This window comes from Streptomyces sp. CB01580 (assembly GCF_001905795.1).
Classification (GTDB): Bacteria; Actinomycetota; Actinomycetes; order Streptomycetales; family Streptomycetaceae; genus Streptomyces.
The window spans coordinates 56,316-113,986 of the sequence record NZ_LIXJ01000011.1 but is presented as its reverse complement, the minus strand read 5'-3'; the positions used below and the strand labels follow the sequence as shown (position 1 = coordinate 113,986).

Here is a 57,671-nt window from a genome sequence, read left to right as displayed (position 1 = left end):
AGGTCGTGGTCGGCGCGGTTGACGAAGACCGGGTCCACCACGACGACCGACTCCCCGGCCGCCGTCAGCCCGGCGGCCCGGCGGGCGAACACGGCGAGGTCGTCCGCCCGCTGATTCTCGCTCGCCGAAGGGGTGTTGACCATGAGCACCAGGTCGGCGCGGCCGTCGACGACGGTGCCGCCGACGGATTTCACGTGCCGGCGGATGTTCTCCGCGAACGGGATGCCCTCAAGGTCCGCCGTCCACTGCTCGCCGGAGATACCGGCGTACTCCACCCGGAAGGTGGGCGCGGTCCCCGCGGCGATCAGCCGGGCGACCAGCAGCGCGTCCACCTCGTCCGCGCCGGGGAAGACCTCGACCCGTCGGCCGACCCCGAGTTGTTCAACCAGCTTTTCGAGCTCGACGCGTTCGGCCCGGGCCAGGCCCACCGGGGCGGTGTCGTCCTCGGAGAGCACCAGATGGCTGATGGTGCCGTCGGCGACCCACTCGACCATCTGCCGGTTGACCTCATGGTTGCGGGCCCGCGCCGTCAGGTAGTCGTCGACCACCGCGTCCGGGATGGTGGCCCGGACCGCCTCGAGCCGGGGCCGCAGCTCTTCCCGGCCGAGGTTCTCCACCTGGTCGTACAGCTTGGCCCACTCGACCAGCGGAGCCACGTACTGTTCGAGGTCGGGATTGCCGGGGGTCAACGCGAGGCGCTGGATGGTGTCGTGGACCACGATCTGCGCGCCCGGCCGGGCGGCCCGCAGCGTCTGGATCGCCGCGATGTTGGCCCGCGCCGACTCGAGGGTGGGCGTGCCGGTGCGGGAGGCGATCAGGCCGCCGTAGGCGAGCATGCTCACCGAGATCACGTACTCGTCGGCGCCGACCGAGCCCAGCCAGCGGGCGACGGCCGCGCCGTCCCCGGGCTGGAAGAACCGGCCGAGGGCCTTGCGCGGCGGCAGTGTGAGGTCGACGCCGGCGACGGCGGCGGTCATGGTCGGGCAGTAGACGTTGACGGGCCGGTCGTCGAGAGGGACGAGGGCGATCCGGCGGCTCGGACGTGGGGTCGCGGTGGCGGCCTGCGGGGTGAGGCCCAGCAGCGGGGCGGCCAGGACGGCGGCTCCGGCGGTAAGGACTGTGCGTCTTCTCATCAGGGGTGCTCTCCGTTCGCGTCGGCGTGAGCAGGAGCTGTCCGGGCCAACTCCCTGGTCAGGTACAGAGGTGAGGTGATGGCGTTGCCCACCACCACGGCGTGTGCCCCCGCGGCGTAGGCGCGTCGCAGGTCGTCCGGGGTGCGGTAGCGGCCCTCGGCGAGCACCGGCACGGCCAGCCGCGTGGCCAGGCGTTCCAGCAGGCCGAGGTCGGGCCCCTGGGTCTTCGGGGAGTGCGGGGTGTAGCCGGAGAGCGTGGTGGCGACGGCGTCGGCGCCTGCGTCGACTGCGGCGTGTCCCTCCGCCTCGGTGGACACGTCCGCCAGGACGAGGGCGCCGACGGCGTGCACGGCGGCGACGACGGCCGGGAACGGCGCGGGCCGCGGCCGGTCGGTGGCGTCGATGGCGACCAGGTGCGCCCCGGCCTGCGCAACGGCTCGGGCGTGCGTGCTGGTCGGCGTGATCGTCACCGGCCCGGGGCCGTCCTTCCACAGACCGATGACCGGTACGTCCACCGCCGCCCGCACGGCGGCGATGTGGTCGGGGGCGTTGGCGCGGATGCCGGCCGCGCCGCCGAGGACCGCGGCGGCGGCGACCCTTGCCTGCACGGATGCGTCGCGCATCGGGTCGGCGGGTTCGTCCGGCAGCGGCTGGCAGGAGACCACCAGGCCGCCGCGGAGGGTGTCGAGAACGTTCACTGGGGCTCCGTCTCGGTGGTGTGCGGGAAGGTGACCGACCGGGGTCGGCTGCTGGGATCGACCGGCCCGGGATCGGCCGGCAGGCGCGTGGCTCGCCGGGTCATCGCCGCCCTGGCCGCGCCGACGGCGACGGCTGCGGCACCGAGCGCGGCCGGGACCAGCGTCACGTCGGCGTGGACCGGCAGCCGTTCGGCGGCGTAGGCGCTGCGGGTGTGCGGCAGCAGGGCACTACCGGCGCCTCCGGCCAGCACCACCGTCTGCGGGTCGAGCAGCGCCACCAGGCCGGCGAGGGTCCGGCCGAGGGCGTGGCCGGCGGTGGCGAGGACCTCCGCGGCGGCTGCGTCGCCGGCGACGCAGCGGGCGGCGACCTCACGGCCGGTGACGTCCGCCCCGGTGCGCAGCCGGTAGGCGCGGGCGAGCCCGGTGCCGGAGGCCACTCCCTCCAGGTGGCCGGTGCGCCCGCAGCCGCAGGTCAGCTTGTCGGCGTCCGGCGCCGGAAGATGAGCCATCTCTCCGGCGCCGCCGCGCGCCCCGTGGTCGACGGCGCCGCCGCGGACCAGGCCGCCGCCGAGGCCGGTGCCGACCGCGACCAGCAGCACATGCGCGTGACCGCGGGCGGCCCCGGCCCAGCTCTCGCCGAGGGCGGCGGCGTTGACGTCGTTGTCCACCACGACGGGCCGGCCGATGCGCCGAGCCAGCGCCTCCGCCACCGGTGTACCGGCCCAGCCGGGCAGGGAGTCGGTGGCGTACCGGACGACGCCGGTGGCCGGGTCGATGACGCCCGCGGCGCCGACGCCGACCGGACCGGTGCCGCCGAGGCGCCGGGCCAGGTCGGCGGCGGTCCGCAGCACCGCGTCCGGGCCCCGCGCGGCCGGGGTGTCGGCTCGCGCCTGGTCGAGCACGGCGCCGTCGGGTCCGACGAGGGCGGCCAGCGTCTTGGTGCCGCCGATGTCGATGCCGAGTGTGGCGTTCATTTCAGCCCCGTATGGGCGAGGCCCTCGATGAACTGCTTCTGGGCGACGACGAACACAACCAGCACCGGGATCGCGGTCAGCGACGCCGCGGCGAGCTGGACGTTCCACATGGGCCCGCCGTAGGCGTCCATGTACTGGGTGAGTGCCTGCGGCAGGGTGAACTTCTCCGGCGAGGAGAGGTACACCACCGGTTCCAGGTAGAGGTTCCAACTCTGCAGGAAGGTGAAGATCCCTACGGCGCCGAGCGCCGGCCTGGCCAGCGGCAGGGCGATCCGCCAGAACGTGCCGAAGTAGCCGATGCCGTCGATCCGGGCGGCCTCCTCCAGTTCGTTGGGCAGGCTGATGAAGAACTGCCGCATGATGAACGTGGCCAGGACGCTCGGCGCGCCGAAGATCGGCACCAGGATCAGCGGCCAGTGGGTGTTGATCAGGCCGAGGTCGTTGAACATCTGGAAGAGCGGGACGATGGTGACCTCGCTCGGGATGAGCAGGCCCACCAGCACCACCAGGAACAGCACGTTCTGGCCGCGGAACTTGATACGGGCGAAGGCGTACCCGGCGAGCGAGGACACGATCATCGTGCCCACCGTCACCAGCGCGGCGATGTAGATGCTGTTGACGTACTGCTGGACGAACGGGCGCCCGTCGAAGACCTCCCGGTAGGCCGAAACCGTCGGGCTGGTCGGCAGGAGCTGTGGCGGGTAGGCGAAGATGTCGCTGACGGGTTTGAACGACGACGTCACCATCCACCAGGTCGGGAAGACGAAGGGGATCGCGAGCACGCAGAGCAGGCCGTACAGGGCGACTCGGGCGCGCAGCGGGACTTTACGATTCATAGAAGACCCACTTCTTGCGCAACTGCCACTGGAACACGGTGAGCGCCAGCACGATCAGCAGCAGCAGGATGGAAAGGGTCGCGCCGTAGCCGAAGTGATGGAACTGGAAAGCCTGCTGATAGAGGTAGTAGACGAGCACGGTGGTGGACAGCTTCGGGCCGCCCTGGGTGAGCACCGCGATCTGCGCGAACACCTGGAGCGAACCCACAATGGTGATCACCGATGTCAGCAGGATGGTCGGGCTGATCAGCGGCAGGGTGATGGACCGGAACCGGGTCCACGCGCCCGCACCGTCGACCCGCGCCGCCTCGTACAGCTCCCTGGGCACGCCCTGGAGCGCGGCCAGGAACAGCACCATGTTCAGACCGACGTTCTTGAACACCTGCACGACGATGACCGAGAACATGGCGGAGCCCTCGCCGCGCAGCCAGTTGGGTCCGTCGATGCCGATGGTGCGCAGCAGGCCGTTGATGCCGCCGTCGGCCTGGAGCAGGAAGCCCCACACGATGGTCCAGGCGACCAGCGACACCACGACGGGGGAGAAGAACAGCGTGCGGAACAGCGTCATCCCGCGCAGCTTCTGGTTGAGCAGGACGGCGAGCAGGAGGGCCAGGCAGAGGTTGAGCACCACCAAGCCGACCGAGAACAGGGCCGTGGACTTCAGCACCTGGGGCAGGTTGGCGTCGTCCAGCAGCTTGGTGTAGTTGTCGCCGCCGGTGTAGTGGAACTCGCCGGCCAGCACGTTCCACTCGTGCAGACTGAACCGGACGACCAGGGCGATGGGCAGCAGCACGAACACGACGCTGCCAAGGAGCTGGGGGGAGATGAACGCGAGACCGGCGAGCTGGTCGCGTCGGCGCCGGGTCCAGAACGGACGTCGCGTCGGCAGCCCCGCGGGGGCGGACCCGTCTTTGGGCGGGTCCGCCGCCGCTGTTCGCGGGGAGACGGACATGGTCAGTTCTCCAGCAGCTGGGAGATGTTGCCGCACAGGTCGCCGAGAACGCCCTTGACGTCGGCGTCCGGCTTCCACAGCGGGTCCAGTCCGGCGCGGACCCGCTGGGCGAGTTCGGCCTGGCCGGTGTGGCCCGGCTTGACCACGCCCTTCTTGACGCCGTCGACGACCACGCTGTCGAGCTGGTCGTTCTTCAGCAGCGGGTTGGTCTTGGCCAGGTTCTCCGCGGTGAGCTGGGACGCCCGGGGCGGCGGGAAGTAGGCGGCGAGCTTGGCGGAGTTCTGCGGGTTGGTGAAGTAGGCGAGGAAGTCCTTGGCCTCCTTGGTGTGGCCGCCCCGCTTGACCACGCCGATGCCGGCCTGGCCGATCACCGAGTAGTCGCCGCTCGGTCCGGCCGGCAGCGGCACCAGGTCCCATGCGAACTTGGCGCCCTCCAGCAGCGACGCCCGGCTGATCTGGGTGATGGTCATCGCGGAGTCGCCGGTGAAGAAGTCGGCGGTCTCGCCGGGGCCCGGCATCGCCTTGTCCTCGAAGATCCCCTTGTGCAGGGTGGTCATCGCGTCGACCATCGGCTTGCTGTCGAAGGTGCAGGTCTTGCCGTCGGCACTCCAGGGCTCGGCCTTCCAACCGCCCCAGAAGGCGGCCAGATTGCCCCATTCCTTGTATTCGAAGTCACGGATCACCATGCCGGCCTTGCCGGTGGAGCGGTGCACCTCGGAGCCCTCGGCGAGCACGGTCGGCCAGTCCCACTTACCCGCCTTGAGGAGCTGGTCCGGCGTCTTCTGGCCGGCCTTCTTCAGCAGATCGCGGTTGACGAAGACACCGAACGGCGAGGTGGAGAACGGGTACGCGTACAGCTTGTCGTCGCTCTTCCAGAGCTTGGTGGTGCTCGGGAGCAGGTCGTCGTACTGGTAACCGCTGGTCTGCTTCAGGGTGTCGTCGAGCGGCACCAGGGCCCCGGAGCCGACGAAGTCGGCCGCGTCCGTCTCGAAGACCCACGCGAGGTCGGGGGCGTTGCCGCCGGTCATCTGGGTGGTGAGCGCCGTGCTGTAGGTCTCGAACGGCAGCGGGTCGAACTTGATGTCCTTGATCTCGGGGTGGTTCTTCTTGTACGTGGCGGCGATCTCGTTGAAGAGTTCCAGGTGCGGCTTGTTGGACGTCCAGACCGTCATCCGCAGGGTCACCGGACCGCCGTCGTCCCCCGAGCCGCCTCCACTGCACGCGGCCAGTACGAGCGTTGCGGACATCGCAGCGGCGACCGTGGCCAACCCTCTTCGTATCAACATGGTGTTCTCCCTCGGTGGTGCATGAAGGTCTAGTAGCCCGTGATGTCGGGCCAGCGCAGCTCGACGCCGGCCGCGGTGAGCTGGTCCTGGAAGGCCGAGAGCAGCTCGGGGGTCTCCCGGACCGCGCGGGGGCGGGTGCCGTGAGTGAGGCAGAAGGCGGCGAGCGCGCCGGCGGCCTCCCCGATGTTCCACTCGACCGGGTGGACCCGGTAGGCGCCGTTGGTGATGTGGGTGGTGCCGATGTTCTTGCCGGCGGGCAGGAGGTTCTCGACCCTCTGCGGGAGAAGCGCGCCCAGCGGGATCTCGAACGGGCTGCAGCCGACGTCGATGTAGGTGTCGCCGCCCGTCGAGGGGTGCAGGTCGATCCGGTACATGCCGAGGCCGACGGTGTCCGCGTACCGCACGGCGCCCCGCTCCCCGCGGACGGCGAGCGAGAGGTCCTGCTCGACGACGGTGTAGTCGGCCCTGATGCGGCGTGCCTCGCGGATGTACGGGGCCTGGGCCAGGCCGTCGGTGCCGCCGGTGATGTCGCCGCGCAGCCGCAGTCCCGGGAATCCGGTGCCGCCGTCCGGGCGGGGCGCCTCGGTCTGCATCCAGTACAGGAAGGCGAAGCTCAGCTCCCTGGCCCGGCGCAGGTGGTCGGCGGCGTCGGGGACGTCGAGGACCGGGCCCTCGAGGTAGTCGATCATCGGCCAGTTGACCAGGGTGATGTCGCTGGGGTAGGCGCCGTCGGTGAAGGTGTCTCGGGCGGCGATCCGGCGGAACGTCCACAGGTTGGCGTTGCCGGGATTGACTCGCTGGTCGGCGTTGACCGCCAGCGGGTCGTCGCCGGGGTTGGGGCTGAAGTCGTGCTCGACGAGCTCCAGCGTCCTGGGGTGCGGGTACCGCCAGGACAACAACGGTCCACCCCAGACGTCGGGCTGGTAGGACCGCCAGAAGTCGTAGTCCGCGGGCTTGTCGATGGTGTGGTCGCCGTCGACGTGGTCCAGGGCGAAACACACCGATACGGCCTGCATGTTCAGCGGCTGGGCGACCTGCGGGGCGCTCGGCTCGCCGGTATCGGCGGCGGACTCGAAGCCGGTGACGTACTCGGTGCCGGTGAGCGGCAGCAGCTCGCCGGTCTCGGTGGCGTCCAGCACGTAGGGGGCGGTGGCGTGGACCCTCTCACCGGTGTCGCGGTGAGTCAGGGTCACCGCGGTCACCCGGTCGCCGTCGGTGTCGGCGGCGGTCGGCCGGTACGGCTGGAGGACGGTGAGCCGCCCGCTGGCGCGGTAGGGGGCGAGCATCGCCGAGATGACCGCCACCGCGACCCGCGGTTCGTGGCAGAGCTTGCTCACCCAGCCCCCGCCAGGGTTCAGGTCGATGCGGGCCCTGGCCCGTTCGGTGAGCGGGTAGTGCCGGCGGTAGTAGTCGCGAATGCCGTCGCGCAGGGCCCGGTAGCTGGCCGTGACGCCGAACTGCTCCACCCAGGAATGCTCGTCCGGCGGCACTGCCTGGCTGGTGAGCTGCCCGCCGATCCAGTCGAACTCCTCGGTCAGCACCACGGTCCGGCCGGCGCGGGCCGCGGCGAGCGCCGCGGCGACGCCGCCCAGCCCTCCGCCGACCACCAGCACATCGCTGCGTATCTCAGTCAAGAACGGTCCTTTCTCGGTTCGCCGAGGGTCTGCCCCTCGACGAAGTGGCACGGCAGAAGCCGCTGGAGCATGGTGGTTGGCTCGTCCTCCAGCAGGGCGGCGAGGAGTTCCACCGACTGCCAGCCCATCTCCCGACGCGGAATGCGGAAGCCGGTGCACGCGATGTCGGCGTCCGCCGACTCGGCCGGTACGCCGGTCACCACGACCGACAGGTCACCGGGCACGTCGACGCCGCGCTCCTGGGCGGCCCGGATCAGCGCGACTCCGTCGTCGTAGCCCTCGACCACGGCGGTGGTCACCCCGGCGGCGAGCAGCGCGTCCAGGGTCTCCCCCGCGGACCGGCCGGCTGTCCGCTCGTGCCGGCCGCCCCCTCGAGTACCGGCGCGGAACCCGTTCATCCGGTCGTCGGCGGACTCCGCTCCCTCCCCGGCCCCGACGTAGGCGAACTCCCGGTGCCCGAGCCGCCGGGCCCGCTCGACCAGCTTCCGGGTGGCGGCGGCGTAGTCCGCGCCCACGCAGGGCACCGGGCCGCCCGCGTCGTCGCGTCGGCCGACTGCCACGAACGGGTAGTTCTCGCGATTCAGCCGGGCCAGCTCGTCGTGCGGTATGTCCCGGCCGAGCAGGAGGCAGCCGTCGGCGATCCGCAGCCGGTTGTTCTCGTGGAACACCTTGCGCCGCCCGTCGGTGACCGGGGCGCTGGTGAACAGCAGCAGGTCGCACCTGAGCTGCTCGGCGCACTCCTCGATGCCACGCAGGAACGGGTAGTAGAAGTCGGCGCTGGTGCTCGGAAACACCGATTCGTAGGTGAACACGCCGAGGATCTGGTTGTGCTGACGCACCATTCGGCGGGCCACGGGGTCGGCCGCGTACCCGGTCTCCCGGATCACGTCGAGGACGCGCTGCCGGGTCTCGGGGGCGATGCGGGTCGTCGCGTCGGTCCTGTTGTTCAGCACGAGCGAGACCACCGCCTGGCTCACGCCGGCGAGGCGGGCGATGTCACGCTGCGTGATCCTTGACACGGGGAACTCCTCCAGAGGCTACTGAAGCCATCGCTTGATAATACGTATTATCAAGCTGATGATCAGTGACGCTACTCGGGCTGTTTCACGGTGTCAACGGTCCCGAGGGGCTTCGTCGGGGATCCTGAAGCTTCCGGGACAGGGTGATCGGCCGTTCGGAACACTCCGGGCGGCTCGACCCACTCCTGTGTTCCCGAAGTGACAAGTGTCCGTTCATCGTTGTGGTGGTACCTGAGTTCACCGCCCGCATGGTCAGGTCCAGCAATCCCGTGGGACGACGGTGATGTGGGTGCGTGACGGCCGAGCTGCGGGCCGGCGAGACGTGCGCCGGCTCCTCGGCGTCCACCTCACGGCCGGCCCTGCGCAGCTCGTCGACGGCCGGCACCATGTGCGTGGTGTGCCAGCAGATGACGGCGTTCGTGACGACGGTCAGGCACCACGCCTGCTCGTTCTGCTGCTCGGGCCGGCGCCGGGTGACCTTGCCCTCGCGGCGTAGTGGAGGCGGCGGCACAGGGAGTGAATGGACTCGCCCTTGTTCAGCTGCCAGGCGATCTTGCGGCGACAGGCGGGATCGGGATGCACTCGCGGACGCCAAGACGCTGGACAGTGCCGGCCGCCTGGCCGGGCACTCCCTCGCCGCCTCTCATGACTGCGAGCCGCAAGCGAAGTCGTCCGTGCCGGATGAGGAGGCGTCATGGACGGCCCTGGAAGGGAGGACGGCTCGATGTGGTGAGTGGTTCCGGAGGCTGTCCGCGGGCCGGTGAACGGGTCGACGTCAGTGTTCTTCCGGGTCGGAACCGCCGGTGTACGTGCGCGGTACACGCGCGCCGATGCGTGTGACGATCTCGTAGGAGAGGGTTCCGGCGGCACGTGCCCAGTCCTCGGCACCGGGCTCCCCGCGGTCTCCGGGGCCGAAGAGCACGATCTCGTCACCGGCTGCGGCCGTGTCGTCGCCGAGGTCGACGACGAACTGGTCCATGCAGACCGTGCCTGCCACCGTGCGCTGTCGGCCGACGGCCAGGAGCGGACCGACACCGGAGGCGTGCCGGGGTACGCCATCGGCGTACCCCAGCGGGATCAGACCGAGCGTTGTCTCACGGGGGGTGCGGTAGTGGTGACCGTAGGAGACTCCGTGCCCGGCGGGGACGCGCTTGACGGAGACCAGCCGGGCGGTGAGCGTCATCGCCGGCCGCAGCCCCAGGGCCGCCGGCTCGGCCGCCTCCGGCACTGGGCTCAGCCCGAAGAGCGCGATCCCGGGGCGCACGAGGTCGAAGTGGGTCTGCGGAAGGTCGAGGGTGGCTGCCGAGTTGGCCAGGTGGAGGACTTCGGGACGCAGCCCCGCCTTCCGCGCGAGCGCGACCGCGTCACGGAAGTGCTCCACCTGCCGGTCGGATTCGGGGTGGCCAGGGGAATCGGCGTGGGCGAGATGGGACCAGATCCCAACGACCCGGACATGCCCGGACGCCTCCGCACGTGCAGCCGTCTCCAGCAGGGCGGGCCAGTGGGCGGGGGAGGCGCCACCGCGGCCCAGCCCGGTGTCGATCTTCAGGTGCAGCAGGCCCGGCCGGCCTGCAGCCGGTGCCGCCCGGGTCGCGGCCTCGACTGCCCAGGGGTCTCCGGCCGATAGTTCGATCCCGGCGGCAACGGCGGCAGCCCAGTCGTCACCGGGGCCCAGCAGCCAGGCGAGGATCCGGCTGCCGATCCCCGCTGCGCGCAGCGCCAATGCTTCGTGCATGCGTGCGACGCCGATCCACGTCGCGCCACCGGCCAGTGCTGCGCGGGCGCAGGGGACCATGCCGTGCCCGTAGCCGTCGGCCTTCACCACGGCCATCACTTCGGCGGAACCTGCCGCATCGCGCAGCCGAGCCGTGTTGGCTCGGATCGCCGCAAGATCGATCCGAGCCTCCGCGAGCGCGGGTTCTTCGTGAACCCGGTGCGCACGACTGATGACCTCGCGGCTGTTGGCCGCGTGAGAACTGCCGATCTTCACGCCATCGTCCTTCCAATGAATCCACCGATGCCCGGCTGGGTCATGGGGTGGAGCCATGGTGTCGATGGGGGGAACCCGCCGTCATCGTGTGAACGGCACTGTTCTTCGGCGGCCGGGAGTGCGGCTGGCACAACGCGCAGTGGATGTGCCGGACGCGGCAAGGGGCTCCCTGCTTTCTTGACGATTACCCCCTCACTGGGGCGGTCGGGCGCGGTGGTCCGCCTTGGCGTGCGGGGTGCCCTCTGCGCCGTAGCGGAGGGCCGTGAGTTGAAGGAGCAGCGCGGACCGGACCTTTGGACTGTCCAAGCGCAGCTCCACGATTTCCTGCAAGCGGCGCATCCGGTGGCGGAGCGTGTTCGGGTGGACGTGCAACCGGGCGGCGGCGGCCTTCAGGTCGCCCATCTCCTCCAGCCACGCTTCCAACGTCGGCACATGACTGGTGCGGCACTCGCGGTCGTGGTCCATGAGTCGTGGCAGAGGTCCGATGTCCGCGGTCCGGGCGATCGAGGTGGCCAGGGCCGTGCGGCGGAGGACCACCTCGGCCCATACGTCGTCATGGACAGCTTGGGTTTTCGCGACCAGGCCTGCCGTGAGCAGCCCGAGCGTGTCGTCGGCCTGCTCCCGGGAGACGGCAAGTTCCGGAATCGAGGCCGCGAGCCCGCCCACGGCGATGAGCGGTGTTGCCCGGCCGGTGGTCTCGCCGACCTCGTAGAGCCAGTCGGACTGGCGTCCGGAAGTGGTAGTCACCGCCTCGGCAGCCACGATGCCGTAGACCACGCCGCCGATATCGGCGGCGGGTGAGCGCAGACGTGACCCGGGGAACCGGGACAGCCGTTCCCGTACTGTCAGGCGCTGCGTCTCGGCCTCGTGTGCGTCCTCGCAGCGCAGGCCCACGGCGACCACCCGCCACGGTCCTGCCACCAGCCCGAGCAGGCGCGCCGCGTCCGCGGCACCCTCCTTCCCGTGCAGCACGCTCGCCACCATGTCCGTCAGTGCCAGGCGCTCCCTGTCGGCCTCCGCACGCCGACGGAGCAGGTGCAGGGCAGCGGCGTCTGCGGCGACTGCGAATGCTGCGGCTCGCTCGGTGGGGACGGGGCCCGGCACGATCGCCCAGATCGAGCCGAGGACGTCCCCGCCGGCATGTACGGGCATCACGAGCCGGGGCTTGCTGCCCCCGACGGCCGCGGGAACATATATGGGTCGCTTGTCCTGGACGATCCTGCGGAAGACTCCGTGCCGCCGGTAGTGCGCGGCCAGCTCGTCGGGAACGTGTCGGCTCATGATGGTCGCCACCCGTGCCTCGTCGCCGCACTCCTGCCGGGTGGAGTAGGCGAGTACGCGAGAGTTGCGGTCCTCGATGGTGACCGGCCCGTCGATGATGCAGGCGATCGCATCGGCCACCTCGAACAGGTCCCCGGCTTCGGCAACCTCCCGGCCCGCCGCGACCCCTGCGAGCCCCTCGCTGTCGAGCGCCGCGCGCAGCAGTGACACCACCTGGGCCCACCCTGCCCGATGTGCGACCTCCACCAGCGCCACTCCGGTGGCTCTCGCCGCCTCGGTCACCTCTTCGTCGACAGCCACCGGCGCCTTGAGCAGCAGCGCGGCCGCGGACTGCCGGGCACACACCGACAACAGCCGAAGGACCGCCATCCGGTCGATCAGGTTCACACCGAGAACCACATCGCCCGCACCCAGCTCCAACTCGCCGTCCGATTCGGCGATCACCACATCGCCCACCGGGACCGGAGCCCCCTCGGGAGCGCACACCTCTGACAGCACGGACGGTCCTACAGCGTCGAAAAGCCGCTGGAGACTGATCACTGGTCACCACCTGCTCGTTACATCCGGGTCGACATCGTGCACCATCGCCCGATGCCGGGCTCCGAGGATCCGTACCAGCCTCAAGGAGCAGCTGCATGCGTGCGCCGAGCACCGGCCCGGTGCGGGGCAGCGTGGACGTGATTGTCCCTGCATAGAACCGTGGCGACGCCGGCAAGCGGAGCGAGTCACTCGCAGTGAGCGCGTGGCGGCGACTTCCTGCATCCGTCTTGAGAGGCCCTGCCACAGGGTACTGGTGGGCCGCCGGCGAGGAGCCGGGTGACCAGCCCCTTGCCCTTGGGGGTGACCGGGGCCGGTCGGCGATCGGTCCAGTGGCACGAGCATCAGCCTGCAACCGTGTCGTCCGGCTCCGTCTGGACTGGCTCGTCACGATGGAGATGTGCTTGCAGCACCAGGGTCACGGCCAGTCGCTGTTCGGGATCCGACAGGTCCACTCCGTGGAGAAGGTGCTCGATGCGGCGCATTCGTTGTCGCACGGTATTGGGGTGGAGCCGCAGGGTCCGCGCGGCACGGTTGTAGTCGCCCCAGTTCATCAGCCAGGTCAGCAGGGTGGAGGCCAGCGCCTGCCGATCGCGGCCCTTGTCATCGAGCCTGCTGAGGTCGTGGATCAGGTCACACGGCAGGTTGGCGTGGGTCCGGCGGATGACCACTTGGGCCCATACCTCTTCGTAGCTGACGGCTGGGCGCTCCAGAGCCACGCCGGTGCCCAGCACTTCGAGGGCCTCCCGGTTCCTGGCAGGTAGGGCCGTCGCCGAAGAGGTAGGGCGACTTGCTCCGACCTGCCCGATACGCCCGTTCAAGCTCAGGGAGCGAGCCCAGGCCCAGCTACCCGGTCCGTCACCGTCTGTGAGGATCGCGAACACCAGCCCCTCCATGTCGGTGAGGATCGGATCGGCCCAAGCGTGACGCCGGAAAACGGTGCGCCATACGGCGAGGTCGTTCTGTGCGCTCGTGCCGTTCAAGCGGCCCAGCGCCGCCACCCGGACCTCTCGAGCGGGCAGGACCAGGGGCTCGGTCGAGGAGCTGTCAACGGGTATGCGGAACGCCTCACGGATCCGGTCCGCCGTGTAGCGGCTGGAGAGTTCTTCGTGCGCACGCAGTCGAACGAGCAGCAACCCCAAGGAACGTGCCATGTCGAGAAGGCGTTGCCGCTTCTGTGGTGTCAGCTCACCGTCGTGGATTGCCCAGATTGAGCCGATGACCTCGGGGCCGACGCGGATGGGGACAACCAGACGTGTCAGGAAGCTGGGATCCTCGATTTCGACCTTGAACGGCTCATGACTCACTGCAAGGCGGCGGAAGGTGCCTGCTGCGCGCAGCTGCGTCACGATCTTGTCTGGTACCGCGCGCCCCAGGATGCTGTCCATTCGTACTTGGTCGGTGATCTCTCCAAAAGCCGAGTAGGCCACTACTTTGCTCCGGAGGTCCTCCACCATGATCGGGGCGGCCAGCAGCTCGGCGATGTCGTCACTGAGTCGGAAGATCCGTTGGTGCGCGTCGTGGGCGTTGTCGAGTGGCGCGTGGACTTGTTGGAGCATGGCGTCAGCCATCGAGATGAACTGTGCCCAGCCGACATCCTCGGCCAGCTCACCCAAGGCGAGGTGGCCATCGGCGGCCCGATGCCGCACCCGATCATCGACAGGACCACGCAGCAGAACACCGGCCGCCTGCCGTTCAGTGGCGCTGTCCATCACCTCGAGCTGGGTCTCTGCCGTGAGGGCTCCGGTGGCGAGAACGAGCGCGCCGCCCACCGTCGCGCCGGCCGGGTCGCCGTACACGTGGAGCCCGGTCACTTCCACCGGCTGTCCCGCAACCAGCGTCGTGGTAACACCCGGGCCAAAGCTCTCAAAGATGCGACATGCGGTGACCATGCTTCAGGAATGTAATCCGAGAACATTCCAGGATGCCAAGAGTGGCGGAATCCGACATTCAATTGTGATGGGGGCTCCCTCCATGATGGGGGCCATGGCGAAGGCGATGAGTGATCGGCACCCGCGGCGTGTGGCCGTCGTCGGCGCCGGCATGGCGGGACTCTCCGCGGCTTGGTATCCCCTCCTCGCCGGTGTACGTGCCGCCGTCGGCAAGTCCGCGTCTTCTCCGCTTTCTCGCCCGCTTCGTCGGCAGCAGCACGCAGTGGTGCCGGGATGGTGCGATGGCGGCGCTCGCCCCGCTGAACCATCAAGGGCGCACTCCGAGCGACTGGTGCCCTCGAGACGAGGAACCACGAACTCACCGGCCACCCCGTTATCGACCAGCTGATCAGCAACGGCCCGAACGACGACACAGCCGGAGGGCGTGAGGGCCCCTGCCGGTCCCGTCCATGGCGTCGACGGGACCGGCGCCCCCATCATCCGAATGGTGGGCCTGTGACCGGATGGTGCGCCGATACACCACTGGCACACACGCGTCAGGCCGCGCGGCCTCGCTCACGTCCCGCTGGGGCGTGTTTCGAAAGTCCCGTCCGGCCTGTGACGCTACTTTCGAAACACGCCCCAGCCCATCCCACCCGACACGAATGTCTACGGACGTATCACGAAGGAACTCGAGCTTGTCCACGGAGAGCGTGAACACGTTGTCACGTGCACGACGAAAGGCGCGGATATGACCACCTCGAAGGTCCCGGAGGCGGCAACTGCTGACGCCTCCGCAGAGGGCTACGAGCGCGGACTCGGCAGCCGCCAGGTGCAAATGATCGCCATTGGCGGCGCGATCGGTGTCGGACTCTTCCTGGGGGCCGGCAAGAACATCGAGAAGGCCGGCACCAGCCTCATCCTGATGTACGCGCTCGCGGGCGTAATCATCTTTTTCATCATGCGGGCGCTCGGTGAGCTGCTCCTGTACCGCCCGGTCTCGGGCTCGTTCGCGGAGTACGCCCGCGAGTTCCTGGGCCCGTTCTTCGGCTACGCGACCGGATGGACGTACTGGCTGATGTGGGCCGTCACCGGCATGACCGAGCTGACCGCGGCGGCCATTTACATCAACTACTGGTTCCCGGACATCCCTCAGTGGACCAGCGCGCTTGCCTTCCTGGTGGTGCTCTTCGGCGTCAACCTGATCTCGGTGAAGATCTTCGGTGAGCTGGAGTTCTGGTTCTCGATGGTCAAGGTGACGGCCATCATAGGAATGATCGTCATTGGCGCGGGCGTGTTGACGCTGGGATTCTCGCAGGCCGGCGACACCGCCACGGTGAGTAACCTGTGGTCGCACGACGGCATCTTCCCGAACGGCATCGGGTCCAGCCTGATGACGCTACAGGGCGTGATGTTCGCGTACCTTGCTGTCGAGCTGGTCGGCGTCACGGCGGGCGAGTCCGAGAACCCGGAGAAGACCCTCCCGAAGGCGATCAATACCCTCCCATGGCGCATCATCGTCTTCTACGTCGGCTCGCTGATCGTGATCCTGTCGGTCGTGAAGTGGACGGAATTCCACGCCGGCGTGAGCCCGTTCGTGGCGGCCTTCGACAAGATCGGCATTCCCCTGGCGGCCGGCATCGTGAACTTCGTCGTGCTGACGGCAGCCCTGTCGTCCTGCAACTCGGGCATGTACTCCACCGGCCGCATGCTGCGCGACCTGGCGGCGAACTCCGAGGCGCCGAAGATCTTCGGCAAACTGAACGGGCGGAAGGTCCCTGCCGCGGGCATCACAGTGTCGGTGATCGTGATGTCGATCGGCGTGATGCTCAACTACCTGGTGCCGGAGAAGGCGTTCGGGTACGTCATGTCGGTCGCAACCGCGGCGGCCATCTGGACCTGGGCGATGATCCTGCTCAGCCACATCCGCTACCGCGCCAAGGTACTCAAGGGTCTGCTGCCGGCCTCTTCCTTTCCGGCGCCCGGCGGCACGGTGTGCAGCTGGATCGCGCTGACCTTCCTCGCCTTCGTCACGGTGCTGACGGCGATGGACCCCGATGGCCGGATCTCGCTGTACGTCGGCGTGGTCTGGGCGGTGCTGCTGACCATCGGCTGGTTCGTCGGCAAGCGCGGCAACCTGGCGGCTGAGGCCGAGCCGGACTACGCGAGTGCGACGTCGCGCTGACCCACGCGGGGTTCAGGGGCCCGTTCCACCGCTCAGGACTGCGATGGGCCTGACGTTCGCTTGCCCGGTGCACCGTGCGCCGCGTGGAGGTCGCCTTCTCCCAGTGCTTTGTCCCGAGATCTGCTGTTTGATCTGTGGTGTCGGGTCGCGCCAGGAGATGGCGGCTTCGCCGGTGAGACGGCGTGCCATGAGGCCGGTCGTGGCGAGGTGGATCACGGCTTGGACAGCGTGGTGCATCGATGCCGACGGCCCCGGGCGGCACCGAGATCGGTGGGGACGCCGCCCGTGCGGCCAACGGACTTCCCGCCCAGGGCCGTGCTGACCCCGTCGTGAGCACGACGCCGCCCCGGGCCGTGGGCTCGGGGCGGCGGGCGGGATCTCCGACACGCGGCAGGAAGCCGGAACGTGGTGAGCGGGGCGCGTCCGCGTCCGGACCGCGCCCGCGCCACCCACCGACTGCGCACCCTGCTTGTACTGACGATCTCGAAGTCAACCGCTGACGCATGCGGGCCTGCGCCGTCCGAACACCAAAGGTCACTCGGCGAAGGTGAGTGAACGAAGGTCAGCGTCCAGCATCCGGATCAACTCACCGACCCGTCCCCCGCCACTCGGCGCCGCAGGGAAGCGTTTGAGCACGTCAACGACGGTTGGCGTCGCACGATGCACCGTCTGCTCAAGGTGCCTGGCGCCAGCGCTCCGATTGTCCTCGGCGACCAGCTCAGCCGCTCTGGCCGCATAGGCGCCGGCTCCGAGAATGTGCTTGACCTGGGTGGCCTTGGCCAATGGATGCAGGTAGGCGGCGCCTGCCGCGGACATTGCTGCCCACGCTGCCTCGCGCGCAGCCGCAGTGTCCGCGCTCTTGGCCGCCTTGAGCGCCGCCAACGCCGTCTCGCGCAGAGATTTCCCTCGTTCACCGCCCCGAGCAAACTCCCACGCGGCACTGACAGCGTCTCGAGGCCGCGAGTCGCCCGGCTGGTCGGCCTCGAATATCTTGAGCACCACCTCTGCACACGTTGCCGCGAACGCGGCGACCTCACGAAGGTCTTGCTTGCTCAGAACGATCTCGCCCACTTCCCCTGTCATCGTTTCATCTTCCATGACTGCGCTGGAGGGTCGGGGCGGCTCTGGGCAGCCCATGTCGACTGGGTCCCAAGCAGACGGGATCGTAGAAGGCCGCCCAGCCACAGCGAGCAGGAACCGGCCAGGCGACCGCTCCGTCGGACGATCTGCTCGCCGGACTGCCGCCCACGGCCAGCGTGAGCACTCCGAGAACCGATCACACCAGCCCTGTGACCTGCGAATTCAAGTTGGCGGAGGCTCATTGTCGGTGCACGCACGGGATTCCGGGTGCCTCGCACTCCCTCACCGTGGTGGTCGCCGGAGTGGGGTCCACTCCCCAGTGCTTGCCGGAGTGGAGTCCACTCCCCCGATGCGCACCACGGTGGACTGCACCCCCCACACGCCGGAGCCGCGCCTTCGTTACAGCGGTCCCCGGGGACGTCATGGCGGATCCCACGGGGCCCGTGGTGGTGAGGTGGGAAGGCTCGTGCGGGTTCAGGGGATCATCACACAGTGGTTCTCGATGACCCGTCCCCCGCGATCGAGACCGCCGCAGACGGCCAGCCTCGGGTAAGCCCTGATCTCCCGGTTGACGACGAACCGCCACCGCGAGACGTTCGCCTTGGTCCCCCGGTAGTCGCCGACGAACGCACGCAGCGTCCCCGGCAGGCCGTCTCTCGTGGTGACGGTGATGTCCTGGACGTAGTCGCGGCCCTGGAAAGCAGTGGCGACGCAGATATAAGTGCCGCAGGTGGACTTCACTTCGGCACTCGCAGGCGCTGCAATCGCCAGCAGCAAGCCGCTGACGGCGGTGAGTGCAGCCGTGACCGTGGTGATTCGAAACCGTGTCTTACAAGCGCTGGCCATAAGCCTCCCCCTGTCTTCACATGCACTGATTCACCCACTGATTCAGGGGTATCGCCGAGATACGGGTCAAAGGGGCAATGAGTTGATCTTGAAGCCCTGATGGCTGTTCAGCTCTCCGCTTCATCCTCGGCAAGGATGCGGTAGACGGTGGCGACTGAGGGGCGCTTGCCCTGGTTCTTGCCCGAGGTGATGACGAGCTTGCGGGCGATCTCGGGGACGGGCACACCGTTGGCCCGCAGACTGCGGGCGTATGCGGCCATGTCGTCGTCGACGACCTTGGGGCGTCCGCCGTGCCGGCCGCGCTCGCGGGCGGATGCCTGGCCTTCGAGGGACTTCTCCCGGATGTACTCGCGCTCGGACTCCGCCATGCCGGCGAAGAACGCGAACAGGGCGGCGCCGTGTCCGGAGGGGTCGTAGACCCCTTGGAGGGGGCCGGTGAGGAGTTCGAGCTGGATGTCGTGGTGGCGCAGGTCCTCGGCGATGGCCAGGAGCTCGGCGGCGCCGCGGCCCAGGCGTTTCATCTCGTGCACGGTGAAGATGACCCGTTGGTGAGGGACGGCCTTCTTGATGGTGCGGGCGAAGTCCATCGCCTTGGTGAACTCCGGCCGAACCTTGACCCGGGTGCTGATCTTCTCCGAGAAGACCGGGTCGCATCCGGCTTCCGCCAGGGCGTCGAGTTGGCTCTGGAGTTCTTGCTGGGCGGTGCTGCACCGGGCATACCCCACCCTCGTGGGCTTCGTGGTGGCCTCGGGCGCCGCTGCGTCGATCGCCGGGCCCCTCTCCCACGCGCGGCCGGGGCCGCGGTCGGCGGGGGTCTTCACCTCCAGCTCGGCGCGGAGCTGGGGGACGAGCATGAAGCGCGGGGTGTGGTACTTCGGGGCGACTTTGCCGCCGCGGGTGCGGCAGGTGCTTCCGGCGGGCACCTCACAGGTGGGGCAGTCGAACTGTTCGACGGCGGCGGCCGGTTCGGCGAGGTCTGGCATGTCGCAGAACCTATCGCGAGCGGCTTTGTGCGAAAGCTGTTTTGCGAGAGGTTGCGAGAACGAAGATCAGGGATAGACCGGACACGGTCCGGTGGGAGTCTCTGGTCTCTCAGAACTACTCATTTCTGCGAGCACGGAGCGCGACAGCCTTCACTAAGGGTGATCACGCCCGAGCTGTCGCCGATCTGGAGTTCGTTCCCCCAATCCTGGGCCGCCGCGAGGTTGTCGGCACCGCTGAGCGCCTCCGCGCGCGAGTCCGCCTCCCGCTGCCGGGCTGCTCCCGAAGGGGGCTCAGCGGGCCGTCTACGGGCTCGTGTTGCGGACAACTGCGGCCCGGTCCGGGGAATGGGAACCTGGTTCGGCGTGCCAGGCAGCGAACTGGTCGGTCACGCCCGCCATCGTGCGGCAACGGTCGCGATGGCGCATTCGGGGTGCGGCGCTGAGACATGTTTTACCGGTTATCCCATGTTGACTTGTCACGGAACTCTCATCCTGGATCTGTCACTTGGAGCTTTCATTGAGTCATCACAAGCACCGCTGGCACGTCCATGATCATTAGCTGGTGCAGCACCCCTCAGACGGCTGAACCGTTTGATGCTGCGACGTCAGGGTGGCTAGCGTCTGAGGCATGAAGACGACGATGCCCGCCGAGCGGGACATGCAGCAGGAAGCCACCGCAACCGGACGGGACACGCGTACGGCGGTCCTTACCCGCTCGGTTCGGGCCAACGTGCCACTGCGCAAGATTTTCGTGCAGGCGAACGCAGGGGGCGACAGTCGGCACGGGCCCCTGAAGGACTTCGTGACCGGGAGGGACCTGCGGGGCCTCAAGGCTTACCTGCTCATCGTGGCTGCGTGCAGTAACGGGGAAAACGGCTGGTCGACCACGCACGACAGCGCGGTGTGGGCGCGGCTGATGGACATTCACATGACTGCGGATGACCAGTCAGCCCGCACGGGTGCCTGGCGGGCCCTGCTCCGGCTGCGTGAGCGCAAGCTGATCGACTGCTGCCGCAGCGGGACCATGATCACGGTCACCCTTATGCGCGAGGACGGCAGTGGGAGGCCGTACGACCGCCCCGACGGCAAGACCGAGGAGAACCGCTATCTCCAGATCCCGGCCGCGTTCTGGACGACGGGCCGTGACGAGAGTCTGGACTTGCCCAGCCTGGCCCTGTTCCTGGTCGTCGCCCGCGAGAAGAACTGGTCGGCCTTCCCTGCAGAGAAGGCCCCTGAGTGGTACGGCTGGTCCGCCGACACCCATGAGCGCGGGCTGAAGAAGCTGATCGCCCTCGGGCTTGTCGAGCGACGCGAGCACTACATCAAGGCCCCCCTTGCCCCGCTCGGCTTCACCAAGACCCACCAGTACAAGCGCACCGCCATCATGCAGCCGCGCAGGCCCCGGAAGAAGACGGCATCTGCTGGGCGATGAGCCGACCGTGCCTCGCGCTCTGCCGTCCATCTAGCACCCCAGCACGCAAGGGGTTATGCCCCATCTTCCGCCTGCGGACAGTCCACAGGCCCGCCCAAAGGAGGAAATCTCCCATGTCCGCCACCACCAACCAGCCCCCGCCTTCGGCCCCGCAGCCCTCGGGCACGGACCCCGTGCTGCTCCTGGTGCTGGGAATCGTCGTCGTCCTGGTCCTGGGCGCCACGCTCTACCTCTGTATGGTCCACCCCTCGCTGGCCGGTCCGATCGGAGCCGTGGGCGGGATGGCCTCGGCGCTGGCCACCACACTCGGCGTGGCGATCGCCCTCCGCCGACGCTGAGCTCAGGCCGCCCGGCCAAAGCCTTCGGCAGTCACGTTCTCGTCGCGGAGCTGGGTGAAGTCGACGTCCAGCTTCGGGTCGTACGCCTCGGGCTGGATGCCGACTTCGTGTGTGCTGTACTCGCCGAACCGGTTGATGTGCTCGGTCAGGTACGGCGAGATGTGGGCCAGGTCCTCCGGCTCGATCGTCCAGCCCTCTTCCAGCAGTTGCCGCACGATCTCGGCGATGTCCAGGGCGTTGTGGAAGATGACCGCGTTCGTGAGCAGCGCGTTGAACTTCATCGCCTTCTCCTGCTCGACGGGGTCGTTGTCCGCGATGACGCCGCGGTTGCCGAAGCCGATCCACTGTGAGAAGCCGTTGAATGCTTCGGTCTTGTTCGTCGCCGCTGTGACCCGCCGGCGAAGCGCCGGATCGGAGAGGTAGCGCAGCAGCTGGACGGTGCGGATCACGCGGCCGACTTCGCGGAAGGCGGCGTAGGTGGCGTTCTTCTTGGATCCCGAGCGCAGCCGCTTGAGGAGCGTGGACGAAGAGATCGTGCCCTCGCGTACGGAGACCGCGACCTTCATCAGGTGGCGGAACTGGGACTCGATCAGGTCCCAGTCGATGACGTTCTTCCCCAGTTCGCCGAACAGTGCGTCGATGTGCACGTACTCGGTGGTCTTGCTGGGCCGGTAGAAGGTCAGGCCCTTCCAATTCCTGATCCTGGGCATGAGATCGAAGCCCAACAGGTGCGCGAGCGCGAACACCGGCTGGGACTGGCCCTGGGTGTCCGCATGCACGGTGGTCGGCTTGACCTCGGAGGAGTTCTTCAGCAGGCCCTCGATGATGTAGACGGCCTCCCACACCCCGCACGGGATGAAGTGCGTGAACAGCGCGACGTAGGTGTCGGAGATGTGGTGGTAGGCGATCCCGCCCGGCTTGCCGTACCGCACCGACGTCTCGGCGAGCAGATTGTCGAGGTAGGTGTCCATGTGGGTGCCGTCGGCCGCCACGGTGGTGCCGTCGCCCCACGCCTGGGAGATGTCCAGGCGGGCGTGCGCGTTGACCAGGTCGGCGATCGCCTCGTTCAGCAGCACGATCGAGAAGTGCCGGTTCGCCACATAGGCCAGCTCGTGCCCGCTCACGCCGGGGATGTGGCGGGCGGCCTCGTACGGGCCCATGTTGGTGCCCTTCACGAACGTCGTGATGACGTAGCGGCCGAAGGGATCGTCCAGCTTCGGCTCGTTGCCGGAGGCGGGGCCGAAGCGCTGCCACCAGTCCACCCAGTACGCGGTCCTCGCCACGATCCCCATGAGCGAGCGCTCCGGCATCCTGGCCTTGATCTCCTGCTCCAGGCGCTTCGCCGAGGGCCGCTGTCCCTCCGAGCGGTGCGGCTTCAGCGACGGGATGCCGGTCTCGGGGTCGATGATCAGGCCCTCGTTGTCCGGGTACCCGGCATCCGCCGCCGCGGCGGCCGCGGCGAGCTTGTCCTGAAGCTGCCGGCGGAAACAGACCGCGTCGAATCCGTCGGTCTCGCCCTCCTCGCACAGGCCGACCTCGACCAGATAGGTGCCCAGCTTCTCCTGCACGACCTCCCAGTCCAGCAACTGCTTGGACCAGTCCGCGTACTCCTCCGAGCCGACCACCGCGACATCGCCGGTACGCAGTTCCTCGGCGAGCGCGGTGAAGACCATCGCCTCGAAGTGCTTGCGCACGAACTGCCCCGTACGGGTCTTGTCGACCACGGCCTTGCGCCAGTTCTGCGTGGCGAAGGAGATGTCCACCTCCTTGCCCTCCTCGTCGAAGGCGGTGATGTACTCGCCACGGGTGTGTCGGTGCCGCATCGCGTGCGCGAGCGCGTCCAAGACCCGCCGGTCCTCGGACGTCTCAGTGAACTCCAGCTTCTCGGCCAGGTCGAACATCACCGCGCGGTCCCGGCCGATCTGCCCGTACAGCAGCACCTCCCAGAAGTTGCCATGGTGGGCGGAGACCTTCTCGATCTGCTCGTACTGCTGGTCGAACCCGCCGAGCTCCTCCACCGCCTTCGTCACGGCGCCGAGCCCGCCGGCCTGCACCAGCAGGGCCTTGGCCATCGCCAGGACCGCCGGAGAGACCTTGCCGCCCAGCCGCTGGGCGACCTCGTCCACCGGCGCCTCGTCGTCCAGGCCGTCCAGGGCGTGGCGGGCCTCGGCGGTCATGGCCGCGGCCTTCTGAACCGCCTGGTGGGCGGGGCCACCGTCGTCGATGTTCTTGAGCACCGTGCGGTAGTTCCCGATCAGGGCCTCGACGATCTCCCGCTCGGCGAGCCGGATCGCCTCCAGCTCCTCCTTGGCCCTCTTGGTCTTCGTGGCCACGCGCTTGGTGAACATCGTCGCCAGGTCGTCGCGGACCCGCATCCTCGCCTTGTGCGCCAGGCACGCGATCAGCGCGATCTGCTTGATGGGGGCGTAGTCCCGCAGTTCCGAGGCGTCCGCCGCATCCGCCTCCCCGGCAAAGTCGGTGATCTTCCCCGTGGCCACCGACTCCATCCACACCAACGTGTCGCCGAGCTCATCCAGCCAGTCCAGGCGCTTGGCCAGGTTCTTGAAGTGTGACCAGGTCGGCCCCTTGGCGGGCTTCTTCAACCGGTTGAACAGCGTCGTGCCATCCGAGTCGCGTTCCTCCAACAGCCGCAGCAGTCCGGCCCGCTGAACGGTGCTCATGCGGTCATGGATACCCGCGCGGATCGAGGCGTTCACCTCGGTGCGGATCTTCGAGGCCATCTTGTCGAAGGTGGAGAACCCGGGCAGTTCCAGCCCGGCCTCCACGACCTTCTCCAGCGCAATGTTGATGAGATCCGCGGGCCGGTTCTTCGCCGCAGCCTCCTTGCGGATCGACCGCTCGACAATCCGCCGGGCCTCGCCCTGGTCGTACTTCACGCCGGCCCTCTTGCGGACCAGACCCCGGTGGTGCTTGGCCGTGCGCTCCGCCCGATACAGCGGCAGAGTGCCCTCCGGCAGCTCCACCTGGCGCCGTACGAACTCCACCACCTGCTCCGGCACGTCCTCCAGCGCGGGGAAGCAGCCCATGCGCTGGTAGGACTTCAGCATCAGCAGCAGGGCCAGCAGATGCTCGTCACCATCCGTGGCGTCCGCCGCCCACTGAAGCTCATCGCGAGTCGGCGAGAAGAACAGATGCAGTTCGTGCGCGGTGATCAGCCGCTTGAACCGCGGGTACGCGGTCCGCTCGATCGAGGTCACAATCCCGCTCCGGGCCCAGACGACAACAACATCACGACCAACGACGCTGAGCCGAACGGGTGACGGGATCGAGGCGCTCAGGGCTTCAAGATCAACTCATTGCCCCTTTGACCCGTATCTCGGCGATACCCCATTCACACTGTGGCGGGCCGATCTCGGCGCCCGCAGGAGAGACACCCGTTCGACACGCGACGCACGCTGCTTCGCACCGATCGGCCAAGGCGGGTGCCGGGCAGCGAGGCCCCGCACCGCCGGTCCGAGGACCTCTGACCCCGATACGTTTCGCCGCTCTCGATCCGGGCCTTGTTCCGGGCAGACTCCCGCTCGGCCGCACGTCCTCGACACACACGGACCGACCATCACCGGGGTGCCGCTCTCCCGCTGACATCGGACGCGACCAGGGACGGCTGGCGGCACGGGATGGTGACCCGGGCCTCCGCCAGGACGATGCCCGTCGCCGCGTCGCGATGTACGGGGACGTACGGGCCCCAGTCGGCGTCACCGGGCTCGATCGGGCAGCAGCGTGAACGAGGGACAGGTAGCAACCGGGGTATGCCAGGGGCGTGTGCATCTCCGTCGCACCTTCGCCCATGGCGATCCGGGCGGAATGGAAGACGGGAAATGCCACTCAGCCACGGCACATGGGACACGGCCGCCGAGCCCGTGTGACGGCCGACGGCCGCCGCTACCGTCCCGGTGTGCTGTCGCGCACGACCGGCTCCGCAGGGAGCAGCAGCCCGCTCGCCGGGGCGGCGGCGGGATCCTCGACGGCGGTGATCAGCCGGTCGACGAGGGCGTGGGCGATGGCGGCCAGGGGCAGGCGCGCGCTGGTGAGGGCGGGCTGGAGCAGCGTGCAGAGCGGGATGTCGTTGAAACCGGTGACGGCGACGTCGTCGCCGACGGTGAGGTTTGCGGCGCGGATGGCCTGGTAGGCGGTCAGGGCGAGCCAGTCGCTTGCGCATACCAGGGCGGTCGGGCGGTCGGGGCCGGTGAGCAGGCGCTGGACGGCGTGGGACAGCGCGGCCGGGTTGTCGTCGGGGACGCCGACCTCGAAGGCGCCGTCGGGGGCGGCGGCCGCGGCTTGCAGGAAGCCGGCTCTGCGGTCGGCGAGCCAGGGCAGGGACGCGGCGGAGTTGAGGTAGCAGATCCGGCGGTGGCCCTGGTCGAGCAGGAGTCCGACCAGGGCGGCGGTGGCGGCGGTGGAGTCGATGTCCACCCAGTTCTGCGGGCGGCCGGGGGCGGTGCGGCCGAAGGCAACGAACGGGAAACCGGCCTCGGTGAGCGCGTCGACGCGGGGGTCGTCGTGGACGACGTCGGAGAGGACGAACCCGTCGACCTGGCGGGCCGCGATCAGTCCGTTGAAGGACCTGGCGACCGCTCCGGCGCCCTGCTGGGGGTCGGAACGGAACACCAGGATGCGGTGGCCGACCGCGTCGGCGGCGGTCACCAGGGCCTGGAGGAAGCCGCCCATCAGAGGGTTGGGGTCGGCGGGGTTGTCGGCGGGGGCGGGATAGCCGATGACCTTGCGGGTGCCGGTGCGAAGGCTGCGGGCGGACTGGTCGGGCTGGTAACCGAGTTCGTCGATGGCGGCGGTGACCCGGGCAAGGGTGGTGGCGCGCAGCCGGTGAGGTGCGTTGAGGGCGTTCGAGACGGTCTGGCGGGAGACTCCGGCCGCGTGTGCGACGTCCTCGATGGTCACCTGTCGAGCGGTCATCGTTCCTCTGTGGTCGGCGGGCTGGGGGCGACGGGTGGCTCCCCCAGCCCGCGGTTGTCAGTGCTCGCGGATCAGGGTGAGCAGGCCACCGGTCGGCACGGTCACCGGGTTCGCCCCGGCGACGAGGTCGAGCACGGTCTCGGACAGGATCTCACCACGGCAGTCCTGGACGCGTGCGAGGGCCTGTTCCGGTCGGGTGGCGGTCAGGAGCACCGCAGGGTCGCCGTCCGCGTTGGCGACGAGCAGGGTCTGCGGGCCGTCCGCGGCGTGCCGGTCGGGGAGGGCGACGGGCAGCGGCGCGTAGCGTGCGACCACCGTGGTGTGGTGGTCGTGGGCGCGGACCAGGGGGTAGCCGAGGTCCGGTCGCGTGGGTTCCAGGACACCGAGTTGGAGGACGTCGGCGTACTGGCGGAAGACGCCGAGCCAGAAGCGCAGGGTGGCGAGCTGGTCGGGGCTCTGGGCGGCGAGGTCGACGGAGATCTGCGGCACCGAGAACAGGGCGTTGACGAGGTGGACGGCGATGGCCTCGGGCGTCTCGGCGGAGTTCCACATGATCATGTCGGCGTGGACGGCGAGCGGGCCCGCGGTGAGTCGGCAGTCGACGGTGCGCTGGCGGTTCTCGGCGGGGCTGAGCGGGCAGTCGGTGGCGCGGATCATGGTGGCGTACGGCCACAGCCCGGGGCTGACGTACGGCTGGCGGTGCTCGACGATTATGTCCGGCCGGGTGCGGCGCAGGCGGGCGTCGAGATCGGCGAGCAGTTGGAGTACGCCCTCGTGGACGTCGGTGTGGTCGGCGCCGGCCGGGGCGGGCGGGGGGTCGGTGACGGCGAAGCGGTCGATGAAGTCGAGCTTCAGACCGTCCATGTCCCACTGCTCGACGGCACGGGAGACCTTCTCGACCAGGTAGGCGCGGACCTCGGGGTGGCGGGGGTCGAGCACGGCCGCTTCCAGGTGGGGCTCCTCCCGCAGGATCAGGTCCTTGAAGCGGTCCCAGGCGTCGTTGTGCCGGCCGATGAACGGCAGTGCGTACCACAGGAGGTAGGCGAGGCCGAGCCGGTGGACCTCGGCGACGTGGGCCGCGGGGTCGGGGAAGGCCGCCGGGTTGGGCTCCCAGTCGCCGCAGTGGCCGTAGCCGCGGGCGCGGTCGGTGGTCTGCCAGCCGTCGTCGACGATGATGCTCTCGCAGCCGACGGTCGCGGCGAGGGCGGCCTGGCGTTCGACGGCGGCGGTGTCGACGTTCTGGTGGAGGCTGTACCAGGTGGAGTAGGCGGGCATCCGGGCGGCGGGGGCGGTGCCGGGGTGGTGCAGGCCCTCGGCCCACCAGGCGGTGACGGCCTGCAGGGTGGCGGCGAAGTGGCGGCCGCTGAGGTCGATCCGCAGCCGCAGTGGCGGCCCGTCCGGAGTGAGGTCCTGTTCGACGGCAAAGGCGAACTCGCCGCTCTCCTCCACTACGCCGGCGCCGACGCGTACGGGTGCGGAGGTCTCGCCGGCGGCTGCGGTGCACAGAGCGCGGTCGTCGGCGCCGATCAGACTGGCGACGGGGGCGCCCAGGGCGAGCGAGACGGTCCGGGGGGCGATCCAGGACGGCAGCAGCCAGCGGGAGGCGTTGGTGTCCGGGGTCCAGTAGGCGGTGGCCGCGATGCAGGGGACCCGCCATTCGGCGCGGACGGTGGCCGCGGCCGACGTCGTGACCTCGATCAGGACCACGTTGTCGCCGACCGGGGTGACGGTGGTGTCCAGCCGGTCGCAGCCGAGCCCGGTGAGGTGGACGGTGAGCGGGGCGTCGGTGGAGTGGAGCAGGCCGGTGGCGAGCTGCCGGTGGACGACGGTGTCGGGGGTGGCCACGGCCGGCGTGTTCGGGCGCCAGGCCGGGACGGGCTGCTGCGGGGTGGCGTCCTGGGAGGCGGTACCCGGCTCGATGAGCGACTGCGGGCTCTCGGTGAGCTCGTCGGCGGGGCGCGGTTCGGGGGTCACGGTGGTCACTCCTTGGTGGCCCCGGCCAGCAGGCCGGAGATGAATTGGCGTTGCAGGACGAGGAAGAGGGCCATCACGGGGATGGCGGCGATGCCTGCGGCGAGCAGGACCTGTGCGTAGTTGGTGGTCGACAGCCCCTGCAGGGTGGCGGTGGCCACGGGCAGCGTGTACATCTCGGGGCTGCGCAGCGCGATCAGCGGCCAGACGAACTGGTTCCAGCCGCCGAGGAAGACGAACAGCGCGAGTGCCGCGATGATCGGCCGGTTGACCGGGATGACGATCCGCCACAGCACCCGTAGTTCGCCGGCGCCGTCGACGCGGGCAGCGTCGAGGAGTTCGTCGGGCATGGAGCGCAGTGCCTGCCGCATCAGGAAGATGCCGAACGGGGTGACCAGGCCGGGCAGGATGATGGACTGGTAGGAGTCGATCAGGCCCAGTTCCATCATCATCTGGAAGATCGGGATCAGCATGACCGTGTCCGGGATGACCAGGGTGCTGAGCAGCAGGACGAAGAAGAGATTGCGCCCGCGGAACTCGAACTTGGCGAAGGCGTATCCGGCCAGCACCGAGACGGCGACCGCACCGATCGTCTGGACGCCTGCCACCAGGAGGGTGTTGAGCAGGACCCGGACGAGTCCGATGGACTCCTCCAGCCCGCGGAGGTTCTCCATGAGGTGGCCGCCGGGCAGCAGTTTCGGCGGCCAGGAGAACACGTCCTTGTCCTCCTGGGTCGCGGCGATGGCGAGCCAGTAGAACGGGCCGACGCAGAGCGCGAAGGCGCCCGCGAGCAGCAGGGTGAGCAGGGGGCCACGGGGCTTCACCGGCGCTCTCCCATCAGGCGGACCTGCACGATGCCGAGCACGGACACGATCAGCGCGAGCGCGTAGGCGATGGCAGAGGCGTAGCCGAAGTCGAAGTACTTGAAGCCGTTGTTGTAGAGGTACATGGTGACCGTCAAGGTGGCGTTGTCGGGGCCGCCGCCGGTGAGGACGTACGGCTCGTCGAAGAGCTGCAGGGTGCCGATGGTGGAGAGCACCACGGTGAGAAGCAGGATCGGCCGCAGCTGGGGAAGGGTGATGGAGAAGAAGCGGCGGATCGGTCCCGCGCCGTCGACCATCGCGGCCTCGTACAACTCCTTGGGTATGCCCTGCAGGCCCGCGAGGTACATCACCGCGTTGTAGCCGGTGTAGTGCCAGGTGATGACGAGGACGACGCCCACACGGGCCCAGAAGGGGCTGCCGAGCCAGTTCACCCGGTCGACGCCGAACAGGGAGAGGACCCAGTTCAGCAGCCCGGCGTCGCGGTTGAGGATCACGGAGAACATCACGCCCGCGGCGACCAGGCCGGTCAGCGAGGGGACGAAGACGCCGAGTCGCCAGAGCGGGCGCAGCCGGACCTTGGTGGAGTTGAGGGCGAGGGCGACGAGCAGGGCCAGGCCGAGCATCAGCGGCACCTGGACGACCAGGATCAGCGCGGTGTTCTTCAGCGCGGTCCAGAACAGCGGATCTTCCAGCAGGCGCCGGTAGTTGGCGAGTCCGGCGAAGGTCCTGTCGTCCCCGCTGCCGGTGGTGAGGCTGATCCAGAGCGAGGAAGCTATGGGGTACGCCTTGAAGATCGCGAAGCCCAGGACGGCGGGCATGATCAGCAGGTAGGGGACGGAGCCGCGGGTCAGCAGCCGGCGTCGGCGCGGGCGGGCGCGGCCGGTGCGCGCGGGGGTGCCGCGGCCGGCCGGGGTGACGGTGGCGGGAGCGCGTTCGGACGGGGCGAGGGTCATGGTGGTCAGGCCGCCTGCTGCCGGCCGGTCTGCTGGGCGAGCCGTTCGGCTGCGTCCCTGAGGGCGCGGGCCGGGTCGGCGTCCTTGAGCAGCACCCGGCTCTGGGCGTCGCTGGCGAGCTTGAGGGCTCGGGTGTAGTCGCCGGTGAAGTTGGTGGGTTCGGAGCCGGAGGAGAGCGTGTCGACGAAGGTCTTCAGCACCTTCTGGCCGCCGTAGAACGGGTGGGGCGCGCTGAACCTCGGGTCGGCGTACGCCGCGCCGAGAGCGGGGAAGACACCGCCGGAGGTGAACATCCGGTTGATCTCGGCGGGCTTGGTGAGCGCGTACTCGATGAATCGCCAGGCGGCCCGGCGGCGCTTGCTGGAGGCGGCGACGGCCAGGTAGGTGGAGTTGACGATGGCGCTGCGCCCGCCCCCGGGAACGGCGGCGGGAGGCTGCATGACGCGCCATTTCCCCTTCTGGTCGGGGAACTTGGTGGCCAGGTACTCGACGGCCCAGGCGGGGTCCGGGGAGGTGGCGAGCTTCCCCTGGCCGAGCAGGCGTTTCCTGGTGCCCTGGCCCGCGGTGTCGGCGAGCAGGCCGCCGTCGTCGAGCCGCTTGATGATGGTGAGGGCCTGGACGGCTTCCTGGGAGGCGAGCGTGATCTTGCCTTCCTGGTTGAAGTAGAAGGCGCCCTGGAGCTGCATCAGGTTCTGGAAGAAGTCCATGTCCGGGGTGGTGCCGGGCTTGTCGAGTCCGAGCAGTTGGGCGCCGGTGGCGGCGCGGATCTTCGGTCCGGCGGCGATCAGGTCGTCCCAGCTGCTGATGGCGGCGGGGTCGACACCAGCCTTCTCGAAGTAGTCCTGCCGGTAGAACAGCCCGAGCGGGTTGACCTCCCACGGGAGGGCGTGGGCGGCCTTGTCCTTGCCCATGACGGTCGGCCACAGCCCCTGGGCGAAGTCGCTCTTGTACCGGTCGGCCCCGAGTCTGGACAGGTTGGCGAGGCCGTCGGGGAACTTCTCCAGGTAGCCGGGCAGGTAGTCGACACCGATGTGCAGGACATCGGCGAGTCCCTTGCCGCTGGAGGCGAGGCCGACGGTGATCTTGTCCCAGATGGCCGGGTTGCCGACGTCCTGGATGTCGACCTCGATGCCGGGGTTGTCCCGCTCGAAGGAGGGGACGACCCCGCGCAGGGCTTCGGCCGCGGTGGTCCAGCTCCAGACGGTGATCCGGCCGCTGTCGCCGTCGGCGCCGGCGCTGTCGCCCGATCCGCTGCCGCCGCAGGCGGACAGGCCGAGCCCGGCGGCGGAGGCGGTGGCGAGCTGGAGCAGTTGGCGGCGGCTCAGTTGATGGGGCATGTCGGCTCCTGGGGATAGTGGGTTGTGCGGTGAGTGAGGGTGTGCAGCGCCTCGGCAAGCAGGTCCGCCGCGGCGCCCGGGGTGGAGGCGTGGGGAGACAGCCGGATCCACTCGTCGCGGCGGGTGGTGATCAGGCCGGCCGCTTCGAGGGTGTGGTGGACGGTGGCGGGGTCGTGGCCGGGCAGGCGGAAGGTGCCGATGCCGGCGCGCTCGTGGGGGCCGAGTCCGTCCAGCAGGATGTCGGCGCCGGCCCGCCGTGCGCGGTCGAGCAGGTCGGCAAGGTTGGCTCGGATACGGGCGCCGACGGCGGCCGGGCCGCCCTGGTCGAACAGGTCGTCGATGGCTGCGCCGATGGCCGCGGCGGCCGGGAAGTCCGGGTTGGTGGCGAGGTGGGCGGCGGCCCCGGGCAGCGGCGGCGCCGGGTGCCGAGGCGCGAAGGGCTCCGCGACGCCGGCCCATCCGCCGAGCCCGGGAGCCAGGCGCTCGGCGCACCGGTCGCGGATCAGTAGCAGTGCGGCTCCCCAGCCGGCACGTAGCCACTTCTGGCCGCCGCTGACGAGGATGTCGGCGGCGTCCGCTTCGAGTGCGACGGCACCCAGGCCCTGGATGGCGTCGACGATCAGCAGCCGATCGGGCCCGAGGACCTCCTTGAGGGCGGCGAGCGGCGCCAGGTGGCCGGTGAGCGAGTCGACGGCGCTGACGGTGAGGGCGGTGACGTCGGGAGTGAGGTGGCGGCGCAGGAGGTCGGGGGTGATGTGCCGCTGCCCGGCCGGGTCGACGAGGCGGACCGCGGGGCCGCCGCGGTCGGCGAAGCGGAGCCAGGGGTAGAGATTGGCGGGGAACTCGCCTCGGGGCACCAGGACGGTACCGGGGCCGTGGAGTGCGGCGGCCACGGTGAACAGGCCGTTGCTGGTGGACGGGGCGAGGGCGATTTCGTGCGGGCGGGCGTCCAGCAGCCGGGCCGCCGCGGTCCGGGAGGCGTCGCTGAGGGCGAACAGCCGGTCGAGGTCGGCGGGGTCGACGCGGGCGGCGAGCGCGGTCGTGGCGGCGAGCGCGGCGGCGGCCGGGCGGGAGAGCGGGCCGACCCTGGCGTAGTCGAGGTAGCCCGTCCTCGGACCGTCGGCGGGACCCGGACCGGAGGCCGCGGGGGCGGCGGCTTCGGGCGCCCGATGAATTTGATCGTTCAAAAATCTGCCCTAACGGAGCCTGTTTTGTGCACTTCCAGGAATTTGAAGGATCACATTAGGGAGATCGGGTCGACCCGGCAAGAGGTTCAGCGCAACTGCTTTCCGGCGAGCCGGCCGACTTCGCGCGGACGGGCGGCATGCGCAAGTCCGTCCCGGTCCCGCGAATCTCTCCCCCACGGCGCGGGAGGGCCCCTGAAGGACGGCAAGGAGTTCCGCTTCGCCCGGCCGGAGGCCTGGGGCGAGCCGGGCAGCCACCGTGCAGGTCACCCACCGGTACGGCGCCTGGCGTGGAACGCAACCACCCACGACTGGCCACCCGCTCGGCATGGATCGACCGGACCAGTGGACTCCCCCTCGTCGGGGGTACGGTGATCCGCCTCCAGGCCGACCACCTGCCCGGCGGAAACGGCACACTGCTCCGCAGGAACTCGGCCTGAGCACCGCCCGTGCGGGCCAATGGTGCAGTCGCGTATCAGAACTCCCCGAAGAGCTCGGTGGAGTTGCCCCGGCGGCCGCCGGGCACGTGCCCGTCCCACTGACCGGCAGCGACTACCTGGAACTGCTGCCGGTACGGTGGCAGGCCATCACTGAACGCGGGATCCGTCTCCCTCACCGCACCTACGACTGCGACCTGCTGGGCCCCTACCGGGGCCAGGACTCCGATGTGGTGGCCCGCGACGGGAAGTGGCTGCGCCGCGCCGTGACATGCCTGCACGGTTGATCCATCATCTGACCTGCACGAAGTACTCACGAACCCCGGATAAGCACCGATCCGACCGCTCGCCCCAGCCAGTCAGGCGTTGTCGTGGGTGGTGCCCACTGCGGTGGGTGTCCGGCGGAGGGTGTGCTGGACGGCGATCACGGCGGCGTCGTCGGTCAGGTGGCCGCCGACGTGGGCGAGCAGGTCGGTGCGCAGGTGGTGGATCAGCGCGGAGGGGCTGTGGAGGGTCCAGGAGGCGGCGCGCTCGGTCAGCGGGTAGAACACGCCCAGGGGGTCCCGGGCCTCGATCACTCCGTCGGTGTGCAGCAGCAGCAGGTCTTCGGGCTCGAAGGTGAAGGTGTCGACGTGGTAGGCGGCAGCGGTCAGTTCGCCAAGGCCCAGAGGCGGGGCGGGGCGGGTGGCGTGCAGCGCGGAGGCATGCCGACCGCGCAGCAGCAAGGGGGGCGGGTGCCCGCAGTTGACCACGTGGATGAGCGGCAGCGCGTCGGGGATGTCGAGAAGTGCGGCGGTGATGAAGCACTCCCCGGCCCTCTCCGCCTCGGAGGGCTCGGCCAGGTTCCAGCACACGCTGTGGTCCAGATAGGCCGCGAGCTCGGGCAGGTCGGCCTGGCGGTGCGCGGACTCCCGGAAGGCGCCCAGCAGCAGGGCGGCGTCGCTGATCGCGGTCAGGCCCTTGCCCATCACATCGCCGATGATCAGCCGGGTGCCCGTGGCAGTGCGGATAGCCGCGTACAGGTCGCCGCCGATCATGGACTGCGACTGTGCCGCCAGGTACATGGAGGCCACCCGCAGCGGGCCGATCCGCCGCGGCAACGGCCGTAGCACCGCCCGCTGCGTGGCCTCCGAGACCATCCGCACCAGCGCCAGCTCACGAGCGCGCCGCTCGTTCAGATAACAGAAGACCGTCACGATCACCGACACCACCAGCAGGGCGACGAACTGCGAGTCGAAGTCCATCGTGCCGAGCAGGTGGGCGTCCAGGCCGATGACGAGCATGCCCACCATCGCAATGGCGGCGATCGCCCCGGTGACGAAGGTCGAGGCGAAGGACGCGGTGAGTGCGGGCGCCACGATCAGCAACGACGGCCCCAGCGGCAGGCCGAGCGCCACTACGTCCACCATCACGATGACCACGATCAGAGCGAGCGGAAGCACCAGCAGGGCGTCACCGGCCTGCCGTGGTCGACTACGCTGCGTGAACCGCTGCAGCAATCCCATGCCTTCTGCATACACCCGACCAGGCAGCCGCGCAGGTGTATGCACCGCCATCTGCCATCCAGCGAGCGTCAGCGCGAACGCGGAGAGTTCCGCCAGGCGCTTCTCCGCCTGGCGGACGTGGCGCGGCGTGGCGCACCGGCTCGGTGGCTTCGCTACGGGCCTGGTCATCGCTTGGCTGATCGCCCGGTGCTGACCCATGCCGCACCCGTCGGGCCCGTCACTCTTCCAGTGACGGGCCCGACTCAGTGGCTCGCGGCCTGTGAGGCCTTCGGAGGAAGACTCATTCCGTGCGAGGCTCAGCTGCGATGATCTTCGCGTCGCGGTCGCACCACACCGTTGAAGTGCCTCCAGAGGCAGCCCAGTTGCCGTAGTGCCAATACCTGTACTTCCTGGCATCCAGCGTCTCGCACCTGATGGCGAGGAAGAACGATCCGCCAGTGCAGGAGATCCTCGCCCCCTTGTGACCGCCGCTGCCGTCGATGATCTGCGGATAGCTCGGACAGATGAGCGCCGTGGTCCCGGCCGAGGCCGGCGACGCGAGGCCGAGCATCCCAGCGCCGGCCAGCGCGACAGATGTAGCGACGGCTGCGACCCGAGAACGAATGGACATGTTGTCCTCTCCTGGTGGTCCTTCGGCGTACGGAGGGAAGGAGGCTAGCCGTCCCGGCCACGATTCGGTAGAGGCCTGCCGGCACTGCAACGGTCTTTGTGGTGACGGTTGCAGCCCACCAACTGCACCGGCAGCAACATCCCCGTCCCGCACTGCGCCGGCTGACACAACAGAGAACTCAGCACGCGGCGTCGGTTGCGGTGCATCGCAAGGCGGAGGAACGTCCGCATACCGGATGTATGCGGACGTTCCGACAATGCAGCGAGGTGTCGTAGCTGACGCCGCGCGCCCGCCAGGGGTTGCGGGACAGCCCTTGGGGTGACCTTCACTCCGTCACCCCGAGCAGCGTCGAGTAGGCACTTACCAGCTGGCGCCCCGGCGCGTGATCGGGTTCAGCGTGCGCGGCGAACTGCTCAACCGTCCTGCGAGAACGGCACTGCCCGGATTCCAGGGCCATGACTTCGTCGAACGCCTCGTCGAGATCGCCGATGTCGTGGGTCGAAACGAAGTCGGGGTACTTCAGGGTGACCTCGACGGTGGCCGTGGTGCCGGGGGGAGGTCGAGCAGCTTGACGGTGAGGGCCTCGCCGACGCTGCCGACGGCCGGGACCGTCGAACCCGTGACGTCGACGGTCGAGGGGGCAGGGGTCCAGCCGGCGAACTCCATCCCGTCCGGATGTGGTATTTCACATGTGACACTACAACCATGGATGACTTCCTCAGACTCTCCGCGAGCACCGCCAGGTTCACCCACGGCGCCCCTCGCGCCTTCTCCTTCGGGGACGACGGCCGCCTCCTCTGGTTCCTGCGCTCCACCGGTCCCACGGATCCCGTCGACAGCCTCTGGGTTCTCGACACCGCCACTGGCGCCGAGACCCTGCTCGCCGACCCCCGCGCCCTGTGGACCGGGCCGGGCGACCTCCCCGGCCCCCTCCCCCTCGCCGAACGCAGGCTGCGCGAGCGGACCCGGCTCGTCGCCGCCGGCATCGGGGGCTACGCCCTCTCCGGTGACGGCCGACGCGCCGTCTTCGCCCTCTACGGACGGCTCTATGGAGTCCAGGCCAATGTCTCCACCGCCTCCACCGCCTCCACCCTCGGCCCCGAGGAGATACCCACCGCCGGTCCGGCCGTGGACCCCCGCCCCAATGCCGACGGTTCCCGCACCGCGTACGTCAGCGGCGAGGTCCTCCACGTCGTCCCCGGCGGCCGCGTCAGCCCCGCCGACGGAGCCCGCTGGGGGCTCGCCGAGTTCGCCGCCGCCGAAGAGCTGGGCCGCTCCCGCGGTCACTGGTGGTCCCCCGACGGGGTCACCCTGCTCGCCGCCCGCGTCGACGAATCCGCCCTCTCCCGACGCTGGTTCGCCGACCCGGCGCACCCGGAGCTCCCGGGCGAGGACTTCGCGTACCCCGAGGCGGGCGGCCCCAATGCCCGCGTCGAGCTGTGGGTACTGGGCCCGGACGGCGCGCGGACCCGGCTGGAATGGGACGCCGGGACGTACCCGTACGTCTCCGACGCCGGGTGGGAGGCAGCGGACGAGATCCTGCTGACCGTCCAGGACCGGCTCCAGCAGACCGTGCTCCTGCTTTCCGCCGACCCGGCGACCGGCAGGACCCGGGAACTGTCGCGGACCACGCACCCCCACTGGGTGGACCCGCTCATCCCCGGCACCCCGGCGCGCCTCCCCGACGGACGGATGCTGACCGCGGCCGACACCCCCGGCGGAGCCGCCCGCGCCCTCGCGGTGGACGGGGTCCTGCTCACCGGCGACGGCATCCAGGTGCGTGCCATGGCCGGTGTCCACGAGGGGCGGCTGCTGATCGAGGCCGGGCAGCGCGATCCCGCCGAACAGCAGGTGCTGCTCCTCGACCCCACCACCGGCGCCCTCACCCCGCTCGCCGACGGGCCCGGGGTGCACAGCGTCCGGGCCGGCTCCGGGAACCTGCTGCTGACCACCGCCGACGCCGACGGTATCCGGCACACCGTACGCACCGCCGACGGCCGGGAGCTGCGCCCCGCCGACCTGTCGCAACCGCTGCCGTACCGGGTCGAGCCCGTCCTGGAGCGGGTCACCGAGCACGCCGTCCCCACCGCCCTGGTCCTGCCCCGCGACCACGTCCCCGGCACGCGGCTGCCCGTCCTCATGGACAGCTACGGCGGCCCCGGCATGCAGGACGTCTGCGCCGAGCCGCGCCGCTGGCAGCACCGCCAGTGGTGGGCCGACCAGGGCTTCGCGGTGGTGACCGTGGACAACCGCGGGACCGCGTACGTCTCCCCCGCCCACACCCACGCCATGTACCGGGGCTTCTCCGAGGTCACCCTGGAGGACCAGGTGGCCGCGCTGCACGCGCTGGCCGCCCGCCACCCCGACCTCGACCTCGGCCGGGTCGGCATCCGCGGCTGGTCGTACGGCGGCTACCTGTCGGCGATGGCGGTGCTCCGCCGCCCGGACGTCTTCCACGCCGCGGCGGCCGGGGCCGCGCCGACCGACTTCCGGTACTACGACACGGCGTACACCGAGCGGTACCTGGGCCTGCCCCAGGAGAACCCCGAGGTGTACGAACGGGACTCCCTCATCCCCGACGCCGCCGCGCTGTCGCGGCCGCTGCTGCTGGTCACCGGCCTGGCCGACGACAACGTGCACCCCTCGCACACCCTGCGGCTCTCACAGGCCCTGACCGACGCGGGCCGCCCGCACCAGCTGCTCGCCCTGCCCGGTGTCACCCACATGACCCCGGGCGGGACCCGGGAGAAGGTGATGGCGCTGGAGCTGGAGTTCTTCCGCCGCGAACTCGGGCTGCAGCGCCCGGGACCGCGGTAGTGGCGGCAGGGCCCCGGGGACGCCTTCGCCCCCGGGGCCCTGCCTCTTTCTTCCCGTGATCCCCGTCAGTCACCCGGGAAGTGACACGCCACCTCGCGCGAGGCGGCAAGCTGCAGCAACGGTCGCTCGGTGCGGCAGATCTCCCGCGCCTTGGGGCAGCGCGGGTGGAAGGTGCAGCCCGGGGGCGGGGCGGCCGGGCTCGGCGGGTCGCCGAGCAGCACGATCCGCTCCCTGCGTCGTTCCGCCGCCGGGTCGGGCAGGGGTACGGCGGACAACAGCGCTCGTGTGTAGGGGTGCTGGGGGCTCTCGTAGAGGGACTTCTTGTCTCCGATCTCGACGATCCGCCCGAGGTACATGACGGCGACGCGGTCGCTGACCCGCTTGACCACCGAGAGGTCGTGCGCGATGAACACGTAGGCGAGGCCGAGTTCCGCGCGGAGGCGTTCCATCAGGTTCACGATCTGGGCCTGGACGGAGACGTCGAGCGCGGACACCGGCTCGTCGGCCACGATCAGCCGGGGGCCGGTGGCCAGCGACCGGGCGATGCCGATGCGCTGGGCCTGGCCGCCGGAGAACTCGTGCGGGTAGCGGTCGATGTGCTCGGGGATCAGGCCGACCAGCTCCATCAGCTCGGCCGCGCGCCGACGGGCGTCGGCAGCGCTCCGGCCCTGTACCAGCAGAGGGTCGGCAATGATCCGGGCCACGGTCTGGCGGGGGTTGAGGGAGGAGTGCGGGTCCTGGAAGACCATCTGGATGTCGCGGCGCAGCGGCCGCAGGGCCCGCTGCGAGATCCGGCTGATCTCCCGGCCGTCGAAGGCGATCCGGCCCGAGGTGGGCTCCAGGAGCCGTACGAGCATGCGGCCGGTGGTGGACTTCCCGCAGCCGGACTCCCCGACGAGGCCGAGGGTCTGCCCGGCCGCCAGGTCGAAGGAGACCCCGTCTACGGCGCGCACGGGCGCCCCCCGGCGCCCGGTCGCGGTCCGTCTCCCCGGGAAGGTCATGGTGAGATCCCGTACGGACAGCAGGGGTCCGGCGGCCGAGGTGTCCGTCCCGGTGACGGCGGTGGTGGCGGTGGTGGTCATCGGGCAGCCTCCTCGGCGGCCTGGGAGCCGGCGTGGTGGCAGGCCACCGTCCGCGCCGGCCCGTTCGTGTCCCCGTGGGCCAGGAGTTCGGGGCGTACGTCGGCGCAGGGGCCGGCGGCGCGCGGGCAGCGGGGGGCGAACGCGCAGCCGGGCGCCGGGATGAGCAAGGAGGGCGGGGAGCCGGGAATGGAGGGCAGCGGCACGTCGTCGGCGGTGTCGAGGCGGGGCAGCGAGTCGAGCAGCCCCCGGGTGTAGGGGTGGGCGGGGTCGGCGAACAGGGCGTCGGCCGGGGCCTGTTCGGCGGCTCGGCCGCCGTACATGACCAGCACCTCGTGGGCGACGCGGGCGACGACGCCCAGGTCGTGGGTGATCATGACGACGCCGAGACCGCGCTCCTGCTGGAGGCGGGCGATCAGTTCCAGGATCTGGGCCTGCACGGTGACGTCGAGGGCGGTGGTGGGCTCGTCGGCGATGAGCAGTTCGGGTTCGCAGGCCAGGGCCATGGCGATCATCGCGCGCTGTCGCATGCCACCGGAGAACTGGTGCGGGTACTCCCCGGCCCGGCGGGCGGGTTCGGGGATGCCGACCTCGCCGAGCATGTCGACCGCCCGCTGGCGGGCGGCGGCCCGGCGGGCCTTGAAGTGCACCCGGTAGTGCTCGGCGATCTGCTCGCCGACCGTGTAGTAGGGGTGCAGGCTGGACAGCGGGTCCTGGAAGATCATGGCCATGCTGCGGCCGCGGACCTTGGAGAGCTCCCGCTCGGACAGGCCCGTCAGCTCCCGGCCGGACAGCCTTACGGAGCCTGCGACTTCGGCCCCGGCCCGGTGCAGGCCCATGACGGCGAGGGAGGTGACCGACTTGCCGGAGCCGGACTCCCCGACGATGCCGAGGGTGCGGCCGGCCTCGACGGTGAAGCCGAGCGAGTCGACGGCCCGCACGGTGCCGCGCGGAGTGGTGAAGGTGACGCGCAGATCGCGTACCTCCAGGAGCGGAGCGTCCATCAGTACCTCACCCTCGGGTCGACGACGGCGTACAGGAGGTCGACGACGAGGTTGGCGACGACGATGAAGAAGGCGGCGAGCAGGGTGACCCCGAGAACGACGGGCTGGTCGGAGCTGACCAGCGCCCCGTAGAAGAGCCGGCCGATGCCGGGGAGCCCGAAGATGGACTCGGTGATGACGGCTCCGGCCAGCAGCCCGCCGAGGTCGATGCCGAAGATGGTGAGGATCGGGGTCATTCCGGAGCGCAGCCCGTGTTTGACGACGACCGTGCGCTCGGGCATGCCCTTGGCTCGGGCGGTGCGGATGTACGGCTCGGCCATCGCCTCGATCATGGAGCCGCGGCTCTGGCGGGCGTACATGGCCGCGTAGAGCAGGGCGAGGGCGGTCCAGGGCAGCAGCAGGTTGGTCGCCCAGGCGAGCGGGTCGTCGGAGAAGGCCTGGTAGGTGGGGTAGGGCAGGAGTCCGGCAACGCGGATGACCCCGTAGATGAGCAGAACGGAGGTGAAATAGACGGGCAGGGAGGCGGCGGCGACGGCGCCGACCATCAGGGCCTTGTCGGTGACGGTGTCCTTGCGCAGGGCGGCGGTGACGCCGGCGCCGAGGCCGAGGAGGAGCCAGAGGGCGGCGGCGCCGAGGGCGAGGGAGGCGGAGACCGGGAGCCGGTCCATGAGCAGGTCCCACACGGGCAGGGAGTTCTCGTACGAATAGCCCAGGCAGGGGAAATCGCAGGCGACTGCGTACTGGCCGGTGCCCAGGGTGCGGCCGGTGAAGATGCCGGTGAGGAAGTCGGCGAACTGCCGCCACAGGGGCTGGTCGAGGCCCAGGTAGGCGCGTACGTCGGCGAGGCGCTCGGCACTGCAGGTCTTGCCGCAGGCGGCGGCGGCCGGGTCGGCGGGCAGGACGTAGAAGATGAGGAAGGTGACGGCGGCGATGGCGAGGAGCACGCCGACGAGGGCGAGCAGGCGGCGGGCGAGGTAGAGGATCACGTGCGGCCGCCCCTCGGGTCGAGGATGTCGCGCAGGGCGTCGCCGAGCAGGGTGAAGGCGAGCACGGCGAGGAAGAGGAAGACGCTCGGGATGACGAAGTACATGGGGTCGGTCTCGTAGAAGGCGACGGACTCGGCGATCATCTGGCCCCAGGAGGGGGTGGGCGGGCGCACGCCCACGCCGAGGTAGCTGAGGGCGGCCTCGGTGCTGATCATCCCGGGGATGAGCAGGGTGGTGTAGGCGATGACGGGGCCCGAGACGCCGGGGAGGATGTCGCGGGTCAGGATCCGCCAGGAGCCGGCGCCGCCGACGCGGGCGGCGTCCACGTACTCGCGGTGTCTGAGGGAGAGGGTCTGGCCACGGACGACGCGGGCGACGCCGGGCCAGCCGAAGACGCCGATCACGACGGTCATGAGGAGGATGCGGTTGACGTCCTTGGCGACGGACAGCATCGCGATCATGAAGATGAGGGACGGGAAGGACATGGTCAGGTCCATCAGCCGGGACAGGACGGCGTCGGTACGGCCGCCGAAGTAGCCGGCGGCGATCCCGGCGGCGGTTCCGGCGACGACCACGATGGCGGTGGCGGCGAAGGCGATGAGGAGGGAGATCTGGGCGCCGTGGACCACGCGGGCGAACAGGTCGCGGCCGGTGACGGGTTCGACGCCGAGCCAGTGCTCGGGGCTGATCCCGCCGAAGGAACCGAGGGGCTGGCCGCCGAGGTAGGGGTCGACGGCGGACTTGTCGAACTCCTCGGGGGACCAGCCGCCGAGCGAGCCCAGCCAGGGGGCGGTGGCGGCCATCAGGACGAAGAGGAGGACGACGCAGAGGCTGACGCGGACGGCGGGGCGGCGGCGGAGCTCCCGCCGGGCGAGCTGCCAGGGGCTGCTGCCCGGCAGGGCCTCCTTCACCTCGCGGGCTGCGGGGGTGGATGCGGTGGCGGTCATGGCGGGCCCGTCAGCCCTTGCTCTTGGACGGGTCCTTGAGGCCGACCGTGGCGTAGTCGATCGTGCCGGTCCAGACGGGGTGTCCGTAGGCGCCCGCGATGTTGGCGCCGACGAGCAGCGGCTTGCGCTTCAGCAGGACCGGGATGGACGGGGACTTCTTCATGATCTCGGCGTCGAGGTCGATCCATGCCTGGTTGGCCTGCCGGGCGTCGGCCATGGCGTTGATCTCGTCGATCCGCTTCATGGTCGCCTCGTCGCGGAACTGGGCGTTGTTGCCCTGGTTGCCCTTCTCCTTGATGGTGCGTCCGTCGAAGACGAAGGGGATCCAGGTGGAGCCGGAGGGGTAGTCGGGGCACCAGCCGGTGAGCGTCATGTCGGGGGTCGTGGAGAGGTCACCGATGACGTCGTAGTAGGCGCCCGGGTCGATGGTGTCGACGACGACCTCGACGCCGGCGCGGGCCAGGCCCTGCTGGATGGCTTCGGCCTTGCCCTTGTCGCCGGTGGAGACGGCGAGGGAGACCTTGAGGGTCTTCTTGCCGGCGGCCTTGAGCAGTTCCTTGGCCTTGGCCGGGTCGCCGGAGGGGGCGATCTTCAGGGTGTCGGCCTGCTCGCCGCCGGAGAGGGCCGGGGGCAGGTAGGCGGTGGCCACCTCGTTGAGGGCCGGTCCGCCGCCCGCGGTGACCACGGCCTCCTTGTCGACGGCGTACTGCATGGCCTCGCGGACCTTGGGGTCGTCGAAGGGTGCGCGGGAGTTGTTGAGGTGGAGCATCTCGGTGCAGCCCTGGGACTCGGCGAGCATGCGTGCCTTGACGTCGGGCTTGGGCAGCACCTTGGGGGTGCTCTCGGGCCGCATGTCGGAGTACTGGACGGCGGAGGCGTCGGCGCCCTCGCTGGCGATGATGCGGTCGTCGATCTGGCCGCCCTTGAGGCCCATGACGACGACGAACTTGTCGGGGTAGGCCTTGCGGACGGTATCGGTCTTCGGGTCCCAGTGCTCGTTGCGGACGAGCACGAGCTTCTTGTCGCGGTCGTACTTCTCGATCTTGTACGGGCCGGAGGAGAAGGGGCGGGCGTCGTACTGGGTGCCCTTCTCCTGGGAGGCGGGCACGGGCGCGAAGGTCGGCAGGGTGGCGGTGGCGGAGAACTCGGCGACGGGCCGCTTGAGTTCGAAGACGATCGTGCGGTCGTCGGGGGTCTTGACCGAGTCGAGGTGCTGCCCCTGGAGGGGGCCCTTGTAGCCTTCGGCGCCGGCCAGGTACTGGGCGGCGTAGTCGGGGCCGCCGGTGAGGTCGGGGGCGAAGGAACGCTCGACGTTGTACTTGATGTCCTGGGCCTTGATCGGTGAGCCGTCCTCGTACTTCACGCCTTCCTTGAGGGTGAAGGTCCAGGTCCGGCCCCCGTCGGAGGGGGTGCCGAGGTCGGTGGCGAGGTCGGGGACGAGTTCGCTGCCGCCCTTGCCGGGCTCGGCCTTGAAGGTGACGAGCGTGCGGTAGAGGAGGCGGGTGCCGAAGTCCATGGTCGGCATGACCCAGTTGCGTGCGGGGTCGAGGTGGGAGAAGTCCTGGTTGGACAGGACGGTGAGGGTCCCTCCCTTCACCGGGGTCCCGCCAAGGATCTTGCCGTCGTTGACGGCGGCGGGGTTGGCGCCTGCGCCGTTGCCCGCAGAACCCTTCTTGGGATCGGAGCAGCCCGAGGCGCCGAGTGCGAGTGTCGCCACCAGGGCGGTGGCGAGGGCGAGTTGGGTGCGCTTGGTCATGGGTCACTCCAGTGAAGGGCCGCACTCTAGGATGTGACCGGTAACATAGTAATGTGAAATTGCACTGCACAAGAGGTTCGCACCGCCGTTATCCAGCCGTGTCCAAATCGGCTCGGTTCAGGGGTGGTCGGGTGGGCCCGGACGGCGGAACGACGCCCACCGTCCCGGACGGTGGGCGTCAGCGCCGGTACCGTGAGGCAGGCGGTCCTCACCGGGCCCGTATCCGGCGCCCGGTGTCGCCTCCTTGACGAAGAGCTCGGCCCTGGTGGACGGGTCCATCAGGAACACACCCGCGGCGGCGGCCGGGTCGGCGCGGAGACTGCCAGCAGGCCTCCGGCGGCCACGGTGACGGCGCGAGCGCGGCGCATCGGGCTTCGAAGGTTCTGTTCCCGAATCAGCGGAAGGTGGCCGAAAGGGCGCAGACACCGAGATGTCCGCACCCTTTCGACGCAGTCTGCTGATCCGTCACATCCTCGAGCCGAGGCCTCCGGTCGGCCGGCCGACCGGCTCGTCGCGGCCCTGGGCCCACAGCGAGCGGACATGGCCGAGGTGGCGCAGCATGCACGCCTCGGCCGCCTCGGCATCACCGGTGAGCATGACGTCGAGCAGCTCGACGTGCTCCTCCGCCGAGGAGACCAACTTGCCGGCCTCGTCCAGGCCGGTCAGACCGTAGAGGCGGGAGCGCTTGCGCAGGTCGCCGACGGTCTCGACGAGGCGGTCGTTGCCCGCGAGGCCGAGCAGGGTGAGGTGGAAGCGCCGGTCCGCCTCCAGGTAGCCGATCAGGTTGTGTTCGCGGGCGCTGGTGACGATCTCCTCGGCGATGGGGCGCAGGGCCTCCAGCTGATCCGCCGTGGCGATCTTCGTGATCCGGCCGATGGTGGGGACCTCGATCATCGTGCGCAGTTCGGTGTACTGGTCGAGGTCGCGCTCGCTGACCTCGGTGATGCGGAACCCCTTGTTGCGGACCGGCTCGACCAGGCCCTCCCGGGCGAGGTCGAGCATGGCCTCGCGCACGGGAGTGGCCGAGACGCCCAGTTCGGCGGCGAGACCGGGCGCCGAGTAGACGCTGCCCGGGCGCAGTTCGCCCGCTATCAGGGCCGCACGGAGGGCGTGGCCGACCTGGTCGCGGAGTCGTTCCCGGGCCTTGATGAGACTGCGCTGCTTCAGGTCGCCCATTACTTCCTCCGAGAGCCCTCACCACCCGCCGACGTGCAGGGCCCAGCGTACAATGTCACGTTTCGCTGTTGGCCTCGGCGGCCCCGAACAGTGCGACCGCCACGGCGAGATCTTCCCAGGCCATGCCCACGCTCTTGAAGAACTGTGGACGACCTCGCGCCCCGCCCGCCGGGATCCTCCCGTGCACGAGGTCGGCGAGGGTGCCCGTGATGTGGCCGGGCCCGATCGCACCCTCCGCCTCCGGGACCAGCAGGTCCCCGGCCTCCCGCAGTGCCGCCGCCCGCGACTCCACGTACACCGCCGCTCGTTGCACGAGGGCGGTGTCCGTCTCCCGGGCGGACGGTTCGTGCGAGCCGACGGCGACGACCACCGCGCCCGGCCGCACCAGCCGCCCGTCGAAGAGCGGCTCCCGGGCGGTGGTGCAGCAGACGACCAGATCCGCGTCGGCCACCTCCCCCGCCCCACCCGTCCGGGCGCGCACGCCCAGGCCCTCGGCGTGCGCGGCGAGCCTCCCCGCCCGCCCCGGGTCCCGGGCGACGACGACCACCTGCTCCAACGCGCGCTCCGCGAGCACGGCTTCGAGGTGTCCGTACGCCTGCGGTCCGGAGCCGAAGAGCACCAGCCGCAGCGGCCGCCCGGTCGGCGCCAGGTGGCGCAGCGCGAGCGCCGAGACCGCGGGGGTGCGCAGCGCGGTGAGGACCTCCCCGTCGAGCAGGGCGAGCGGGCGCAGGGTGGGGCCGTCGAGCAGGAGGTAGTTCCCGGTGATCCGGGGCAGACCGCGGGCCGCGTTGCCGGGCACGACCCCCGCGATCTTCACCCCGGCGTACGCCCCGGAGGCGGCCGGCATCAGCAGCAGTTCTCCGGCGGGGACGGGAAACGCGGTGCGCTGTGGGCACGCCTCCGGGTCGAGCCCGCCGCGCAGGGCCTCGGCCAGGGCATCGGCCGCGGCGGCCGGGGTGAGCAGCCCGGCCAGCTCCTGCGGGCCGAACTGCGGGATCCCGGTCACAGGAGGAAGCCGACGCCGAGGGCGTCGTACGGGTCGACGGTGAAGACATGCTCGCCGGTGCGGTAGGCGGTGCCGGTGACCTCGGTGACCCCGCCGGGCAGGATCCGCCCGGTGAAGACGGTGTCGGCGACCGACTCGTGCAGCAGGTCCTCGCCGGGACCGAGCCGCCCGTCCTCGGCCAGCAGCGCGAGCCGCGCGGAGGTGCCGGAGCCGCAGGGCGAGCGGTCGACCTGCCCGTCGGCGAAGACGGTGACGTTGCGCTGACGCGGCCCGGAGGGGGTGTCGGGAAGTTCCTCGTGGAGGATCACCCCGTAGACGCCGGAGAGCAACGGCCCGTCCGGGTGCCAGGTGGCCGGGTGGGTGGCCAGCGCGGACCTGATCTCCCGTCCGGCCCGCACGAGGTCGGGCAGGGCGGCGCGGGAGACGTCCAGGCCGAGGTCGCGGGCGGCGACGGAGGCGTAGCAGGCCCCGGCGTGCGCGATGTCCGCCTCGGCGAGGCCGAACGTGGTGGCGACGGGCACCTTGCGGGCGCTCACCCGGGCCGGGACGTTGCGGAAGGTGACCCCGGTGGTGCGGCCGGAGTCGCGGTGGACGGTGGCGGTGACCCGCCCGGAGGGGACATCGATGCGGACCTGGACGTCCCCGTCGTCCGGGGCGGCGACCCGGCCGCTGTCCACCGCCCAGGCCCCGAGGGCCATGGTGCCGTGTCCGCAGGCGGTGGAGTAGCCGTCCTTGTGCCAGAACAGCACCCCGAAGTGGGCGCCGTCGTCGTCGGGCGGGACCACGAACCCGCCGTACATCCCGGCGTGTCCGCGCGGCTCCTGCACCAGGAGCCGTCGTACGTCGTCCAGTGTGCCGCGGCGCGGGGCGGCCGCGGATCCGCCGGATCCGACGGCGGTGGCGCAGCGCTCGGCGACCGTGTCGCCGGGGACGGGCGGGAGTGCCCCGGCGACGATCCTGAAGGGCTCGCCCGCGGTGTGGTAGTCCACGGTTCGGACAGTGGTGGTCACAGGAGAAACCCTCCCGGGAAGGGGTCGGCGGGGTCGAGGAAGTACTGGGCGGTGCCGGTGATCCAGGCCCGGCCGGTGACGGTGGGGACGACCGCGGAGTGCTCGCCGACAGTGGTCTCCCCGATCAGGCGACCGGTGAATTCGGTACCGATGAAGGACTCGTTGACGAAGTCGGCGCCGAGGTCCAACAGGCCGCGTGCGTGCAATTGGGCCATGCGCGCGCTAGTGCCGGTCCCGCAGGGCGAGCGGTCGAACCATCCGGGGTGGATGGCCATGGCGTGCCGGGAGCGGCGGGTGTCGGAGCCGGGTGCGGCGAGGTAGACGTGCTTGACCCCGGCGATGGAGGGGTTCTCGGGGTGGACGGGCCGGTCGGCGGAGGCGTTGACGGCATCCATGACGGCGAGCCCGGCGGCCAGCAGGTCGTCCTTGCGGGCCCGGTCGAAGGGCAGCCCGAGGGCGTCGAGTTCGACGAAGGCGTAGAAGTTGCCGCCGTAGGCGAGGTCGTAGGTGACCGTGCCGAAGCCGGGGACCTCTGCCTTGAGGTCGAGCCCCGCGCAGTAGGAGGAGACGTTGGTCAGGGTGACGGCGGTGGCCGCCCCGTCCTCGACGCGGACGTCGACGGTCACGAGCCCGGCCGGGGTGTCGAGCCGGACGGTGGTGACGGGCTCGGTGACCGGCACCATGCCGGTCTCGACCAGGACCGTGGCGACCCCGATGGTGCCGTGCCCGCACATGGGGAGCAGGCCGGACACCTCGATGTAGAGGACTCCGAAGTCGGCGTCGGGGCGGGTGGGCGGCTGGAGGACTGCGCCGCTCATCGCGGAGTGGCCGCGCGGCTCGTACATGAGCAGCGTGCGGATGTGGTCCATGTGCTCCATGAAGTGGAGCCTCTTGTCGGCCATGGTGGCGCCGGGAATCACACCGACTCCCCCGGTGATCACCCGGGTCGGCATGCCCTCGGTGTGCGAGTCCACCGCGTGGTAGATGTGGCGGGTGCGCATTGCGTTCCCTTTCCTCCCCTTCGGGTTCCCCCGCGGGGGCTAGTTGAGGCCCTCGGCCAGGACTTTCTCGGTCGCGGCGCGGACGGCGGCGTCGGTCTCCCCGGTGAGCGGGAAGCGCGGCGGCCGGGTGGGGCCGCCGGGCCGGCCGGCCAGGTCCATGGAGAGCTTGATGGCCTGCACGAACTCGGTCTTCGAGTCCCAGCGGAGCAGGGAGTGCAGGGACTTGTAGAGCGGCAGGGCGGTGGCGAGGTCTCCCGTGACGGCGGCCCGGTACAGGGTGGCGCAGGACCTGGGGAGGGCGTTCGGGTAGCCGGCGATCCAACCGACCGCGCCGGCGAGGGCGAATTCGAGCAGGACGTCGTCGCCGCCGATGAGCAGGTCCAGGCCGGGGGCGCGTTCGGCGATCTCGTAGGCGCGGCGCACGTCGCCGCTGAACTCCTTTACGGCGACGATGGAGCCATCGGCGTGGAGCCGGGCGAGCACGGACGGGACGAGGTCGACCTTGGTGTCGATGGGGTTGTTGTACGCGACGACGGGCAGCCCGGCCCGGGCGACCTCGGCGTAGTGGGCGCGAACGGCTTCCTCGTCGGCCCGGAAGGCGTTGGGGGGCAGAAGGAGGACGGAGCCGGCCCCGGCCTCGGCCGCCTGGTCGGCCCAGCGGCGGGCCTCGGCGCTGCCGTAGGCGGCGACGCCGGGCATGACGCGGGCTCCGTCGCCGGCGGCCTCGACAGCGGTGCGGACGACGCGTGCCCGCTCCTCGTCGGTGAGGGTCTGGTATTCGCCGAGGGAGCCGTTGGGGACCACGCCGTCGCAGCCGTGGGCGAGCAGCCAGGCCACGTGTTCGGCGTACGCGTCGTAGTCGACGCTCAGGTCCTCACGCAGCGGGAGCGTGGTGGCGACCATGATTCCGCGCCAGGGGCGGGTGCGGGTGTCGGCGGTGGGTGCGGGGGTCTGTCCGTGGGTCATGAGAGAACTCCTACAGTAGGGTGTGACATTTTACTAGTGGATGCGGCACGGCCACACGGGTCCGGCGGACCCGATCAGCCGTCGGTCGGGGGAAGTTCGGCCAGGTGGCGCAGCGGGACCGGGCAGGACAGCGGCCGCCGGTCGGGCGCGGGCCCGGTTCCGGCGAGGGCGGCGACGGCGGAGCCGCACATCCGGCCCTGGCACCAGCCCATGCCGGCCCGGGTGAGGAGCTTGACCGTACGGGCGTCCCGCGCTCCGAGCTCTTCCGCCGCCCGGCGGACCGGTCCGGCCTCCACCTCCTCGCACCGGCACACGACGGCGTCGTCCGGGAGCCAGCCGGTCCAGGCGGGGCCGGGCCGGTGGGCGGCCGACATCGCGGTGGCGAAGGCACGCAGCCGCGAGCGGCGCCGGGCGAGCGCGGCGGGCACCGGCCGGCCGGCAACCGCGTGCGCGGCGATCTCCCCCTCGGTCAGGGCGAGTTGGACACCACCGATGCCGCCGGTCTCCCCGGCGGCCCAGATGCCGGGGACGGACGTGCGCTGCCCGGCGTCCAGCTCCAGGGCGACGGTGCCGTCGGGGTCGTGGCGGGTGGCGCAGCCGAGGCCGGTGGCGAGTTCCAGCTGCGGCACGAGGCCATGACCCACGGCGAGGGCGTCGCAGGGGATCCGGCGGGAGGTGCCGGGCAGCGGGCGCCAGTCGCGGTCGAGCCGGGTCACGGTGACGGCCTCCACCCGGTCGGTGCCGTGGGCCTCGGTGACGGCGTGTCGGGTGAGGAGGCGGATGCCGTGGCGCAGCAGGGCGCCGCCGAACAGGGCTCCCTCGGCCAGCTTGCCGGGGTTGCGCAGCAGGGCGGGCGCCCGGCCGGCGTAGCTGCTGTAGGCCGACGCCTCGACCACGGCCGGGACGGTGGCCCCGGCGGCGGCGAGCGAGCCCGCCACGGCGAGCAGCAGCGGGCCGCTCCCGGCGACGACGACCCGGCGGCCCGGCAGCACCAGGCCGCCCTTGAGCATGGCCTGGGCGCCGCCGGCGCCGACCACCCCCGGCAGGGTCCAGCCGGGAAAGGGGAGTTGGCGTTCGTGGGCGCCGGTGGCGATCAGGACGGCGCGGGCGGTGACGGTCGCGGCGGCCTCCCCGGGGCCCTGCCCGGCGACGGTGTGCAGCAGCCAGCGGCCGTGGCCGGCGCCACCCGGGACCACGGTCCAGACGTGGTGGCCCGGGAGGTACGTGATCCGGCCGGCCGACACGTGGGCGCGCAGGGCGGCTTCGCGGGCGGCGAAGGCGGCCCAGCCGTGGTGCAGCGCCTCGGGCCGGGCTGCGCCCAGGCCCGGCGCGGGCCGCCGGTAGTACTGTCCGCCGGGCTGCTCCCCGGCGTCGAGGAGGGTGACGCGCAGCCCGTGCCCGGCGGCGGTGACGGCGGCGGCGAGCCCGGCGGGCCCGGCCCCGACGACGGCGAGGTCGGCGGGCGGCTCCGCTTCAGACGGCAAGGTCGTCATGGCCCGTTCCTTCCTGGGTGGTGACGGCGTCGCCCGGACGGGCGGGGACCAGGCAGGCCCGCTGGTTGGGGCGCCCGTTGACGGTGACGAGGCAGTCGTAGCAGCTGCCGATGCCGCAGAACGCGCCGCGCGGGGCGCCGCCCTCGCGAGTGGTGCGCCAGGCGAGGATCCCGGCGGCCCACAGCACGGCTGCGATGCTCTGCCCCTCCTGCGCGGGCAGTTCGCGGCCGTCGAAGGAGATCCGGTGGACCGCGCGCGGGGCGCCGCCGACCAGGGAGCGGGGTGTCGGGGTCATCGGCCGTTCTCCTCCAGGGTCTCGGCGGGGAAGCGGTCCGGCCGGAACGGGCCGGGCGGGAGTGGGGGTTCGGCTCCGGTCAGGGCGGCGGCGATCAGGACCCCGGTGGCGGGGGCCAGGCCGATGCCGGCGCCCTCGTGCCCGCAGGCGTGCAGCAGGCCGGGGCGGCGCGGGTCGGGGCCGATGGCCGGGAGGTGGTCGGGGAGGTAGGGGCGGAAGCCGTGGTAGGTCCGCATCACGCGGACGTCGGCGAGCACCGGGAAGAGGGCTGCGGCCTGGGCGGCCAGTCGGCGCAGCACCTCGGTGGACAGGGAGCGGTCGAATCCGACGCGCTCGCGGCTGGCGCCGATCAGGACCGGGCCGGAGGGGGTGCCCTCGACGACCGCCGAGGACTGGAGGGCGGCGGAGCCGCTGGCCACGTCCGCGATGTAGTCGGCGGCGTAGACCTTGTGCCGTACCACCCGGGGCAACGGCTCGGTCACCAGGACGAAGCCGCGCCGCGGCAGCACGGGCAGGCTCGTCCCGGCGAGTTCGGCGACAGCGCCCGCCCAGGTGCCGGCGGCGTTGACCACGGCGGGGGCGAGCAGACGGCGGCGCGGGGTGCGGACCCCACACACCGCCTCGCCGGAGCGCACGAATCCGGTCACCTCCTCCCCCGGGTACACGGTGGCGCCCGACGCGGCCAGCAGCCGGGCCGCCGCCTGCGCGGGCTGGACCTGGGCGTCCTGCGGGTAGTGGAAGGCGCCCGCCAGGCCGGGTGCCAGGTGCGGTTCCAGCCCTGGCAGGTCGGCCGGCCCCACCTCGGCTGCTTCGACGCCGGCCTTGCCCTGGCCTTCGGCGAAGTGGCGCAGGGCGTCGAGCGAAGCCGTGTCGGGCGCGACGACGAGGCCGCCCTTGGCCTCGTACTCGATCTCCTGCGGGAGGAGGGCGGCGAGTTCGCGCCACAGCCCGACCGAGTGCAGGGCGAGGTCGAGCTCCGGGCCGGGCTCCTTGTCGGAGACGAGCAGGTTGCCCTCGCCGGCGCCGGTGGTGCCGCCGACGACCGGGCCGCGGTCGACCACCGCCACGGTGAGTCCGGCGCGGGCGGCGTAGTAGGCGCAGGCCGCTCCGACGACGCCGGCGCCAATGATCACGGTGTCCACGGAGTGTTTGGTGAGCACGGCAGTAATATGTCACATTCTTTAGAGCTTGCCCAGGGCGAACCCGCCCCCGTTCCGGGGCGGGTCCGTCAGGGCCGGAATCCGGTGCGGATCAGCTGCGGAGCGGGCCCTCGCAGCTGTAACTCGACGTCCCGGCGACCTTGTTGGTCCAGATGTCCACGGGACCGAAGGAACAGTTCATGTCGGCCAGGTTGTTGGAGGCCGCGCCCGCCCGGTCGAGGATGAAGTAGTCGACCGTCTCGGACATGTCCTTGAAGTTCTGGTCGTCGCGCCAGTTCTTCAGGTTCGCGGTGATCCGCCCGGTGCAGGTGAAGCGGCGCTTGCCGGGGTCCCCGTTCTCCACGCAGTCCGGGGTGTTGTACGTGGCCGCGGCGAAGGCCGACTTCACCGGGGCGAGGGCGGCGTCGCGCAGTTGCTCGTTGGGGGTGAAGGAGGTGTTGGGCACGTACAGCTGATCGACCTTGGCGATCTGCATGGTCAGGAAGCGGTCATAGTCGCGCTGGAGGTGGGTGTCCGCGCCCATCCGGTGGCGCCAGGAGTCGTACGCCGCCACGTCGTTGTTGCGCAGGTGCGTGTACATCTCGCGCAGCAGGGCCGGCTTCTCGGTCCACAGGAACTCGAAGAACGTGCCGGCGTAGCTGTAGAAGCGGAAGCCGTCGCCGTCGTAGGTGGCGTTCAGGAGCTGCTCGACGGTCATGCGCGGGCCGCCGCCGGCGGTGTCGCCGATGATGCTCTTGACCAAGGACTTGCGCACCGCGATGCCGTTGTCGCGGGTGGCGCCGTCGAAGAACTCGGCGGTGCCCTCGTCCATGGCGGTCGTACGGTCGCTCTCGTACCAGGGGCCCTCGCCGAAGGAGCCGGGGACGGCGTAGCGGCCGTTGAGGTAGTGCGTGTACTCGTGACGGAAGAGCTCTTCCAGGGTGAGGGAGGAGTCCTGGGGGACGCGGCGCTGATAGGTGTAGAAGGTGGCGCCGTTCTCGATGTAGATGCCGCCGTTGTTGGTGTCGTAGCCGGTCAGGATGGGGTGGTAGTTCTCGTAGTCGGCACGGGAGGCGTACAGCACGATGTCGAGCGTGCTGTTGGGGTCGTCGGCGAGCGGCTGGTCGGTGCCGAGCACCCGGTGGTACTGCGACTTGACCTGCTTGCTCGCGTAGTACAGCTGGTCGACGGTGGCCCGGTCGAGTGCGGTGCGCACCTTGATGCCGCCGTTGTCGTAGGAGTAGGTGTAGGGGAAGAGCTGCTTCTCGATGTCCTCCTTGCACACGCCGTACGGCTTGCACGCCTCGTAGAAGTTCAGCCAGGAGACGAGCTTGGCCCACTGCTCGCTGCCGTTGCCGAAGCCCGCCCTGACCGGCTCCAGGAGGTCGCCGAGGTCTGCGGTGATCCGGCCCCGCAGGCCCTGGATCTGACCGAAGCGGCCGTACTCGCCCAGCGCGTCGCGGGCCACCCAGGCGTTGTCGGTGCCCTTGAGGTGCGTGTAGCCGGCGAATGCCTTGAAGGCGGCCCGGTAGGCGGGGTCGGCGGAGACGGCCGCATGGAAGGCGGTGTCCTGGTTGCCCGGGTGGACGCCGAGATAGTTGGTGGAGAGCGCGGCGAGGACGGCGCCGGCCCAGGCGGGGTCGAGGTTCGTGGCGGGGTGGGCCGGGTCCATCGTGGCCAGGACCTTCTTGATGAGGCCGAGCTGGTGCTGACGCAGGCCGGGGCCCGCGGCGTAGAGGGCCTCGCGCAGGGTGCGGGCGTTGGAGGGGGTGATGTCGAAGGTGCGTGCGGCGTTGCCGAAGTCGTCGATGGCCTTGCGGATCGCGGCGGTGGTCGGGGCGTCGGTGACGTCGATCTCGTCGCGTGAGAAGTCGTGGTAGGCGACCGCGTGCAGGTAGGTGAACATCTCCTCCAGGTGGGAGGAGTTGCGGCCGTCGTGGGCGGCGGCCAGGCCGGATATGCGGCGGGAGACGGCCTGGACGTGCGCGTCGGACATGACGGGGGCGAGGCGGGCGTCCCAGCTCCAGATGAGGTTCCGCAGACAGCCGTCGGCGAGGACCGCCTGGTCGGCGAGGAAGTCGGCGAACTGCTCCGGAGCCAGACCGGTGATCCCGTCGAGGGTGCAGGGAACGGCGCCGGCGAGGCTGCGTGCGGTGCGCGCGGCGGGCGCGGTGGCGGGCGTCGCCGCGCCCGGGACCTGCCCGGTCAGGGCGGTCCCGCCGGGGGCGGGGGCGGGCGCGGGGGTGTGCTCCTGCGCGGTGGCGAGGCGCTCGACCTCGTCGAAGGGATTCGCGGCCGGGGCCCCGGAGGAGAAGGTGGCAGTCGCCGTGGCGGCGACCGGGCCGGCGGCGGTCCCCGATTCCGCGGCCCGCGTGGTGGCCTGCCCGGCGGTGACGAGGAGGGTCACGGCGACGGCGGAGGCGAGGAGAGACGAGCGCACGGCTCTGTGCTTGAACACCGAGAACTCCTGGTTGGAGAGGGTGAGGTGGGGGGTGGTGCGGTAACCGCCCTGCGTCACGCGGCGTTTGACGGGGATTAATGCGCCGCGATGTGAGCTGTAACATAGTAATGTGAAATTGCACTAACAATACCTGTGCGCCCACCAGTGCACGTCTTCTCGAGGGAGCCTCCGTGACCGACACCTCCTCCCGTCTCCACACCGGCAGCCACGACCTGCCGGTGTCACCGGAGTTGTCCCGATTCATGGCGGGGAACTGGACCCCGTCCCCGCTGCCGGACGCGGCGCGGGTCCCCGGCCACGACCTCACCCCGGCCCGCCGGGCCCGTCTCTCGGCCCGCTTCCCGGGCGAGCGGCTGATCGTTCCGGCCGGTGAGCTGAAGGTCCGTTCCAATGACTGCGACCACCGCTTCCGCCCGCACAGCGCGTACGCGTGGCTGACCGGACTGACCGGCGAGGACCAGGTGGGCCACGTCCTGGTCATGGAGCCGTCGGGGCCGCACGGACACGAGGCGGTCCTCTACCTGCGGCCGCGCTCCCCGCGGGCGGACGGGAACAAGGAGTTCTACCGGGACCGCCGCTACGGGGAGTTCTGGGTGGGCCGCCGCCCCGACCTGGCGGAGGCCGAGCGCCTCACCGGCATCCGCTGCGCCCACCTGGACGCACTCGGCTCACCGGTGGGCCGCGACGCCGCCACCGACGTCGAACTGGCCGCCGCCCTGTCCGAGTTGCGCCTGGTCAAGGACGCGTGGGAGGTCGGCCAGCTGCAGCTGGCCGTCGACCACACGACCGCCGGTTTCGAGGACGTCGTACGGGCGCTGCCGCGCGCCCTGGGACACCCGCGCGGGGAGCGGTGGATCGAGGGGGTCTTCGGCCTGCGTGCCCGGGCCGAGGGCAACGGCACCGGCTACGACACCATCGCCGCCTCCGGCGCGCACGCGTGCGTCCTGCACTGGATCCGCAACGACGGCCGCCTGAACGGGGAGGACCTGCTTCTCCTGGACGCGGGCGTGGAGACCGACACCCTGTACACGGCCGACATCACGCGCACCCTGCCGTTGTCGGGCCGCTTCTCCCCGGTACAGCGGCAGGTCTACGAACTGGTCCTCGCCGCCCAGGACGCGGGGATGGCCGCCCTGCGCCCCGGGGCGAGCTTCCGCGACTTCCACCGGGCCGGCATGCGGGTGATCGCGGAGGGCCTCACGGAGTGGGGTGTCCTCAAGAACGCGGAGGGCGAGCTGTATCGGCGGTACACGCTGTGCGGCAGCGGTCACATGCTCGGCCTGGACGTCCACGACTGCGCGAAGGCCCGGTCGGAGACCTACCTGGACGGCGTCCTGGAGGAGGGCCAGGTCCTCACGGTGGAGCCCGGCCTCTACCTCCAGCCGGACGACGAGACCCTCCCGGCCGAGCTGCGCGGGATCGGCGTGCGCATCGAGGACGACCTGGTCGTCACGGCGGACGGCGCCCGCCTGATGTCGGGCGCCCTGCCGCGCACGGCCGACGGCATCGAGGAGTGGATGGGGCACCTGCTGGACTCCGCCGCGGGCTGATCCGGGACCGGGGTCGGGCCTGGGAGCCCGGCCCGCAACCGCCTCCCCGACCAACCGACGGACCGATCACATGGCGAAGGCGGGAATCATCCACGGTCGCCCTGCCATCGGGCAGCCGGACCGGCGGTGGGCAGGCCCGTTGCCGACCGAGGGCCGTGGGATGGGTCACGGCCTCCACGGCGCGAGCTGTTGGTGATCCTCGGCCCGTAAGCCGGCGACGGCGGTGAAGGCGTCGAGTACTGGCTCCAGGTCCTCACCGAGATCAAGAGCAGGGGCACGAAGACGTCTGTATGGTCGTCCGCGACGGCCTCATCCGCACAACCGACGCCCATCGAGCCGGTGAACACACGCATCCACCAGCCCGCCCGCGCCTGCGGGCACTTCACAGGGGTAGAAGGCCGCCCTCAACGCCTTCGGCGGACGGCTCCCCACCACCCGCCGCCGAATCCCCAACGACTCCCAAATCCCCGTTCACCGGGCGGGCCCCCGGCCTGCGCTCGGCCGAGGGTCCGCCGGCTTGCTGGCGGACCCTCACGTTTGTTCGCTCGGGCAACAGAGCCGCGACTTGGTCCCAGAGCAGTTTGGTCCGTCATGAGGGCAGCGCGGGCAACGGCGTGGTCGTCACCGGCCGGGCCCCGGGCCGGCCGACGTGGCTATTCGGTTCTGATGGCGGTGAGTGGGTTCAGTTCCGCGGCACGGTGGGCGGGCCAGAGTGCGGCGAGGACGCCGATGGTTGCGGCGAGGACGAGTGCGAGGGTGATGTGGCCCCAGGGCAGGACCAGTTCGTAGGTGTGCATGTCGGTGGCGAGTACATGGCCTCCGGCCCAGCCGAGGAAGATCCCCAGGCCGATGCCAAGGACACCGCCGAAGAGGGAGATGGCCAGCGATTCCAGGCGCACCATGCGTTTGGTGCCGTGCTGGTCCAGTCCGATGGCGCGCAGCATGCCGATCTCCGAGGCGCGTTCGAAGACCGACATGGCCAGGGTGTTGACGATGCCCAGGACGGAGATGAGGACGGTCATGGCCAGCAGTCCGTAGAGGATATTGAGCAACGCGGTCATATTTCCGGCGATGGTGGCGGAGACGTCCTGCTTGCTCTGGACGAGGATCGCCGGGCTGTCGCCCAGGGCCTTGTTGATCGACTGCTTGCCGGTGTGGCCGGGACCGCCTGTGGTCTTCACCAGGATCTGACGGGAGTTGAGGGTGTCCAGGTGGGGGTCGAGGGTGTGGGTGTCGGTGATGATGCCCCGCAGGAGGTCCGTGCCCTGGTAGATCCCGGAGACGGTCCACGCGGCGTGTTTGCCGTCCTGGTAGGTCACCGGAAGCGTGGTGCCTTTGTGCCAGCCGTACGTTGTCGCGGTGTCGGCGGCGATGACGACGTTGTGACCGCCGAATCCGGTGAAGGAGCCGTCGGTGAAGTCGGGCCGGACCAAGTCTCCGATGGTGGTGGCGTCGACGCCGGTGACGTAGGTGTCGATACCGTCGACGAGGGCCGGCGTTTCGCGCAGGGGGCTGACGGCGCTGACGTCCTCGACCTTCTTGAGTTGCTTTTCCACCTCCGGCGAGAGCGGGTTGTAATTGCCCATCTGAACGACGTAGTCGGCCTTGAGCGTGGCGGTGGCCATCTTGTCGATGCCCTGCTGGGTGCTGACGGCAATCACCGTCAGGCCGGAGATCAGGGTGAGGCCGACGGTGAGGGCCGAGGCAGTGGCCGCGGTGCGACGCGGGTTGCGCAGGGCGTTCTTGCGGGCGAGCGTGCCGGAGGTACCGCAGACTCGCAGCACAGGTGCTGCGGCGGCAAGAAACGGGCGGGACAGCAGAGGGGTCAGCACGAGTGTTCCGGTCAGCAGGATCATGCCGCCCAGGGCCACGGTGTTCTGTCCGTCCTCTCGGTCCATACCAGTGGCGGCGGCCAGCACGGTAGCGATGCCTGCCACGGCCACGAGGGCACCGATGGTGTTGCGTACGACCAGGGAACGGGGAGTGGCGACCGCGTGCACGCTGCTCATCGCGGCCACGGGCGGGATCTTGGCCGCGCGCCGGGCGGGCAGCCATGCTGCCAGCATCGTGACGCAGATGCCGGTGGCGAACGAGGTGATGACAGCGGCTGGGGTGATGGCCAGGGGGCCGTCGGGGAGGGCCTGCCCGCCACCTCCG

46 protein-coding genes and 1 pseudogene (2 of these 47 cut by a window edge) are annotated in these 57,671 nt (G+C 70.6%); 7 read left to right on the top strand and 40 right to left on the bottom strand.

From position 1 onward, the window contains the following. The 12 genes from AMK22_RS17875 to AMK22_RS17820 all read right to left on the bottom strand — a co-directional run. A protein-coding gene (locus tag AMK22_RS17875; RefSeq protein ID WP_073786173.1) for a DUF4127 family protein crosses the window boundary here: on the bottom strand, nucleotides 1-1,133 show its 5' portion. It extends 511 nt beyond the left edge of the window; the window shows 1,133 of its 1,644 coding nt (coding positions 1-1,133); the start codon lies at nucleotides 1,131-1,133; its stop codon lies off the left edge, out of view. Then, nucleotides 1,133-1,831 carry an N-acetylmannosamine-6-phosphate 2-epimerase gene (locus AMK22_RS17870; protein ID WP_073786172.1) on the bottom strand — a complete coding sequence of 233 codons (699 nt, stop codon included), beginning with the start codon at nucleotides 1,829-1,831 and terminating at the stop codon, nucleotides 1,133-1,135. The genes AMK22_RS17875 and AMK22_RS17870 overlap by 1 nt, the downstream gene beginning before the upstream one ends. After that, a complete protein-coding gene (locus AMK22_RS17865; RefSeq protein WP_073786171.1) occupies nucleotides 1,828-2,805 on the bottom strand; it encodes an ROK family protein in 978 nt (325 codons plus the stop codon). The genes AMK22_RS17870 and AMK22_RS17865 overlap by 4 nt, the downstream gene beginning before the upstream one ends. Continuing rightward, nucleotides 2,802-3,641, bottom strand: a complete 840-nt coding sequence (locus tag AMK22_RS17860; protein ID WP_073786170.1) for a carbohydrate ABC transporter permease — start codon at nucleotides 3,639-3,641, stop codon at nucleotides 2,802-2,804. The genes AMK22_RS17865 and AMK22_RS17860 overlap by 4 nt, the downstream gene beginning before the upstream one ends. After that, entirely contained in the window at nucleotides 3,631-4,593 is a 963-nt protein-coding gene (locus AMK22_RS17855) for a carbohydrate ABC transporter permease (protein WP_079186230.1), read from the bottom strand. The genes AMK22_RS17860 and AMK22_RS17855 overlap by 11 nt, the downstream gene beginning before the upstream one ends. Before the next feature lie 2 nt (nucleotides 4,594-4,595). Then, entirely contained in the window at nucleotides 4,596-5,879 is a 1,284-nt protein-coding gene (locus AMK22_RS17850; RefSeq protein WP_073786169.1) for an ABC transporter substrate-binding protein, read from the bottom strand. 29 nt (nucleotides 5,880-5,908) lie between these two features. Continuing rightward, a complete protein-coding gene (locus tag AMK22_RS17845; protein ID WP_073786419.1) occupies nucleotides 5,909-7,504 on the bottom strand; it encodes an FAD-dependent oxidoreductase in 1,596 nt (531 codons plus the stop codon). A gap of 5 nt (nucleotides 7,505-7,509) precedes the next feature. Then, complete coding sequence (locus AMK22_RS17840) at nucleotides 7,510-8,532, bottom strand: LacI family DNA-binding transcriptional regulator (protein WP_242434023.1); 1,023 nt, start codon at nucleotides 8,530-8,532, stop codon at nucleotides 7,510-7,512. Nucleotides 8,533-8,617: 85 nt separating this feature from the next. Then, complete coding sequence (locus tag AMK22_RS42340; protein WP_073786167.1) at nucleotides 8,618-9,043, bottom strand: Tn3 family transposase; 426 nt, start codon at nucleotides 9,041-9,043, stop codon at nucleotides 8,618-8,620. Between the two features lie 264 nt (nucleotides 9,044-9,307). Next, a complete protein-coding gene (alr, locus tag AMK22_RS17830) occupies nucleotides 9,308-10,480 on the bottom strand; it encodes an alanine racemase (protein WP_073786417.1) in 1,173 nt (390 codons plus the stop codon). Nucleotides 10,481-10,714: 234 nt separating this feature from the next. Beyond that, a complete protein-coding gene (locus tag AMK22_RS17825; protein WP_143203578.1) occupies nucleotides 10,715-12,301 on the bottom strand; it encodes a PucR family transcriptional regulator in 1,587 nt (528 codons plus the stop codon). Nucleotides 12,302-12,684: 383 nt separating this feature from the next. Next, nucleotides 12,685-14,232, bottom strand: coding sequence for a PucR family transcriptional regulator (locus tag AMK22_RS17820; RefSeq protein WP_073786165.1), 1,548 nt, complete (start codon nucleotides 14,230-14,232; stop codon nucleotides 12,685-12,687). A gap of 730 nt (nucleotides 14,233-14,962) precedes the next feature. Here AMK22_RS17820 and AMK22_RS17815 point away from each other — a divergent pair. After that, nucleotides 14,963-16,396: an amino acid permease gene (locus tag AMK22_RS17815; RefSeq protein ID WP_073786164.1), complete on the top strand. Its 1,434-nt coding sequence runs from the start codon at nucleotides 14,963-14,965 to the stop codon at nucleotides 16,394-16,396. Nucleotides 16,397-16,507: 111 nt separating this feature from the next. On the opposite strand, the pseudogene AMK22_RS42055 reads toward AMK22_RS17815, so the two are convergent. The 4 genes and pseudogenes from AMK22_RS42055 to AMK22_RS17800 all read right to left on the bottom strand — a co-directional run. Beyond that, nucleotides 16,508-16,618, bottom strand: a pseudogene (locus AMK22_RS42055) (IS5 family transposase); the annotation flags it as partial. Between the two features lie 312 nt (nucleotides 16,619-16,930). Further along, entirely contained in the window at nucleotides 16,931-17,494 is a 564-nt protein-coding gene (locus AMK22_RS17810; RefSeq protein WP_242434022.1) for a putative immunity protein, read from the bottom strand. A gap of 456 nt (nucleotides 17,495-17,950) precedes the next feature. Next, complete coding sequence (locus AMK22_RS17805) at nucleotides 17,951-18,217, bottom strand: hypothetical protein (RefSeq protein WP_242434021.1); 267 nt, start codon at nucleotides 18,215-18,217, stop codon at nucleotides 17,951-17,953. 212 nt (nucleotides 18,218-18,429) lie between these two features. After that, entirely contained in the window at nucleotides 18,430-19,305 is an 876-nt protein-coding gene (locus AMK22_RS17800) for a recombinase family protein (protein ID WP_073786158.1), read from the bottom strand. Between the two features lie 628 nt (nucleotides 19,306-19,933). On the opposite strand from AMK22_RS17800, the gene AMK22_RS17795 reads away from it, so the two are divergent. Together AMK22_RS17795 and AMK22_RS17790 are read left to right on the top strand one after the other, a co-directional pair. After that, nucleotides 19,934-20,737 (top strand): hypothetical protein, encoded by an 804-nt coding sequence (locus tag AMK22_RS17795; protein WP_073786156.1) that lies wholly within the window; start codon nucleotides 19,934-19,936, stop codon nucleotides 20,735-20,737. 113 nt (nucleotides 20,738-20,850) lie between these two features. Next, nucleotides 20,851-21,075: a hypothetical protein gene (locus tag AMK22_RS17790; protein WP_073786154.1), complete on the top strand. Its 225-nt coding sequence runs from the start codon at nucleotides 20,851-20,853 to the stop codon at nucleotides 21,073-21,075. Nucleotides 21,076-21,077: 2 nt separating this feature from the next. Here the strand turns inward: AMK22_RS17790 and AMK22_RS17785 are convergent, their stop codons facing one another. From AMK22_RS17785 to AMK22_RS17750, 7 genes are all read right to left on the bottom strand, one after another. Further along, on the bottom strand, nucleotides 21,078-24,293 hold the full coding sequence (locus AMK22_RS17785; protein WP_073786152.1) for a Tn3 family transposase: 3,216 nt from the start codon (nucleotides 24,291-24,293) through the stop codon (nucleotides 21,078-21,080). 685 nt (nucleotides 24,294-24,978) lie between these two features. After that, nucleotides 24,979-26,007 carry a LacI family DNA-binding transcriptional regulator gene (locus AMK22_RS17775; protein WP_073786148.1) on the bottom strand — a complete coding sequence of 343 codons (1,029 nt, stop codon included), beginning with the start codon at nucleotides 26,005-26,007 and terminating at the stop codon, nucleotides 24,979-24,981. Nucleotides 26,008-26,064: 57 nt separating this feature from the next. Next, nucleotides 26,065-27,981 carry a glycoside hydrolase family 36 protein gene (locus AMK22_RS17770; protein WP_242434020.1) on the bottom strand — a complete coding sequence of 639 codons (1,917 nt, stop codon included), beginning with the start codon at nucleotides 27,979-27,981 and terminating at the stop codon, nucleotides 26,065-26,067. Between the two features lie 5 nt (nucleotides 27,982-27,986). Further along, complete coding sequence (locus AMK22_RS17765) at nucleotides 27,987-28,802, bottom strand: carbohydrate ABC transporter permease (protein ID WP_073786146.1); 816 nt, start codon at nucleotides 28,800-28,802, stop codon at nucleotides 27,987-27,989. After that, a complete protein-coding gene (locus tag AMK22_RS17760) occupies nucleotides 28,799-29,755 on the bottom strand; it encodes a carbohydrate ABC transporter permease (RefSeq protein ID WP_079186226.1) in 957 nt (318 codons plus the stop codon). The genes AMK22_RS17765 and AMK22_RS17760 overlap by 4 nt, the downstream gene beginning before the upstream one ends. A 5-nt stretch (nucleotides 29,756-29,760) precedes the next feature. Next, the gene (locus AMK22_RS17755; protein WP_073786144.1) at nucleotides 29,761-31,092 is read right to left on the bottom strand and encodes an ABC transporter substrate-binding protein; all 1,332 of its coding nucleotides are present in this window, start codon (nucleotides 31,090-31,092) and stop codon (nucleotides 29,761-29,763) included. Then, nucleotides 31,077-32,279: an aminotransferase class V-fold PLP-dependent enzyme gene (locus tag AMK22_RS17750; RefSeq protein WP_242434019.1), complete on the bottom strand. Its 1,203-nt coding sequence runs from the start codon at nucleotides 32,277-32,279 to the stop codon at nucleotides 31,077-31,079. The genes AMK22_RS17755 and AMK22_RS17750 overlap by 16 nt, the downstream gene beginning before the upstream one ends. A 287-nt stretch (nucleotides 32,280-32,566) precedes the next feature. Between AMK22_RS17750 and AMK22_RS42335 the strand changes: the two genes are divergently transcribed. Further along, nucleotides 32,567-32,716: a hypothetical protein gene (locus AMK22_RS42335; protein WP_199883263.1), complete on the top strand. Its 150-nt coding sequence runs from the start codon at nucleotides 32,567-32,569 to the stop codon at nucleotides 32,714-32,716. An 86-nt stretch (nucleotides 32,717-32,802) separates the two neighbouring features. After that, complete coding sequence (locus AMK22_RS40100) at nucleotides 32,803-33,000, top strand: hypothetical protein (RefSeq protein WP_073786142.1); 198 nt, start codon at nucleotides 32,803-32,805, stop codon at nucleotides 32,998-33,000. A 72-nt stretch (nucleotides 33,001-33,072) separates the two neighbouring features. Here AMK22_RS40100 and AMK22_RS17740 read toward each other — a convergent pair whose 3' ends face one another. Beyond that, on the bottom strand, nucleotides 33,073-34,218 hold the full coding sequence (locus AMK22_RS17740) for a PP2C family protein-serine/threonine phosphatase (RefSeq protein ID WP_073786140.1): 1,146 nt from the start codon (nucleotides 34,216-34,218) through the stop codon (nucleotides 33,073-33,075). Nucleotides 34,219-34,498: 280 nt separating this feature from the next. After that, nucleotides 34,499-34,828, bottom strand: a complete 330-nt coding sequence (locus tag AMK22_RS17735) for a hypothetical protein (protein WP_073786138.1) — start codon at nucleotides 34,826-34,828, stop codon at nucleotides 34,499-34,501. 705 nt (nucleotides 34,829-35,533) lie between these two features. Between AMK22_RS17735 and AMK22_RS17730 the strand changes: the two genes are divergently transcribed. Beyond that, a complete protein-coding gene (locus AMK22_RS17730) occupies nucleotides 35,534-37,645 on the top strand; it encodes a S9 family peptidase (RefSeq protein ID WP_073786136.1) in 2,112 nt (703 codons plus the stop codon). A 65-nt stretch (nucleotides 37,646-37,710) separates the two neighbouring features. On the opposite strand, the gene AMK22_RS17725 is transcribed toward AMK22_RS17730, so the two are convergent. The 14 genes from AMK22_RS17725 to AMK22_RS17660 form a co-directional block, all read right to left on the bottom strand. After that, nucleotides 37,711-38,727: an ABC transporter ATP-binding protein gene (locus AMK22_RS17725; RefSeq protein ID WP_073786134.1), complete on the bottom strand. Its 1,017-nt coding sequence runs from the start codon at nucleotides 38,725-38,727 to the stop codon at nucleotides 37,711-37,713. Beyond that, on the bottom strand, nucleotides 38,724-39,728 hold the full coding sequence (locus AMK22_RS17720) for an ABC transporter ATP-binding protein (RefSeq protein ID WP_073786132.1): 1,005 nt from the start codon (nucleotides 39,726-39,728) through the stop codon (nucleotides 38,724-38,726). Before AMK22_RS17720 ends, AMK22_RS17725 begins: the two co-directional genes overlap by 4 nt. Next, nucleotides 39,728-40,714: an ABC transporter permease gene (locus AMK22_RS17715; RefSeq protein ID WP_073786130.1), complete on the bottom strand. Its 987-nt coding sequence runs from the start codon at nucleotides 40,712-40,714 to the stop codon at nucleotides 39,728-39,730. Before AMK22_RS17715 ends, AMK22_RS17720 begins: the two co-directional genes overlap by 1 nt. After that, the gene (locus AMK22_RS17710) at nucleotides 40,711-41,661 is read right to left on the bottom strand and encodes an ABC transporter permease (RefSeq protein ID WP_073786128.1); all 951 of its coding nucleotides are present in this window, start codon (nucleotides 41,659-41,661) and stop codon (nucleotides 40,711-40,713) included. The genes AMK22_RS17715 and AMK22_RS17710 overlap by 4 nt, the downstream gene beginning before the upstream one ends. A 10-nt stretch (nucleotides 41,662-41,671) precedes the next feature. Further along, nucleotides 41,672-43,417: an ABC transporter substrate-binding protein gene (locus AMK22_RS17705; protein WP_073786127.1), complete on the bottom strand. Its 1,746-nt coding sequence runs from the start codon at nucleotides 43,415-43,417 to the stop codon at nucleotides 41,672-41,674. Between the two features lie 465 nt (nucleotides 43,418-43,882). Beyond that, a complete protein-coding gene (locus AMK22_RS17700) occupies nucleotides 43,883-44,593 on the bottom strand; it encodes a GntR family transcriptional regulator (RefSeq protein WP_073786125.1) in 711 nt (236 codons plus the stop codon). 55 nt (nucleotides 44,594-44,648) lie between these two features. Next, a complete protein-coding gene (locus AMK22_RS17695; RefSeq protein WP_073786123.1) occupies nucleotides 44,649-45,599 on the bottom strand; it encodes an ornithine cyclodeaminase family protein in 951 nt (316 codons plus the stop codon). Then, nucleotides 45,596-46,609, bottom strand: a complete 1,014-nt coding sequence (locus tag AMK22_RS17690; protein ID WP_073786121.1) for a proline racemase family protein — start codon at nucleotides 46,607-46,609, stop codon at nucleotides 45,596-45,598. The genes AMK22_RS17695 and AMK22_RS17690 overlap by 4 nt, the downstream gene beginning before the upstream one ends. Then, on the bottom strand, nucleotides 46,606-47,610 hold the full coding sequence (locus tag AMK22_RS17685; protein ID WP_073786119.1) for a proline racemase family protein: 1,005 nt from the start codon (nucleotides 47,608-47,610) through the stop codon (nucleotides 46,606-46,608). Before AMK22_RS17685 ends, AMK22_RS17690 begins: the two co-directional genes overlap by 4 nt. A gap of 39 nt (nucleotides 47,611-47,649) precedes the next feature. Continuing rightward, nucleotides 47,650-48,576 (bottom strand): dihydrodipicolinate synthase family protein, encoded by a 927-nt coding sequence (locus AMK22_RS17680; RefSeq protein WP_073786117.1) that lies wholly within the window; start codon nucleotides 48,574-48,576, stop codon nucleotides 47,650-47,652. Between the two features lie 74 nt (nucleotides 48,577-48,650). After that, on the bottom strand, nucleotides 48,651-50,060 hold the full coding sequence (locus tag AMK22_RS17675) for an FAD/NAD(P)-dependent oxidoreductase (RefSeq protein ID WP_073786408.1): 1,410 nt from the start codon (nucleotides 50,058-50,060) through the stop codon (nucleotides 48,651-48,653). Further along, entirely contained in the window at nucleotides 50,050-50,364 is a 315-nt protein-coding gene (locus AMK22_RS17670; RefSeq protein ID WP_073786115.1) for a (2Fe-2S)-binding protein, read from the bottom strand. Before AMK22_RS17670 ends, AMK22_RS17675 begins: the two co-directional genes overlap by 11 nt. Continuing rightward, nucleotides 50,361-51,524, bottom strand: coding sequence for an NAD(P)/FAD-dependent oxidoreductase (locus tag AMK22_RS17665; protein ID WP_073786114.1), 1,164 nt, complete (start codon nucleotides 51,522-51,524; stop codon nucleotides 50,361-50,363). Before AMK22_RS17665 ends, AMK22_RS17670 begins: the two co-directional genes overlap by 4 nt. Nucleotides 51,525-51,615: 91 nt before the next feature. Then, nucleotides 51,616-53,961 carry a collagenase gene (locus AMK22_RS17660; RefSeq protein WP_073786406.1) on the bottom strand — a complete coding sequence of 782 codons (2,346 nt, stop codon included), beginning with the start codon at nucleotides 53,959-53,961 and terminating at the stop codon, nucleotides 51,616-51,618. A 173-nt stretch (nucleotides 53,962-54,134) separates the two neighbouring features. Here AMK22_RS17660 and AMK22_RS17655 point away from each other — a divergent pair, with 173 nt between their 5' ends. After that, nucleotides 54,135-55,514 carry an aminopeptidase P family protein gene (locus AMK22_RS17655; RefSeq protein WP_073786112.1) on the top strand — a complete coding sequence of 460 codons (1,380 nt, stop codon included), beginning with the start codon at nucleotides 54,135-54,137 and terminating at the stop codon, nucleotides 55,512-55,514. A 653-nt stretch (nucleotides 55,515-56,167) separates the two neighbouring features. Here the strand turns inward: AMK22_RS17655 and AMK22_RS17650 are convergent. After that, nucleotides 56,168-57,671, bottom strand: the 3' portion of a protein-coding gene (locus tag AMK22_RS17650) for an ABC transporter permease (RefSeq protein WP_073786110.1). The gene runs 1,034 nt beyond the window's last position; the window shows 1,504 of its 2,538 coding nt (coding positions 1,035-2,538); the start codon falls outside the window, past its right edge; the stop codon is at nucleotides 56,168-56,170.

What these genes read in the sequence shown, in the direction of transcription:
- AMK22_RS17865 (WP_073786171.1), bottom strand. Translation starts at nt 2,805, where the DNA reads ATGAACGCCACACTCGGCATCGACATCGGCGGCACCAAGACGCTGGCC.
- AMK22_RS17860 (WP_073786170.1), bottom strand. Translation starts at nt 3,641, where the DNA reads ATGAATCGTAAAGTCCCGCTGCGCGCCCGAGTCGCCCTGTACGGCCTG.
- AMK22_RS17855 (WP_079186230.1), bottom strand. Translation starts at nt 4,593, where the DNA reads ATGTCCGTCTCCCCGCGAACAGCGGCGGCGGACCCGCCCAAAGACGGG.
- AMK22_RS17850 (WP_073786169.1), bottom strand. Translation starts at nt 5,879, where the DNA reads ATGTTGATACGAAGAGGGTTGGCCACGGTCGCCGCTGCGATGTCCGCA.
- AMK22_RS17820 (WP_073786165.1), bottom strand. Translation starts at nt 14,232, where the DNA reads ATGGTCACCGCATGTCGCATCTTTGAGAGCTTTGGCCCGGGTGTTACC.
- AMK22_RS17815 (WP_073786164.1), top strand. Translation starts at nt 14,963, where the DNA reads ATGACCACCTCGAAGGTCCCGGAGGCGGCAACTGCTGACGCCTCCGCA.
- AMK22_RS17810 (WP_242434022.1), bottom strand. Translation starts at nt 17,494, where the DNA reads ATGGAAGATGAAACGATGACAGGGGAAGTGGGCGAGATCGTTCTGAGC.
- AMK22_RS17800 (WP_073786158.1), bottom strand. Translation starts at nt 19,305, where the DNA reads ATGCCAGACCTCGCCGAACCGGCCGCCGCCGTCGAACAGTTCGACTGC.
- AMK22_RS17795 (WP_073786156.1), top strand. Translation starts at nt 19,934, where the DNA reads ATGAAGACGACGATGCCCGCCGAGCGGGACATGCAGCAGGAAGCCACC.
- AMK22_RS17790 (WP_073786154.1), top strand. Translation starts at nt 20,851, where the DNA reads ATGTCCGCCACCACCAACCAGCCCCCGCCTTCGGCCCCGCAGCCCTCG.
- AMK22_RS17775 (WP_073786148.1), bottom strand. Translation starts at nt 26,007, where the DNA reads ATGACCGCTCGACAGGTGACCATCGAGGACGTCGCACACGCGGCCGGA.
- AMK22_RS17760 (WP_079186226.1), bottom strand. Translation starts at nt 29,755, where the DNA reads ATGACCCTCGCCCCGTCCGAACGCGCTCCCGCCACCGTCACCCCGGCC.
- AMK22_RS17755 (WP_073786144.1), bottom strand. Translation starts at nt 31,092, where the DNA reads ATGCCCCATCAACTGAGCCGCCGCCAACTGCTCCAGCTCGCCACCGCC.
- AMK22_RS17740 (WP_073786140.1), bottom strand. Translation starts at nt 34,218, where the DNA reads ATGGGATTGCTGCAGCGGTTCACGCAGCGTAGTCGACCACGGCAGGCC.
- AMK22_RS17735 (WP_073786138.1), bottom strand. Translation starts at nt 34,828, where the DNA reads ATGTCCATTCGTTCTCGGGTCGCAGCCGTCGCTACATCTGTCGCGCTG.
- AMK22_RS17730 (WP_073786136.1), top strand. Translation starts at nt 35,534, where the DNA reads ATGGATGACTTCCTCAGACTCTCCGCGAGCACCGCCAGGTTCACCCAC.
- AMK22_RS17725 (WP_073786134.1), bottom strand. Translation starts at nt 38,727, where the DNA reads ATGACCACCACCGCCACCACCGCCGTCACCGGGACGGACACCTCGGCC.
- AMK22_RS17720 (WP_073786132.1), bottom strand. Translation starts at nt 39,728, where the DNA reads ATGGACGCTCCGCTCCTGGAGGTACGCGATCTGCGCGTCACCTTCACC.
- AMK22_RS17710 (WP_073786128.1), bottom strand. Translation starts at nt 41,661, where the DNA reads ATGACCGCCACCGCATCCACCCCCGCAGCCCGCGAGGTGAAGGAGGCC.
- AMK22_RS17705 (WP_073786127.1), bottom strand. Translation starts at nt 43,417, where the DNA reads ATGACCAAGCGCACCCAACTCGCCCTCGCCACCGCCCTGGTGGCGACA.
- AMK22_RS17700 (WP_073786125.1), bottom strand. Translation starts at nt 44,593, where the DNA reads ATGGGCGACCTGAAGCAGCGCAGTCTCATCAAGGCCCGGGAACGACTC.
- AMK22_RS17685 (WP_073786119.1), bottom strand. Translation starts at nt 47,610, where the DNA reads ATGCGCACCCGCCACATCTACCACGCGGTGGACTCGCACACCGAGGGC.
- AMK22_RS17680 (WP_073786117.1), bottom strand. Translation starts at nt 48,576, where the DNA reads ATGACCCACGGACAGACCCCCGCACCCACCGCCGACACCCGCACCCGC.
- AMK22_RS17670 (WP_073786115.1), bottom strand. Translation starts at nt 50,364, where the DNA reads ATGACCCCGACACCCCGCTCCCTGGTCGGCGGCGCCCCGCGCGCGGTC.